General features: G+C 60.0%; 53 protein-coding genes and 1 tRNA gene. 31 read left to right on the plus strand and 23 right to left on the minus strand.

Features of this window, described 5'->3' with window-relative positions; translation table 11 throughout:
* On the plus strand, positions 1 to 93 hold a 93-nt coding region (locus SM763_RS00005), incomplete at its 5' end, for a transposase domain-containing protein (RefSeq protein WP_490363258.1).
* Positions 94 to 453: 360 nt separating this feature from the next.
* On the opposite strand, the gene SM763_RS00010 is transcribed toward SM763_RS00005, so the two are convergent.
* From SM763_RS00010 to SM763_RS00020, 3 genes are all read right to left on the minus strand, one after another.
* The gene (locus tag SM763_RS00010; RefSeq protein WP_368996892.1) at positions 454 to 2241 is read right to left on the minus strand and encodes a choice-of-anchor F family protein; all 1788 of its coding nucleotides are present in this window, start codon (positions 2239 to 2241) and stop codon (positions 454 to 456) included.
* Positions 2238 to 2729 (minus strand): choice-of-anchor F family protein, encoded by a 492-nt coding sequence (locus SM763_RS00015; protein ID WP_368996893.1) that lies wholly within the window; start codon positions 2727 to 2729, stop codon positions 2238 to 2240. The genes SM763_RS00010 and SM763_RS00015 overlap by 4 nt, the downstream gene beginning before the upstream one ends.
* A 343-nt stretch (positions 2730 to 3072) precedes the next feature.
* Positions 3073 to 3162, minus strand: a tRNA-Ser gene (locus tag SM763_RS00020).
* 120 nt (positions 3163 to 3282) lie between these two features.
* Between SM763_RS00020 and SM763_RS00025 the strand changes: the two genes are divergently transcribed.
* The 7 genes from SM763_RS00025 (at position 3283) to SM763_RS00055 (ending at position 9657) form a co-directional block, all read left to right on the plus strand.
* Positions 3283 to 4134 (plus strand): DUF2059 domain-containing protein, encoded by an 852-nt coding sequence (locus tag SM763_RS00025; protein ID WP_368996895.1) that lies wholly within the window; start codon positions 3283 to 3285, stop codon positions 4132 to 4134.
* Positions 4135 to 4397: 263 nt separating this feature from the next.
* Positions 4398 to 4994 (plus strand): 50S ribosomal protein L21, encoded by a 597-nt coding sequence (locus tag SM763_RS00030; protein WP_368996897.1) that lies wholly within the window; start codon positions 4398 to 4400, stop codon positions 4992 to 4994.
* A gap of 11 nt (positions 4995 to 5005) precedes the next feature.
* Entirely contained in the window at positions 5006 to 5275 is a 270-nt protein-coding gene (gene rpmA, locus SM763_RS00035; RefSeq protein WP_065270309.1) for a 50S ribosomal protein L27, read from the plus strand.
* Positions 5276 to 5531: 256 nt separating this feature from the next.
* Positions 5532 to 6068, plus strand: coding sequence for a GNAT family N-acetyltransferase (locus SM763_RS00040; protein ID WP_368996899.1), 537 nt, complete (start codon positions 5532 to 5534; stop codon positions 6066 to 6068).
* A 121-nt stretch (positions 6069 to 6189) separates the two neighbouring features.
* Positions 6190 to 7224: a GTPase ObgE gene (obgE, locus tag SM763_RS00045; RefSeq protein WP_368996901.1), complete on the plus strand. Its 1035-nt coding sequence runs from the start codon at positions 6190 to 6192 to the stop codon at positions 7222 to 7224.
* A complete protein-coding gene (gene proB / locus SM763_RS00050) occupies positions 7212 to 8318 on the plus strand; it encodes a glutamate 5-kinase (protein WP_065270306.1) in 1107 nt (368 codons plus the stop codon). Before obgE ends, proB begins: the two co-directional genes overlap by 13 nt.
* Before the next feature lie 73 nt (positions 8319 to 8391).
* The gene (locus tag SM763_RS00055; RefSeq protein ID WP_368997492.1) at positions 8392 to 9657 is read left to right on the plus strand and encodes a glutamate-5-semialdehyde dehydrogenase; all 1266 of its coding nucleotides are present in this window, start codon (positions 8392 to 8394) and stop codon (positions 9655 to 9657) included.
* Positions 9658 to 9722: 65 nt separating this feature from the next.
* Here the strand turns inward: SM763_RS00055 and SM763_RS00060 are convergent, their stop codons facing one another.
* Positions 9723 to 10319, minus strand: coding sequence for a histidine phosphotransferase family protein (locus SM763_RS00060; RefSeq protein ID WP_065270304.1), 597 nt, complete (start codon positions 10317 to 10319; stop codon positions 9723 to 9725).
* 29 nt (positions 10320 to 10348) lie between these two features.
* Between SM763_RS00060 and SM763_RS00065 the strand changes: the two genes are divergently transcribed.
* The 5 genes from SM763_RS00065 (at position 10349) to tsf (ending at position 14119) form a co-directional block, all read left to right on the plus strand.
* A complete protein-coding gene (locus SM763_RS00065) occupies positions 10349 to 10531 on the plus strand; it encodes a DUF3553 domain-containing protein (protein WP_065270303.1) in 183 nt (60 codons plus the stop codon).
* Positions 10532 to 10635: 104 nt separating this feature from the next.
* A complete protein-coding gene (gene olsB, locus SM763_RS00070; protein ID WP_368946570.1) occupies positions 10636 to 11394 on the plus strand; it encodes an L-ornithine N(alpha)-acyltransferase in 759 nt (252 codons plus the stop codon).
* Positions 11395 to 11401: 7 nt separating this feature from the next.
* A complete protein-coding gene (olsA, locus tag SM763_RS00075) occupies positions 11402 to 12241 on the plus strand; it encodes a lyso-ornithine lipid O-acyltransferase (protein ID WP_368996903.1) in 840 nt (279 codons plus the stop codon).
* Positions 12242 to 12397: 156 nt separating this feature from the next.
* On the plus strand, positions 12398 to 13165 hold the full coding sequence (gene rpsB, locus SM763_RS00080) for a 30S ribosomal protein S2 (RefSeq protein ID WP_065270300.1): 768 nt from the start codon (positions 12398 to 12400) through the stop codon (positions 13163 to 13165).
* Between the two features lie 78 nt (positions 13166 to 13243).
* Positions 13244 to 14119, plus strand: coding sequence for a translation elongation factor Ts (tsf, locus tag SM763_RS00085; protein ID WP_274828132.1), 876 nt, complete (start codon positions 13244 to 13246; stop codon positions 14117 to 14119).
* Between the two features lie 447 nt (positions 14120 to 14566).
* On the opposite strand, the gene SM763_RS00090 is transcribed toward tsf, so the two are convergent.
* The 3 genes from SM763_RS00090 to SM763_RS00100 all read right to left on the minus strand — a co-directional run bounded on the left by SM763_RS00090 (position 14567) and on the right by SM763_RS00100 (position 16935).
* A complete protein-coding gene (locus tag SM763_RS00090) occupies positions 14567 to 15322 on the minus strand; it encodes an autoinducer binding domain-containing protein (protein WP_274828131.1) in 756 nt (251 codons plus the stop codon).
* The gene (gene aroQ / locus SM763_RS00095; protein WP_368996905.1) at positions 15319 to 15771 is read right to left on the minus strand and encodes a type II 3-dehydroquinate dehydratase; all 453 of its coding nucleotides are present in this window, start codon (positions 15769 to 15771) and stop codon (positions 15319 to 15321) included. The genes SM763_RS00090 and aroQ overlap by 4 nt, the downstream gene beginning before the upstream one ends.
* A 168-nt stretch (positions 15772 to 15939) precedes the next feature.
* Positions 15940 to 16935, minus strand: a complete 996-nt coding sequence (locus SM763_RS00100) for an NADPH:quinone oxidoreductase family protein (protein ID WP_368996906.1) — start codon at positions 16933 to 16935, stop codon at positions 15940 to 15942.
* 140 nt (positions 16936 to 17075) lie between these two features.
* Here SM763_RS00100 and SM763_RS00105 point away from each other — a divergent pair, with 140 nt between their 5' ends.
* From SM763_RS00105 to SM763_RS00150, 10 genes are all read left to right on the plus strand, one after another.
* Complete coding sequence (locus SM763_RS00105; RefSeq protein WP_368996908.1) at positions 17076 to 18251, plus strand: acyl-CoA dehydrogenase family protein; 1176 nt, start codon at positions 17076 to 17078, stop codon at positions 18249 to 18251.
* A 5-nt stretch (positions 18252 to 18256) separates the two neighbouring features.
* The gene (locus tag SM763_RS00110) at positions 18257 to 19372 is read left to right on the plus strand and encodes an acyl-CoA dehydrogenase family protein (protein WP_368996909.1); all 1116 of its coding nucleotides are present in this window, start codon (positions 18257 to 18259) and stop codon (positions 19370 to 19372) included.
* A gap of 10 nt (positions 19373 to 19382) precedes the next feature.
* On the plus strand, positions 19383 to 20198 hold the full coding sequence (locus tag SM763_RS00115) for an SDR family NAD(P)-dependent oxidoreductase (RefSeq protein WP_368996911.1): 816 nt from the start codon (positions 19383 to 19385) through the stop codon (positions 20196 to 20198).
* Between the two features lie 30 nt (positions 20199 to 20228).
* Entirely contained in the window at positions 20229 to 21239 is a 1011-nt protein-coding gene (locus SM763_RS00120) for an NAD(P)H-dependent flavin oxidoreductase (protein WP_368996912.1), read from the plus strand.
* A gap of 3 nt (positions 21240 to 21242) precedes the next feature.
* A complete protein-coding gene (locus tag SM763_RS00125) occupies positions 21243 to 21893 on the plus strand; it encodes a histidine phosphatase family protein (RefSeq protein ID WP_347510290.1) in 651 nt (216 codons plus the stop codon).
* A gap of 11 nt (positions 21894 to 21904) precedes the next feature.
* On the plus strand, positions 21905 to 22939 hold the full coding sequence (locus tag SM763_RS00130; protein ID WP_274833591.1) for a phosphotransferase family protein: 1035 nt from the start codon (positions 21905 to 21907) through the stop codon (positions 22937 to 22939).
* A gap of 244 nt (positions 22940 to 23183) precedes the next feature.
* On the plus strand, positions 23184 to 23954 hold the full coding sequence (locus SM763_RS00135; RefSeq protein ID WP_274828122.1) for an enoyl-CoA hydratase/isomerase family protein: 771 nt from the start codon (positions 23184 to 23186) through the stop codon (positions 23952 to 23954).
* A gap of 39 nt (positions 23955 to 23993) precedes the next feature.
* Entirely contained in the window at positions 23994 to 25205 is a 1212-nt protein-coding gene (locus SM763_RS00140; RefSeq protein WP_490363250.1) for a serine hydrolase domain-containing protein, read from the plus strand.
* Positions 25205 to 27175: an acetoacetate--CoA ligase gene (locus SM763_RS00145; RefSeq protein WP_368996913.1), complete on the plus strand. Its 1971-nt coding sequence runs from the start codon at positions 25205 to 25207 to the stop codon at positions 27173 to 27175. The genes SM763_RS00140 and SM763_RS00145 overlap by 1 nt, the downstream gene beginning before the upstream one ends.
* A 14-nt stretch (positions 27176 to 27189) precedes the next feature.
* On the plus strand, positions 27190 to 28053 hold the full coding sequence (locus SM763_RS00150) for an acyl-CoA thioesterase (RefSeq protein ID WP_368996915.1): 864 nt from the start codon (positions 27190 to 27192) through the stop codon (positions 28051 to 28053).
* Between the two features lie 15 nt (positions 28054 to 28068).
* On the opposite strand, the gene SM763_RS00155 is transcribed toward SM763_RS00150, so the two are convergent.
* The 3 genes from SM763_RS00155 to SM763_RS00165 form a co-directional block, all read right to left on the minus strand.
* Entirely contained in the window at positions 28069 to 28836 is a 768-nt protein-coding gene (locus tag SM763_RS00155) for an SDR family oxidoreductase (protein ID WP_368996917.1), read from the minus strand.
* 190 nt (positions 28837 to 29026) lie between these two features.
* The gene (locus SM763_RS00160) at positions 29027 to 30787 is read right to left on the minus strand and encodes a SulP family inorganic anion transporter (protein WP_368996918.1); all 1761 of its coding nucleotides are present in this window, start codon (positions 30785 to 30787) and stop codon (positions 29027 to 29029) included.
* Positions 30788 to 31553: 766 nt separating this feature from the next.
* Complete coding sequence (locus tag SM763_RS00165) at positions 31554 to 32774, minus strand: acyl-CoA dehydrogenase (RefSeq protein WP_368996920.1); 1221 nt, start codon at positions 32772 to 32774, stop codon at positions 31554 to 31556.
* A gap of 105 nt (positions 32775 to 32879) precedes the next feature.
* On the opposite strand from SM763_RS00165, the gene SM763_RS00170 reads away from it, so the two are divergent.
* Entirely contained in the window at positions 32880 to 33791 is a 912-nt protein-coding gene (locus SM763_RS00170; protein ID WP_368996922.1) for a LysR family transcriptional regulator, read from the plus strand.
* A 112-nt stretch (positions 33792 to 33903) separates the two neighbouring features.
* Here the strand turns inward: SM763_RS00170 and phoB are convergent, their stop codons facing one another.
* From phoB to SM763_RS00225, 11 genes are all read right to left on the minus strand, one after another.
* Positions 33904 to 34593 carry a phosphate regulon transcriptional regulator PhoB gene (phoB, locus tag SM763_RS00175; RefSeq protein WP_065270283.1) on the minus strand — a complete coding sequence of 230 codons (690 nt, stop codon included), beginning with the start codon at positions 34591 to 34593 and terminating at the stop codon, positions 33904 to 33906.
* Between the two features lie 3 nt (positions 34594 to 34596).
* Complete coding sequence (gene phoU / locus SM763_RS00180) at positions 34597 to 35307, minus strand: phosphate signaling complex protein PhoU (protein ID WP_065270282.1); 711 nt, start codon at positions 35305 to 35307, stop codon at positions 34597 to 34599.
* Positions 35308 to 35330: 23 nt separating this feature from the next.
* Positions 35331 to 36125, minus strand: coding sequence for a phosphate ABC transporter ATP-binding protein PstB (pstB, locus tag SM763_RS00185; protein WP_065270281.1), 795 nt, complete (start codon positions 36123 to 36125; stop codon positions 35331 to 35333).
* 11 nt (positions 36126 to 36136) lie between these two features.
* Complete coding sequence (gene pstA / locus SM763_RS00190) at positions 36137 to 37501, minus strand: phosphate ABC transporter permease PstA (protein WP_368996924.1); 1365 nt, start codon at positions 37499 to 37501, stop codon at positions 36137 to 36139.
* On the minus strand, positions 37501 to 38979 hold the full coding sequence (gene pstC / locus SM763_RS00195) for a phosphate ABC transporter permease subunit PstC (protein WP_368996926.1): 1479 nt from the start codon (positions 38977 to 38979) through the stop codon (positions 37501 to 37503). The genes pstA and pstC overlap by 1 nt, the downstream gene beginning before the upstream one ends.
* 103 nt (positions 38980 to 39082) lie before the next feature.
* Positions 39083 to 40138 (minus strand): substrate-binding domain-containing protein, encoded by a 1056-nt coding sequence (locus tag SM763_RS00200; RefSeq protein WP_368996928.1) that lies wholly within the window; start codon positions 40136 to 40138, stop codon positions 39083 to 39085.
* A 246-nt stretch (positions 40139 to 40384) separates the two neighbouring features.
* Positions 40385 to 41425, minus strand: a complete 1041-nt coding sequence (locus SM763_RS00205) for an ATP-binding protein (protein ID WP_274832244.1) — start codon at positions 41423 to 41425, stop codon at positions 40385 to 40387.
* A gap of 62 nt (positions 41426 to 41487) precedes the next feature.
* Complete coding sequence (locus SM763_RS00210; RefSeq protein WP_065270277.1) at positions 41488 to 42672, minus strand: trans-sulfuration enzyme family protein; 1185 nt, start codon at positions 42670 to 42672, stop codon at positions 41488 to 41490.
* Positions 42673 to 43197, minus strand: a complete 525-nt coding sequence (locus SM763_RS00215) for a gamma carbonic anhydrase family protein (protein ID WP_274828112.1) — start codon at positions 43195 to 43197, stop codon at positions 42673 to 42675.
* The gene (gene gmk, locus SM763_RS00220; RefSeq protein ID WP_274828111.1) at positions 43194 to 43835 is read right to left on the minus strand and encodes a guanylate kinase; all 642 of its coding nucleotides are present in this window, start codon (positions 43833 to 43835) and stop codon (positions 43194 to 43196) included. Before gmk ends, SM763_RS00215 begins: the two co-directional genes overlap by 4 nt.
* Before the next feature lie 31 nt (positions 43836 to 43866).
* Positions 43867 to 44763 (minus strand): YicC/YloC family endoribonuclease, encoded by an 897-nt coding sequence (locus tag SM763_RS00225; protein WP_368996930.1) that lies wholly within the window; start codon positions 44761 to 44763, stop codon positions 43867 to 43869.
* 266 nt (positions 44764 to 45029) lie between these two features.
* On the opposite strand from SM763_RS00225, the gene SM763_RS00230 reads away from it, so the two are divergent.
* Positions 45030 to 45857: a PAS domain-containing protein gene (locus tag SM763_RS00230; protein ID WP_274828109.1), complete on the plus strand. Its 828-nt coding sequence runs from the start codon at positions 45030 to 45032 to the stop codon at positions 45855 to 45857.
* Between the two features lie 222 nt (positions 45858 to 46079).
* On the opposite strand, the gene SM763_RS00235 is transcribed toward SM763_RS00230, so the two are convergent.
* Positions 46080 to 47462 carry a class II 3-deoxy-7-phosphoheptulonate synthase gene (locus tag SM763_RS00235; protein WP_065270272.1) on the minus strand — a complete coding sequence of 461 codons (1383 nt, stop codon included), beginning with the start codon at positions 47460 to 47462 and terminating at the stop codon, positions 46080 to 46082.
* Positions 47463 to 47646: 184 nt separating this feature from the next.
* On the opposite strand from SM763_RS00235, the gene SM763_RS00240 reads away from it, so the two are divergent.
* The 6 genes from SM763_RS00240 to SM763_RS00265 all read left to right on the plus strand — a co-directional run bounded on the left by SM763_RS00240 (position 47647) and on the right by SM763_RS00265 (position 54649).
* Positions 47647 to 48654 (plus strand): GlxA family transcriptional regulator, encoded by a 1008-nt coding sequence (locus SM763_RS00240; protein WP_368996931.1) that lies wholly within the window; start codon positions 47647 to 47649, stop codon positions 48652 to 48654.
* Between the two features lie 290 nt (positions 48655 to 48944).
* Positions 48945 to 50138, plus strand: coding sequence for an ABC transporter substrate-binding protein (locus SM763_RS00245; RefSeq protein ID WP_065270270.1), 1194 nt, complete (start codon positions 48945 to 48947; stop codon positions 50136 to 50138).
* A gap of 100 nt (positions 50139 to 50238) precedes the next feature.
* The gene (locus tag SM763_RS00250; RefSeq protein ID WP_368996933.1) at positions 50239 to 51027 is read left to right on the plus strand and encodes an ABC transporter ATP-binding protein; all 789 of its coding nucleotides are present in this window, start codon (positions 50239 to 50241) and stop codon (positions 51025 to 51027) included.
* A complete protein-coding gene (locus tag SM763_RS00255; RefSeq protein WP_368996935.1) occupies positions 51024 to 51857 on the plus strand; it encodes an ABC transporter ATP-binding protein in 834 nt (277 codons plus the stop codon). Before SM763_RS00250 ends, SM763_RS00255 begins: the two co-directional genes overlap by 4 nt.
* Before the next feature lie 459 nt (positions 51858 to 52316).
* Positions 52317 to 53327: a branched-chain amino acid ABC transporter permease gene (locus tag SM763_RS00260; protein ID WP_065270268.1), complete on the plus strand. Its 1011-nt coding sequence runs from the start codon at positions 52317 to 52319 to the stop codon at positions 53325 to 53327.
* The gene (locus tag SM763_RS00265) at positions 53324 to 54649 is read left to right on the plus strand and encodes a branched-chain amino acid ABC transporter permease (protein WP_065270267.1); all 1326 of its coding nucleotides are present in this window, start codon (positions 53324 to 53326) and stop codon (positions 54647 to 54649) included. The genes SM763_RS00260 and SM763_RS00265 overlap by 4 nt, the downstream gene beginning before the upstream one ends.
* Positions 54650 to 54729: 80 nt before the next feature.
* Here the strand turns inward: SM763_RS00265 and SM763_RS00270 are convergent, their stop codons facing one another.
* A complete protein-coding gene (locus SM763_RS00270; protein ID WP_368996936.1) occupies positions 54730 to 56277 on the minus strand; it encodes a helicase HerA-like domain-containing protein in 1548 nt (515 codons plus the stop codon).
* Positions 56278 to 56435: the final 158 nt, after the last annotated feature.

Here is a 56435-nt window from a genome sequence, read left to right on the forward strand (position 1 = left end):
TATTTGAAGGCGACCCTGGAAGCCATCGCCGCCGGTCACCCGGCCAGAAGGATCGACGAGCTGCTACCTTGGAACTTCACCCCGTCAAGCTGAACAGGCGTGGGGTGGCGACAGCGCTTACCCCGGAAACAGGGAGGTGTGTCCCGCGGCAGTGGCCGCAGAAATGGCTGCTCACCCTCTCCTGAGGTGGAGGAAAGGGGGCAGTAACCCGGGGGATTCGACTGGGGATCGACATGGCGGCTGACCGCGCCAGTCTGTCTGCTTCACTCCAGGGGGGTCGTAGCGTGGTCACTGGCGGTGATGTGACAGCGGACCTGACTGCCTAATTTGGGGGAGCTACTGCAGCCCACGTCGCCCGGGGTGCAACAGCATGTCTTCAGGCCAGAAACATCAATGAAAACGGGCCTGACACCGGAAAGGCGTCAGGCCCGCGCTTTGCCCAAAGGGCGACGTTTAGAATTCGTAGTTCAGGCCGACTTGCAGTCTGTGGCTCTCGTAGTCGCTACCAATCGACCCAGTGTAGCCGCCATAGAAAACAGACCCGCTGGATGCGCTGGACGCCAGCTGCGTTTCAAAGCCCAGCTTGACGTCAACCCAGTCGTCATCAAGCCCCTGGACCGGCAGTGTGGCGCCCGGCAGACCGATAAACCCGCTGCGTACGGCGAAGTCACTGCCCGATGCAAAGGTGTATTCCAGGCCACCGGTAAGCGTGGTGAGCCCCTGGGACCCGGCAACATCGTATTCACCGCGGAAACCGACCGACCCGAGAACGATGTCGCTGGATAGGCCATCGACGTTCAGGTTCCAGGCGCCGGCGCCGGTTTCGTTAAAGGCGTCAACGGACATGTCATAGTATTCGACCGAGGCCAGCGGCCCCCAACGCAACGCACCAACCTCCTGCATGTACTCGGCTTGCAAGGCGCCAAAGACCTGCGTGCCATCGGTGCTGCCCGTTGCTGTCTGCCCAAGCACATTGCGGCTCGAGTCGTATGAGCTGTCCTGATAGCCGACCAGGGCCTTGATCATGCCGCCATTGCCGAACCCGAAGCGACCATAGGCCGTCAACGAAACACTGCTGGAGTCCACCCCGCCCAGACCGTTCTGCGCGTCTGCGCTGCCGTCGGCGACCCCCAGGACAGCGCCCCAGGCGGTGTTTGCGTTCAGCTGTTTTTCAAGGCCGATCGACAGCGATGCAATATCCACATCATAGCCGACCGAGGTTGCTGTGGGATCATAAGTGGCCTGACTACCGTTCAGCGAGAACAACCCGGTCCAGCCCTCTCCCATGTGCCAGGTGTCAAAGCTGCTGTTGCGGGTGACGCTGCCCTCGGCGCCGGTCACGCTTTGCGACGGAATGGCAAAGATCGCATCGACCTGACCGCGGGATACTTCAAAGCCAAGGTTGGCGAAAGCGGGCGCAAAGCTGTAGCCGGTGCTGGTCAGTGCAATGCTGCGCTGAGCGGCGGTCATGGCCAGCATGTCGGCAATCGCCGTCTGATAGGTCGCAGCATTGCCCAGATCCAGGTAGGGCACATTGGCGGCCCCATCCAGATATCCGGCAAGCTTGAACTCGTAGGCCGAGGTGGCATTGGCAACGATCGGCGCGAATTGAGGTGCAATGCGCAATGTGAACTCACCGTCATCGATGCTGCCGACCGTTACCGTGAAATTCAGGTTTGCATTGCGCAGATCTTCGATTTCGTCCACCGCAAACAGACCATTGGCCTGCGCCGCGGCGACGATGTCCGCGGGCACCAGACCACCGTCAACATAGCCGAGGTCTGCCACGCTGACGCCCAGTGCTGTCGCCAGTTCAGTCAGGCGCGCGTCGATGTTGGCAGCGGTATCCAGCGTGCCATACGTCCAACCGCCGTTGGAGAGATCGTTCCATGCCACCAGAGCCGACTCGTCGGTCGGATCATTGTTGTCGTCCCAGAACAGCCCGTCCGGCGTCATCGTGTTGTCGATGAAGGAGTCGCCGAAATTGGCCAGATATTCTGTGTTACTCAAGGCGCCGAAGGTCAGTGCGTCAACGCTAGTGGTCGAGGCCAGGGATGCCCGGCTGCTTGAGAAAAAGCCGATTTCGCCTTCTTGCCCGCCGGCCCCGAACAGCCCGTCTGGCAGCCGTGCGCCAATGCCGATATCTGTCGCGTTGAGATTGAACAGAACAGCATCCGACGGGGCAAGGGTGCCCATCGCATTGCCATTGGCATCCAAGAGCTGCAGAGAGAATCCGGTCATCCGGTCATCCGGGCGCCGGTGAAGTTGGAGGTCTTACCGAAAGTGAAGTAATCGACGGTTGGGTACGTTGCGCTGGCAACGGTCCGGATGCGCATGTCGAAGGGCGAAGGACCGGTCAGCTGCGTTTTGACACGTTTGCCCGAACCGCCTGCGGAGTCGCAATAGACGCCGTCTTGGCTGGCCATCAGACAGTTGGTCACATCTCCCCGAGAGGTCAAGTTGGAGAAGTCCGTGATGATTTGCTCGAATGGATCCACGTAGGTGAACCCGCCAGATCCATCCGGCACCCGCGTACGGGTAAAGGTCACCGCCTTCACCCCGGGAGGGTCGATACCCTCATCCGGATCCGCGAAGATCAGGCCGTCGCCGCTGGTTGCGATGAGAGGATCATCAGGCAGTAAATCGGCGGACGCCGCACCTGCAGTCAGTATCAGCAACGCCGCAGGAGCAACCGTCCCCAGCTTCCAGAAATTATTGATGGATCTCATTTTGAGCATGCCCCGTCGATTCTCAATTTTGAAGTATGCAAACTTCAGTGTAACAACTGACGCGAACAATGAATTCGAATATTGATATGTGTCAACCGGGTAGCCAGTACGACCGCGCGATCGTTGCTACATCACAACAATGGTGATGCCCCCAAATGGTTATGCTCTGGCCCGGCGTGTTGTGGCACTACATCGCCACGAAAGTGTTTTGGAACAGGCAATAGCCCGTCTAGGGGCGCGGATACCGTCAGCGTATGACAGCTTTTGGAAATGGAAACTTATTGTCTGGGGTCATCATCAATCCCCGATTGTTTCGTGCTACAGTCACAAATCAGGGAATTAATGGCGGAGAGACAGGGATTCGAACCCTGGGTTCCCGTGAAGGAACAACGGTTTTCGAGACCGCCCCGTTCGACCACTCCGGCACCTCTCCGCGGGGGGTGAGCGGCGGTTTAATGTTGAATTCTGATGGGCGCAAGGGGGGATTTTCAACTTCTTGAGGGAAAGTCGATTTTTCATTGTCTGTCAGACAATTTCCCATAGATTCGTGGGTATGACACATTCTCTTCTAAAATCGCTGGCGTCGCTTTGTGCTGCGCTGTTCATTGGCGTCTTTGCATCCGGGCTTCTGTCTCCGGCCAGGGCCGCTGACCGTGCTGAAGTGACAGCTTTTCTTGAGGTCACTGGATTCGACGTGGCGCTGGACAGTATTGCGCTCTCCGCCGAAAGCGCGCCCGAGATGCTCGGGCTTGAGGCCGGGGATTTTGGGCAGGAGTGGACCCGTCTGGCCGCCCGTGTCTTTGATACAGACCGGATGCGGGCGCTGGCGCTGGATATTCTTGTTGAAACGCTGGACGACGCGGCGCTGGATCACGCGGCAGCCTTTTACGCCAGCGATCTGGGGCAACGGTTGGTCGCAGCCGAAAATGCCGCCCATATGGTTGAGGATGACGAGACCAAGCAAATCGCCGGGCAGCGTATCATAGCTGATCTGGTTCAGGACGGGGCTGACAGGCTGGCGCTCCTTCAGCGCATGACCAAGGCGGTTGATGCCGCAGATACGGGTGTCAAAGCAATCCAGCAGATCCAGTTCCGGTTCCTGATGGCGGCCAGTGCCGCCGGGGTGATTGATCTGCAATTGGATGCCGACGGTTTGCGGGCCTGGCAGCAGGAGCAGGCGCCGGGCATGCGGATGGCGCTTAGGGCCTCCAGCATGGCGTCATCCGCCTATGCCTATCAGGATTTTTCCGATGAAGAGGTCCGTTCTTATGTACGGGCGCTGGAAACGCCGCTGATGCAAGAGGTCTATGAGCTGCTGAATGCAGTACAGTATGAGATCACCGCCAACCGGTTCGAGGCGCTGGCCTACCAGATGAAGGGGTTGGGGCAGGGCGAAGACATCTAGGCGCGCCAGTTCCGGGCGGCCCTGTCACCCTTTTCCCTCCGGCCCGGCGCACGACATGTATCGGGGCGGCAATCAGTGGTTGACATGAGCCACTTTCTGGATAAAAAGCGCCCATCCCGGCCCGGAATCTCTGTGCCGGGTCTATTTGTAATACGACCCATACAAGGGTCGCGCTGTTCGAGGCGGCGAAGGTTTAAACACCAGATGCCGAAACACCTGAAGTTCAGGGGCCGAAGGACGCGGTTGAAAAAGGAAAGACGCACATGTTTGCGGTCCTCAAGACTGGCGGCAAGCAGTACAAGGTTCAGGCGGGCGACGTGCTCCGCGTTGAGAAACTTGCTGCAGATGCTGGCGAAAAAATCCAGTTCAATGATGTTCTGATGCTCGGTGGCGACGCCCCTGTGGTCGGCGCTCCCTTTGTTGACGGTGCTGCGGTTCAGGCCGAAGTGATCGATCAGATCAAAGGCGAAAAGCTGATCCATTTCGTCAAGCGTCGTCGTAAGCACTCGTCCAAGCGCACCAAAGGCCACCGTCAGAAGCTGACTCTGGTCAAGATCACCGACATCCTGGCGTCGGGCGCGGACAAATCCGGCGTAAAAGCTGCAACCGGCAAAGGCGCAACCGCACCTGCCGCACCTGCTCCGGCCGCCAAGAAAGCCGCAGCACCCGCTTCTGCCGGTTCCGACGATCTGACCAAGCTGACCGGTGTCGGCCCTGCCGCCGCAACAAAGCTGAACGACGCTGGTCTGACCAGCTTCGCACAGATCGCGGCCTTGTCGGCAGACGATATTGCTGCTATCGACGCCATCAAAGTGAAGCCCGAATGGGTTGAGCAAGCCAAAGATCTGGCTAAAGGCTAAGGAGATAGACAATGGCACATAAGAAAGCTGGCGGTTCCTCCCGTAACGGCCGCGACTCAGCCGGTCGCCGCCTTGGCGTGAAACTGTATGGTGGCCAGGCGGCCATCGCAGGCAACATCATCGTACGTCAGCGCGGCACCAAGTTTTGGCCGGGCGAAGGCGTTGGTCTGGGCAAAGATCACACCATCTTTGCAACCACCGACGGTGCTGTGACCTTCCACAAGGGCCTTAAAGGCCGTACCTTTATTTCGGTTCTCCCAGTGGCGGAGGCCGCTGAGTAAGCCGAACCCGAAGTGGCAAAAAATATTGAGGGGATCGGTGATAGAGCCGGTCCCCTTTTTCGTTTTAACCAGTAATCCGCAAATGATGTCCGACGGGCAGGGTGTTCCGGGGTGGTCCTGGAAGGAAACGCTCCCCACCGGACGAATTTGCAGCCCGGGGCTGGCGTCAGGCAGATCAGCACCTATCTTGGTGCTTTCCCGGAAAGGCCGTACCGGTCGCCGATCGACGATTGGTCTTTTGAGGAGGAGCAAGGCAATGAGTTTGGATCAGACAGACCAGCAACCGGTCATCGAGACAGAGCGGTTTTTGCTGCGTCCGCTGCGCAAATCGGACGCGGGTCTGATCGCGCATTACGCGGGGGATGAACGGGTGGCGCGGATGACCACCTCGATCCCGCATCCGTTGCCCCCCGGGGCTGTCGAGGCCTATGTGGCCCGCGCCATGGCGCCGGACCGCGAGGAGGACATTTGGGCCATCGACGGCACCCCGTCGGGCGGAGATGAGCTGAAGGGCGTGATTGGGTTGAAGCGGATGGACCGCAACCAGTCCGAAGTTGGCTTCTGGATCGCACCGGCGTTCTGGAACACCGGCTTGGCTTCCGAAGCCCTTGAGGCGCTGGTGCAGGCCAATCCCTTGGGCAATGCAGCGATGTTTGCCTCGGTGTTTCAGGACAATCCGGCCTCGGCCCGGGTCCTGATCCATTGTGGGTTCGAATACCTCGGTGATGCGGAAACCTTCTGCGTGGCCCGGGATGCGACCGTACCGACATGGACCTACAGCCGAAAACAGTGATTGGCGGCTCTTTCCTGATGGGATAAGCCAATCGCAAAACACGGGCAGGGGCGCGCATTGCCCCGGTCCATAATCGAAAGCTGCGGAGCCGCCGCATGGTGGTCTGCACGAAGGAGCTGACATGAAATTCCTCGATCTGGCAAAGGTCTATATTCGCTCCGGCGCAGGCGGGAACGGGTGTATCAGCTTCCGGCGTGAGAAATACATCGAACACGGTGGCCCCGATGGCGGCGACGGTGGCAAGGGCGGTTCGGTCTGGGTTGAGGCCGTGGACGGGCTCAACACCCTGATCGATTTTCGCTATCAGCAACACTTCTTTGCCAAGAACGGCCAGTCCGGTATGGGGCGTCAGCGCACCGGCAAGGATGGCGATGATATCATCCTGCGGGTGCCGGTCGGCACCGAAATTCTGGATGAGGATGAAGAGACCGTACTGGCGGATATGACCGAACTCGGTCAACGTGTGCTGCTGGCCAAGGGCGGCAATGGCGGCTTTGGCAACCTGCATTTCAAAACCTCGGTGAACCAGGCGCCGCGCCGTGCAAATCCCGGTCAGGAAGGCGTCGAGCGCACCATCTGGCTGCGACTGAAACTGATCGCGGATGCCGGCCTGCTGGGTTTGCCGAATGCGGGAAAATCGACCTTCCTGTCGGCGACCTCCAACGCGCGGCCCAAGATTGCCGATTATCCCTTTACCACCCTGCATCCGAACCTTGGCGTGGTTGGCGTTGATAACGCAGAGTTCGTGGTTGCCGATATTCCGGGCCTGATCGAAGGCGCCCATGAGGGACGCGGGATCGGTGACCGGTTCCTGGGCCATGTGGAACGCTGCGCGGTGCTGCTGCATCTGGTGGATGGCACCTCGGAAACGCTGGTTGAGGATTACCATACCATCGTTGGAGAGCTCGAAGCCTATGGCGGCGAGTTGGCGGAAAAGCCCCGGATTACTGCGCTGAACAAGGTGGACGCGCTGGATGACGAGGAGCGCGCCGAGGCGCATGCCGCCCTCGAGGCGGCCGTCGGCAGGCCGGTGCATCTGATGTCTGGCGTCAGCCGCCACGGGTTGACCGACGTGCTGCGCACCCTTCGCAGCCAGATCAAAGAGGATCGCCTGCGTCTGAAACCCGAGGAAGAGGAAGAGACGTGGCAGCCCTGAGCGACGCCCGGCGCATCGTCATCAAGATCGGCTCGGCGCTGTTGGTAGACCGAGCCAGCGGTCAGCTGCGCTCTGGCTGGCTGCATTCCCTTGCCAATGACGTGGCCTGGCTGAAATCGCTGGGCAAGGATGTGGTGATTGTTTCCTCCGGCTCGATCGCGCTGGGGCGCGGGGTGCTCGATCTGCCGCGCCGCGAATTGCCGCTGGAGCAATCGCAGGCTGCTGCTGCCGTGGGCCAGATCCGCCTTGCTCGTGCCTATGAGGAAGCGCTGGCACCGCATGGGATCACCACCGCGCAGGTGCTGGTCACGCTGGAGGACAGTTCGGACCGGCGCAGGTACCTGAATTCCCGGGCGACGCTGGAAACCCTGATTGGTCTGGGCGCGGTGCCCATCGTCAACGAGAATGACACCATCGCCACCGACGAGATCCGTTATGGCGACAACGACAGGCTGGCGGCGCAGGTCGCTGTAACCGTCGGCGCAGATACGCTGGTCCTGTTGTCGGATGTCGATGGGTTCTACAGCGCCAACCCCGCGATCGATCCCGAGGCCCGCCGGTTCGACCGGATCGAAGAGATCACACCCGAGATCGAAGCCATGGCCGGCGACGGGGTGTCGGGCCTGTCCAAAGGTGGCATGATAACCAAATTGATGGCGGCCAAGATGGCCACGGCGGCCGGTTGCGCCATGGTGATCACTGAAGGTTCGGCCCTTAACCCGCTGAAAGCGCTAGAGGACGGTGTTCCCTGCACCTGGTTCGTGGCGCAGGGCGATCCGCAAGCCGCGCGCAAACGCTGGATCGCAGCGATGAAGACGCGCGGCGTGATCACGATTGACGAAGGAGCCGCCAACGCCCTGATGAACGGCAACAGCCTGCTGCCTGCCGGGGTGCGCTATGTAGAGGGGGACTTTGGCCGCGGGGAACCGCTGGCCATCCTCGGCCCAGACGGGCGCAAACTGGGGCAGGGCTTGTCGCGCTATACCGGTGACGAGGCCCGCGCCATTCAGGGGCGCCAGTCGGCCGAGATCGAAGCGACGCTGGGCTATCCGGGCCGGGCTGCATTGATCCACCGGGACGACATCGCCTTCTGATCTTCTTCTATATGGAATTTCCCTCGCGGTTCGCAGTAGTCTGTGACCCGAGGACGTCAAAGGCATGATACCGATGAAAGACACCGATGATATTCAGGCTCTGATGGTCGAGCTTGGCAAAAATGCAAGGAAAGCTGCGGAAAAACTGGCCACAGCCAGTGCCGAACGCAAGGAAAAGGCGCTTCTGGCCGCAGCAGATGCGGTCTGGCAGCAGCGTGACCAGATCATCGCCGCCAATGAAAAAGACATGGAATATGGCCGCTCCAAGGGCTTGTCGCCTGCCATGATGGACCGGCTGATGCTGGATGAGGAGCGTATTCAGGGCATCGTCGATGGTCTGCGCGCCGTTGCGGGGCAAACCGATCCCGTGGGTGAGGTGCTGGAGGAATGGACACAGCCCTCTGGCCTGCGGATCCTGCGGGTCCGGACGCCTCTGGGCGTGATCGGAGTGATCTATGAAAGCCGTCCCAATGTGACAGCGGATGCCGGCGCGCTGTGCCTGAAATCCGGCAACGCGGTGATCCTGCGCGGCGGCTCCGAAAGCTTCCATTCGGCGCGCGCCATCCATGCCTGCCTTGCCGAAGGGCTGAAGGCGGCGGATCTGCCGGAAACCGCGGTGCAGTTGGTGCCGACCCGTGACCGCGCGGCGGTGCAGGAATTGCTGACCATGACCGATTATGTCGACGTGATCGTGCCCCGCGGCGGCAAAGGGCTGGTTGGGCTGGTGCAGCGCGAAGCGCGGGTGCCGGTCTTTGCCCATCTGGAAGGCATCGTGCATATCTATCTCGACAAATCCGCCGACCCGCAAAAGGCGCTGGACGTGGTGCTGAACGCGAAAACCCGGCGCACCGGGATCTGCGGCGCCGCCGAATGTCTGCTGATCCATCAGGACATCGCCGAAACCATCGGCAAGGATGTCCTGACTGCCTTGGCTACAGCTGGCGTCGAAATCCACGCTGAGGAAGGTCTGCCTGGCCCCGGGAACATGGTTGTCGCCACAGCCGATGATTGGGGTAAGGAGCATCTGGACGCCATCATCTCGGCCCGTCAGGTCGCCGATATCGACGAGGCAATCGCCTATATCCGGACGCATCATTCCCAGCATACCGATTGCATCCTGACCGAGGATGAGGCGGCTGTGGATCAGTTCTTTGCCGAACTCGACAGTGCCATCCTGATGCACAATGCCTCGACCCAGTTTGCCGATGGTGGTGAGTTCGGCATGGGCGCGGAAATCGGTATCGCAACCGGCAAGATGCACGCCCGTGGCCCGGTGGGCGCGGCGCAGTTGACCAGTTTCAAATATCTGGTCCGCGGCGACGGAACCACGCGCGCCTGAGGTTCAAATGAAACGCAAAACGCCACCCGCTGGGGTGGCGTTTTCTATTCTAAAAATCGTTTAAATCAGAAGAAGATCGAAATCTTTTCCAGCGCCTGCTCGACCTTCAGGTCGCGCTCTGCCTGCTTTGCGGCGTAGGGCAGCATCGCGAACTGGACCTGCGCGGGGGAGATCTTCACCTCTGCGTTGTCATCGCTGAGGCGCGCCCAGAGCGCATCATCCACATTCAGTTTCGGACCTTCGCCGATGACGGTCCAGTGCCCATCCGCGCAAAGCACGGTGATGGTACCGCCATAGGGCAGGGCGCTTTCCAGGCAGAGCGCGGCAAGGAAGGCCATGCGGACCTCACTGCGGCTGGATCCTTCGAGAGGGGCCCATTGGTAGCTGAGCCGCCCGCCCTTGCTGACGTCATCCAGAACCGAAACAACCTCGGCGCGGCCCATCTGCTGATCACCTGCGGCGCCAAAGGCAATGCGGAAAAACCGGATGCGGGCATTGGCATTGGTCACGCTGTCGGAAATCAGCTCCATCTCGGGACCGGACACTTCGCCAGACATTCCAAGCAGTTCAAGGCCGTTGTTGATGGCGCCGATAGGGCTGATAAGATCGTGGCAGATCCGCGACCCTATCAATGCAGGCAGATCTTCATTATCTACAGCCATGTAATATCCTCCGAATTGGGCCAACTCAAATGACTGACCTCAATGCAATCCTTTCGCCGGGCATGTACGTGAAACACCCGGAACACCCAGAATGGGGGCTCGGGCAGGTACAGTCCAATGCCGCAGGCAAAATCACCGTCAATTTTCGGGACCAGGGCAAGCTCGTGTTCGATGGACGCCAAGTGGCCCTTGTTCCAGTGTTTGAGCCATAATGGTTTACGGCCAGTTAATAAACCCATTTCGGTTTTGTTAAACTCTTGCCTGTTTCAAAGCAGATACGCTATCTGCAGAGCAGCTTCGACCACCGAGAATTCCGATGCCTGACACCCCTTCCGACTTCTCTGTGCGCCTGGCCCGGACCGAAGAAGATCTGCGCGCGGCGCAGGCACTGAGGTATCAGGTATTTGTGACCGAACTGGGCGGAGATGGGGAGCTTGTCGATCACGCGGCCGGGCTTGAACGCGACCGGTTCGATCCGTTTTTCGATCATATGCTGCTAACTGATACCAACAGTGGTCAGGTCGTGGGCGTCTATCGCCTGCTGACCAGCGACCGCGCAGCAGAAGTCGGGCAGTTCTATTCCGAGGATGAGTATGATCTCACCCCGCTCAAATCCTCGGGCCGCAGGCTCCTGGAACTGGGCCGGTCCTGCCTGCACCCGGAGTATCGCGGCGGCGCGGGGATGTTCCACCTGTGGAACGGTCTGGCGCAATACGTTGCCGAGCATGAGATAGAGGTTCTGTTTGGCGTCGCCAGCTTCCCCGGTACCGACGCGCAGGACCTGGCGGCGCCTTTGACGATGCTGCATCACAACCATCTTGCGCCGCCGGATCTGCGGGTGCGTTCGCGCGTTTACCAGCCAATGGATCTGATTGATCCGCAGCAACTGGACCGGCGCAAGGCGATGGTGGATATGCCAGCGCTGATCAAGGCCTACCTGCGTCTGGGCGGCTTTGTCGGCGACGGCGCATTTGTTGACCACACATTCAACACCACGGACGTCTGTCTGGTTCTGGATACCGAGCGGATGAACGCGCGTCAGAAACGGATCTATACCGGCGGCGGGGGCGCGTGAGCCTGCGATGAGCCCGGTCTGGCACAGTGATGAGGCGCCTGATCCGGTGCGGATCGGTCCGCTCGGGTGGATGCTGGTCTGCATCAGGGTCTTGGTGCTTGGGACGCTGGTATTCGGCGGGCTACTTGTTCTGCTGCTGGTACGGCTGATCGAATATCCGCTGTGTGGGCTGCACCGCCCCGTGACGCCTTTCATTACCCAATTCGTCTGCCGCAATGCCTTCCGGGTGCTGGGTATGGGGTTTTCCACCACCGGCGCCCTTATGCAGCAGCGCGGGGCCGTCGTGGCCAACCATACGTCCTGGCTGGATATTTTTGCGCTCAACGCGCGCAAGCGGATTTATTTCGTCTCCAAGGCCGAGGTCGCAGGGTGGCCCGGCATCGGTTGGCTGGCGCGGGCGACCGGAACCGTGTTCATCGACCGCAACCCCAAGAAAGCCAAAGAGCAAACCCTGCTGTTCGAAGAGCGCCTGAAGGCCGGGCACAAGCTGTTGTTCTTTCCTGAAGGCACCTCGACCGATGGCCTCAGGGTTTTGCCATTCAAAACAACACTCTTCGCCGCATTCTTCAGTGACCATCTGCGCGATTTCATGCATGTTCAGCCGGTATCGGTGGTGTTCTTCGCCCCCAGCGGTGCGCCGGACCGGTTCTATGGCTGGTGGGGAGATATGGAGTTTGGATCGCATCTGCTGAAGACCCTTGCTGCGACCCGGCAAGGCCGAGTTGAGCTGATGTACCACCCGCCGCTGCGCGTTGCTGATTTTGCAAATCGCAAAGATCTGTCGGCGGCCTGCGAGGCCCAAGTGCGCGCAGGCCATGAGCAGTTGCGGGCAGAGGCCGCGAAATAAGCCTTGCGCCCCTGTCAAAGGTGACTTATACGCGCGACATCGAACCCGCAGGCGGGGTTTGGGCCGATTTGGGGGAGACATCCCCAACGGCCCGCCGGTTGGAGCATACGCTCTGAGACCCCCGCCGAGGATTAAACCGGAAAAGGAAAAGATAGCATGGCTCTTCCCGAGTTCACCATGCGTCAGCTGCTCGAAGCTGGCGTTCACTTCGGCCACCAGACTCAGCGCTGGAACCCGCGCATGTCGCCCTTCATCTATGGCGCGCGCAACGGCATCCACATCATGGACCTCACCCAGACCGTTCCGATGCTGGACCAGGCTCTGCAGGTTGTTCGTGACACCGTTGCAAAAGGCGGCCGTATCCTGTTCGTCGGCACCAAGCGTCAGGCGGCTCAGCCGATTGCAGACGCGGCAGAGAAGTCGGCTCAGTACTACATGAACCACCGTTGGCTGGGCGGCACGCTCACCAACTGGAAAACCGTTTCCCAGTCGATCAACCGCCTGAAGGAAATCGACGAGAAGATGGAAACCGGTGCTGAAGGCCTCACCAAGAAAGAGCGCCTGGGCATGGAACGTGACCAGACCAAACTGCAGGCTTCGCTCGGCGGGATCCGCGAAATGGGCGGCGTGCCGGACCTGCTGTTCGTCATCGACGTGAAAAAAGAAGCTCTGGCCATCGCCGAAGCCAAGAAACTGGGTATCCCGGTTGTGGCAATCGTCGATACCAACTGCTCGCCCGATGGCGTCGACTACATCATCCCCGGCAACGACGACGCATCCCGCGCCATCGCTCTGTACTGCGATCTGGTTGCCCGCGCTGCGCTGGACGGCATGTCCGCACAGCTGGGTGCAGCTGGTGTTGACCTTGGCGCCCTGGAAGAAGCTCCCGAAGAGGAAGCTGTTTCCGAGGAAGCTCAGGCTTGATCCTGCCTGTCACAGATTTGACATCAGGGGCAGGGTATTTCCTGCCCCAATTCCGTTTCGATTTGAGGAGAGCCTAACATGGCAATCACAGCAGCACTCGTGAAAGAACTGCGCGACTCGACCGGCGCCGGCATGATGGACGCCAAAAAAGCGCTGACCGAAACCAATGGCGACATGGAAGCGGCCGTCGACTGGCTGCGCACCAAAGGTCTCGCTAAAGCCGCCAAGAAATCCGGCCGCACCGCAGCCGAAGGCCTGGTCGCTGTCGTGGTCGAAGGTGGCAAGGGCGTCGCCGTTGAAGTGAACTCGGAAACCGACTTCGTTGCGAAGAACGGCGAATTCCAGGAAATGGTTGCCGGCATCGCCAAGGCAGCTCTGAGCGTTGATGACGTCGACGGTCTGAACGCGGCCGATCTGGGTGGTAAATCCGTTGCTGACACCCTGACCGACAAGATCGCCACCATCGGCGAAAACATGACCCTGCGCCGGATGGCCAAGATCGAAGGCGAAACTGTTGTGTCCTATGTGCACAACGCTGCCGCTGACGGCATGGGCAAAATCGGTGTCCTGGTTGCAATGACCGGTGGCGACGAAGCCTTTGGCAAACAGGTTGCAATGCACATCGCCGCGGTTAACCCCGCTGCCCTGAGCGAAGCTGATATGGACCCGGCGGTTGTCGAGAAAGAGAAGCAAGTTCAGATGGACATCGCCCGTGAATCCGGCAAGCCGGAGCAGGTGATCGAGAAGATGATCGTTGGCCGCATGAAGAAATTCGTTGCGGAATCGACCCTGCTGAACCAGCAGTTCGTCGTGAATCCCGACCTGACCGTCGAGGCCGCTGCCAAGGAAGCTGGCGCCACCGTGACCGGTTTCATCCGTGTTGAGGTTGGTGAAGGCATCGAAGTCGAAAAAGAAGATTTCGCAGCTGAAGTCGCAAAAGCGGCTCAGGGCTAATCTGCCTAGACAGACTTTTAAAGGGCCGGTGGGGAAACCTACCGGCCTTTTTTGCGTTTCTGGAGCACTTTGATGGGTTAGAGGATCGTGTCTCGGTTCGAGGAACGTCTGAGCCAGCCCAGGGCGAACAGGCAGGGCGAATAGGGGATATGATCGGAGGAATATGGGGCCCCACTGATAGGGATGGATGGGACCCCAAAAACATGATCACCGACGCTGAGTATAAGCGTCGGCAACCACACAGGTCGGAGAGCCTTGGTATTACAAGGGTCGTTTCCCAAAGTTCCTAGGCTAAAGCCACCACTCACGGAACATTTACAGACTGCGTTTTTTTGTACGAAATCGGTAGTAGTGTATTCCTTACCTATTTGACGCTCTTTAGCGTCTGGCAAGCTTAAACCTCCCCAGCGGAAACTCACAATAGGCAGGCCGGGTAGGGGGATGCCGTCAGGATTCCATCACATACATCTGGTTGTGCAAGGCTGCCTTGAGTACGGCCTGGGCCGTTGTCTCCACTGCCAGCGCGTCCCGGGCCAGGCGCAGGTGCTTTTCGACCGTGGCCGGGGTCAGGCCCATGAGGATCGCGATGTCCTGCGTCGTCTTGCCATCTCCGACCCATTGCAGCGCTTCCCGTTGCCGTTTGGTGAGGGCCCGGTTCGGAGGGCTATAGGGCAGGGTGAGGATTTTCAGATGCGCCACGTTGTTCATCAGGATGATATCGCTGCCGTGTTCAACCCAGATCGCATCGACCTCGTCCTGGGACAGCTCACTGCGCGCAGCCAGCGAGATCGCACCTTTGAAACGCGCCGAATTGGAGTGAAAGCTGACCGTATAGCCCGCGTTCATCTTCATCTTTCTGTTGAACTCCAGCACCCGTTCGCCATCCGGGCCAAGCTCACCATTCTCGATCATTTTCTGAATCAGATGCCAGCTGCCGGCGCCTTCGTTTTCCAGTGCCCAGCGCAGCATCGGCGCGCTGGAATAAAGGCCCCGGTGCAGGAACCCGTTCAGATACTCCGGCGAATGGTTGGACAGCACGACAAAATCTTCCGGATCCCCCAGAGAGGTTTCTGTCTTGTAGCGAGTGTATCCGTAAATCAGCCTGTCAAATTCGAACTTTGCCATCTGATCCACGTGCCCATGCCACAGCTCTTCGAGCGTCTTGGCCCCGCACACGAAATGCAGATAGTCAGAAAGGTTCATTCAGGCTCCGCCTCTCGTTCAAAATGCTTGGCCAGGGCATCGATGGCAAACAAATACCCCTGTGTTCCAAAACCGCAAATCTGGCCGATGACGGCACGCGAGATAAATGACCTGTGGCGAAACTCTTCGCGGGCGTGGATATTGGATAGGTGGACCTCCACGGCCGGAATTTCAACCGAAAAGAGAGCATCCATTAGCGCAATTGACGTATGCGTGTACGCGCCAGCGTTCAGGATGATCCCGGAATGGGTGCCGCGCGCCGCATGAATGGCATCCAGCAACACACCTTCGTGATTGGATTGCAGGCAGACAGCCTCAAGACCCTGCGCTCTGGCATGGGCAACGCAGGCTGCTTCGGCCATTTCCAGGGTTTCCCGTCCGTAGACTTCCGGCTGGCGCGTCCCCAGAAGATTAAGATTCGGACCATTGAGGATCAGAATACTGCGCATCGCATCATCCTTGTGCAGTTCATGTCCCGGAAACTACAGGAGAACTTTATTAAAAGCGACGGCGTATATGCGCCTTTTTGAACGTGTTCCTACTTTGTTACAGAGAGTTTACTTTGGGGGAAGGTGCAGCGCCATCATCCGGCCTCCTGTGGTGCTGCACCCCAAATGTTAATCGTTGGTCAGGACGATTTTGCCCAGCGCCTTGCGGTCCTGAACAAGGTTCAGCGCAGTGGCAGCATCCTGCATCTTCAGAGTTTCGCTGATACGTGGTTTGATCTTGCCCTGCTCGTAAAGGGCGAACAATTCAGCCATGTTTTCTGCATGGCCCTTGGGGTCACGATAGACAGAGGCTCCCCAGAACACGCCTACGATATCACAACCTTTCAGAAGCGGCAGGTTCATTGGGATTTGCGCGATGCCGGCCGGGAAGCCAACGACCAGAAACCGGCCTTCCCAGGCCATCGCCCGCAAGGCTGGTTCAGAATAGGCGCCGCCCACGGAGTCATAGACTACATCAACGCCATCTTTTCCCGACAAGGATTTGATCTGAGACGAAAACTCTTTCTGCTGCCCCTTGTCGAGGCTGCGACCATAGACCAGCGTTTCATCCGCTCCAACCTCGCGGCAGAAGGCAGCCTTGTCGTCCGAAGACACCGCCGCGATCACCGTGGCGCCCATCGCTTTGCCCAGTTCGATGGCAGCCACGCCGACACCGCCGGCAGCCCCCAGGATCAAAAGGCTTTCGCCCGGTTTCATATGCGCGCGGTCCTTCAGCGCGTGATAGGATGTGCCATAGGTAAAAACGAAACAGGCGGCGTCCTCAAACGGCATCGCGTCGGGAATGCGGATCGCCTGCGCTGCGTCGATGCAGCGATGGGTCGCAAATCCACCATGGCCTGTCAGTGCCAGAACCCTATCCCCAATGGCGTAGCCTTCGACACCTTCACCAATGGCGGCGACCACTCCTGCGATTTCACCGCCGGGCGCAAAGGGGCGCGGGGGCTTCACCTGATAGAGGTCCTGAATGATCAGCGTATCGGGAAAATTGACGCCGGCGGCACGGATTTCTACCAACAATTCCCCCTTGGCAGGCGCCGGGTCCGGTAGCTCCGTCCATGTCAGACTCTCGGGTCCGCCGGGCTCGATGCTGAGCATTGCTTTCATGTTTTTTCCTCTTCCCACCAGTGTCAGATGCCAAAATTACGTAAAGTCTTGGGGCTGTCTGGAGCGTTGTCAATGGAATAGCGAAATGCAATTCTGCTATGTGAAACATCACGAGCCGAGTGGAACCATGGGGGGAGATCATGACCACGAGTACACAGCCGGAGTTTGCGGATAGACCTGAGTTTCGCAAGCAAATCCGGGCATGGCTGGAGGAGAATTGCCCCGACGACATGCGCGATGGCGCCAGTGGCGAAGGTGCCATCTGCTGGGGCGGCAAGACTTGGGAGTTTTCCTCTCCCGCGCAGAAACTCTGGCTGGATCGCTGCGCTGCTGCCGGACTGACGGTTCCAACCTGGCCGCGTGCCTATGGCGGTGCTGGCCTTACCCGGGCGCAGGACAAGATCCTGAAAGAGGAGATGGCAGAACTGGGCGCGCGCTCGCCGCTTGATAGTTTTGGAATCTGGATGCTCGGCCCGGCCCTTTTGAAGTTCGGCAGCGAAGAGCAGAAGCAAACCTACCTGCCGCCCATTGCGCGCGGTGAAATCCGTTGGTGTCAGGGCTATTCTGAGCCGGGCGCGGGTTCTGATCTTGCTGGGGTTCAGTCACGGGCCGAGGATCGAGGCGATCACTGGCTGGTCAATGGGCAGAAGATCTGGACCTCTTATGCGGACAAGGCCGATTGGATTTTTGCGCTGCTGCGCACCGACCGCGACGCGCCCAAGCATAAGGGAATTTCCTTTATCCTGATGGATATGAGTTCAAAAGGGGTTTCGACCCGCCCGATCCGGCTGATTTCCGGCGCCTCGCCATTTTGCGAAACCTTCTTTGATGACGTTGAGGTGCCGAAATTTCAGGTGGTCGGGGACGTGAATCGGGGCTGGGACGTGGCCAAATACCTGCTGACCCACGAACGCGAGATGATCAGCGCCGGCGGGCAGACCATGGGCGCGGGCCGGGCGCTGGGAGCGGTTCTGGGCGATGCGGAAACCGGCCAAAGCGATCCGGTGCTGCGAGCCGACGCGATGCGCACGGAAGTCGACGCTCTGGCGATGGAGATGACGCTGGAACGCTACAAGGATCAGGCTGAAGGCGGGCAGGGCGTCGGTGATGCCTCTGCGATGCTGAAATATGCCGGAACCGAGCTCAACAAACGCCGACTGGAACTGGTGATGGCCGCAGGCGGCAGCGATGCACTGGACTGGGATGACAGGCGTGCGCCCTCCTGGCTGCGCACCAAGGCGAACTCGATCGAGGGCGGCACCTCCGAGGTGATGCTGTCGATCATTTCCCGCCGCATTCTGGGGCTTCCGGGGTAAGACTGATGCTGAAACTCATTCAAACTGAAGAAGAAATCATGCTGCAGGAAGCCGCCCGGGGGCTTTTGGACAGATCCGCTCCAGTCTCGCGCCTGCGGGAGTTGCGCGACGCCAACCAGACCCGCGACGATGCCTTATGGCAGGAAATGGTCGATGCGGGCTGGGCCGGGATTTTGGTCCCGGAAAGCGCAGGCGGCGCTGACATGGGGCACGCCGCCGCCCATGTGCTGGCAGGTGAAATGGGCCGGACGCTTGCCGTCAGCCCGTTCCTGAGCACAGCCGTCATGGCGGCGACGGTTTTGCGGCGGCTTGATGATCCACGATGTCAGGCGGCACTGGCGCAGATTGCCAGCGGCGCGCGGACCTATGCCATTGCTGTTGATGAAGGCTCCAAGTTCAATCCGGAGCGCATTGAACTCACGGCAGAAAAGCGCGGCAACGGCTACGTCCTGAAGGGTGAAAAGCGCTTTGTCGTGGATGGAGGAAATGCCGATCACGTGCTGGTTCTGGCGCAAAGCGAGGACGGCCCGTGCCTGTTTGATCTGCCTGCTGACCGCGCGGGGCTGAGGCGCAATGTATCTGCGATGATCGACAGCCGCGACGCGGCACGGCTGGAGTTTGATGATGTTACCGTCTCGGGCGACGAATTGCTCGGCGCTGCCGGGGATGGCAGGGCACTGTTGCGTTATGGGCTGGAGGCCGGGCAGGCTGCCCTTGCCGCCGAAAGCACCGGTCTGGCGCAAGCGGCCTTTGCCATGACCACCGAGTATCTAAAGGAACGGAAGCAGTTTGGTGTCACCATCGCCAGTTTTCAGGCCTTGCAACACCGCGCCGCGCATCTGTGGTGCGAGATCGAGATGACAACCTCAGCCGTGCTGCAGGCAGGCCGGATTCTGGACGCTGATCCGGATGCCGCCACGTTGGCGGTTTCAGTGGCCAAGGCGCGGGCGACTGATACGGCGCAACTCGCCGCGCGCGAAGGCGTGCAGATGCATGGCGGGATCGGCATGACCGACGCCTATGACATGGGTTTCTATATGAAACGCGCCCGCGTCGCGGCAGAGTGGCTGGGTGATTACGGCTACCACGCTGCGCAGGTGGCGCGGCTGCGCGGATTTTAAAGGATACGATATGATGGATCTGTTTTCACTGGAGGGCAAAACGGCCCTGATCACCGGCGGCGCCACAGGCATTGGCCGGATGGCAGCCGAAGCGATGGTGCGGGCCGGGGCACGGGTGCTGATCGCATCGCGCAAAGGCGACGCCTGCGTCGCGGTCGCAGAAGAGTTGAACGCGATGGATGCGCCGGGATCGGCTGAAGGTTTTGCCGCCGATATCGGCACGGTCGAAGGGATCGATGCGCTGGTTGAGGAAATCAAGACCCGCACCCCCGCTCTGCATATCCTGATGAACAATTCCGGGGTGACCTGGGGCGCGCCGCTGGGGCAGTTTCCCCATCAGGCCTGGGAAAAGGTGATGTCGGTCAACGTCGCAGGGGTCTTCGATCTGACACAAAAATTGCTGCCGCTTCTGATAGCCTCCTCGGATGCGGATGATCCGGTGCGGGTGATCAACGTCGGTTCGGTCATGGGAGAAATCCCGATGGGCGATGGCGCCTACAGCTATGCCGCGTCAAAGGCCGCGGTGATCCATATGTCCAAAATTCTGGCCAAGGAGCTGGCCCATCAGCACGTCACCGTCAATGCGCTGGCACCGGGGCCTTTTGTGTCGCGGATGACCGCCTTTGCCACTGGCGATGAGGAGAAGCGTGAAAAGGTCGGCAATGATGTGCCGCTGGGCCGCGTCGGGCGGGACGATGACATCGCCGGCTGCGTGCTGTTTCTGGCCGGGCGCGGTGGGTCCTACGTCACCGGCGCAGTGATCCCCGTATCCGGCGGTATCAATGTGATGTCGGGGCACAACCTGTTCCAAAACGCGCTCGACTGACGAATAAAAACAAAGACTTGAGGTTATAAGATGACTGACGCCACCTGGTCCCGGAATGAGGATCACCTGCCTGCCGCCCTGCGCGGATTGCGCATCCCGCTGATCGCATCGCCGCTGTTTATCATTTCGGTGCCGGAGCTGGTCATTGCCCAGTGCAAGGCGGGGATCATCGGGGCCTTTCCCGCGCTGAATGCGCGCGAAGCAGAGGGTGAGCCGCCATTGCTGGAGGCCTGGCTGAAGCAGATCACCGAAGAGCTGGACCGGCATAATCAGGAGAACCCGGACCGCCCGGCAGCGCCCTTTGCCGTCAATCAGATCGTGCACCGGTCCAATACCCGGCTGGAACGGGATCTGGAGATTTGCACCCGCTGGAAAGTGCCGGTCTGGATCACCTCGCTTGGCGCGCGCCCCGAGGTGAACGAGGCAGCGCATTCCTGCGGCGGCGTGGTGCTGCACGATGTGATCAACAACCGCTTTGCCAAGAAGGCGATCGAAAAAGGCGCCGACGGTCTGGTGGCCGTGGCCGCCGGTGCCGGCGGGCACGCCGGGCAGCAATCGCCCTTCGCCCTGATCCGCGAGATCCGTAGCTGGTTCGATGGTCCGCTGGCCTTGTCGGGCGCAATTGCAACCGGCGAATCCCTGCTGGCCGCGCGTGCCATGGGCGCCGACTTCGGCTATGCCGGCTCGCCCTTTATCGCTACGCATGAGGCAAACGCCCAAAGCGAATACAAGGACATGATCGTCGAATCCGGCGCCGAGGATATTGTCTATTCCTCTTTGTTTACCGGGGTTTGGGGGAACTATCTAAAGAAATCCGTGTCCCGCGCTGGTATGGACCCGGACAACCTGCCGACGGCGGATGCCTCCTCGATGAACTTTGGCAGCGGGTCGTCCAAACCAAAGGCGTGGAAAGAGATCTGGGGGTCCGGGCAGGGCATCGGCGCGGTGACCGAGGTTTGCTCGACTGCGGAACTGGTGGACCGTTTCGACCGCGAATACCGCACCGCAGGGGCGCGGCTGGCGGCAGAGTTTACAGGCTGACCCATGGCAGAAATTCTTGTGGTCCGGCACGGGCAAGCCTCTTTCGGTGCGGACAACTACGATGAGTTGAGCGAAAAGGGCCGCAATCAGGGGCGCCTGTTGGGCGATACCCTGCGGGCGATGGGCTGGACCCCGGATCGCGCCATCACCGGCTCTCTGGCGCGGCAGAAACAGACGTTGCAAGAAATGGGATTTGACGTCGCCCCGGAAGAGCATGCAGGTTGGAATGAATATGATTTCCACGATTTGCTGCACAGCCGGTTCGGCGGGCAGGCCCCATCCGAGGTGATCCAGGACCGCAAAACCCATTTTCGCGCGTTGCGCGAAACCCTTGCCGAATGGCAGCAGGGCGGCGTGTCCGGTGCCTCGGAAAGTTGGGCAGAGTTCATCGCCCGGGTTGAGGCCGCGCGTCAACATGCGGCAGAGACAGAGGCAGAACGTGTTTTGGTGGTCAGTTCCGGCGGGGTGATTGCCCGGCTTGTCGCTGCAACGTTGCAGGTTCCGGACAGCCAGATGATTGCCCTGAACCTACAGGTCAAGAACACCTCCCTAACCCGGTTCATTTCCGGAAGGGGGAAGTTTTTCCTGCATGAATTCAACTCAGTACCGCACTTTCATGATGCAGAGCGCGCAAAGCTGATGAGCTATAGCTGAAGGAGCAAGAGATGAGCAGCGATACCCAGACCCTGGACATTGATGCAATCCGGACTTTTCTTGACGGGCGTCTTCCCGGCTTTGACGGCGCGGTCGAGGTGCAAAAATTCGCAACCGGACAGTCGAACCCGACCTTCCTGCTTAAAACGCCAGCAGGGCAATACGTTCTGCGGCGCAAGCCGCCGGGGGTGCTGCTGAAATCTGCCCATGCGGTGGACCGTGAATTCCGGGTGCAAAAGGCGCTGGCTGATACCGAGGTACCGGTGGCCCGGATGCATCTGCTGTGCGAGGACGACAGCGTGATCGGCTCGGCCTTCTACATCATGGACCACGTTGCGGGGCGCAATTTCACCGATCCGGTGATGGGCGATACCGACCCCGCAACCCGCGGCGCGGTGATCGACGATATGAACCGGGTGCTCGCGGCGCTGCATGACGTTGATGTCGATGCGGTGGGCCTGTCGGACTATGGACCGCCTGGCAACTATTTCGAACGTCAGCTGGGCCGTTGGACCAAGCAATACAAAGCCTCGGAAACCCGGACTATCCCGGAGATGGACGAGCTGATGAAGTCCCTTGAGGAACAGATGCCCGCCGATGACGGTCAGCGCGGTCTGGTACATGGCGATTACCGCATCGACAATATGATCTTCAGCGCCGATGAGCCACGCTGCCTTGCGGTGCTGGATTGGGAGCTTTCGACCATCGGACATCCCTATGCCGATCTGGCGGGTGTGATCATGCAGTGGCAGATGCCACCGGGACAAGAGGGGCGCGGATTGGCCGGTCTGGATCGCAAGGCACTCGGCCTGCCGTCGGATCAGGAGTTCATCGAAGCCTATTGCCGCCGCCGTGGCCTGCCGGAGATCGATAACTTCGGCTTCTACCTCTCGTTCAGCTTTTTCCGGATGGCCGGCATTCTTCAGGGGGTCCTGAAACGCGCGCTGGATGGCAACGCATCGAACCCGGAACGCGCCCGCAAGTTGGGAGATTTTGTTCCCATCTTCGCGCAAAGTGGACTCAACGCACTGAGCAGCACCAAGTAAGGCGACACGCCGGGCAGGGCGGGTCACTCGCCGCTGCCGCATGGCTGCTCGCCGCTTTGCGGTCTTATAACGGTCGTCAGCTTTGTCGGCCGTTTTTCAAGAATTTCTGATTTTTACACGCGGCGGGCCAACGACTTGCGTGGTTTTACGTATCTCTTAACACTCGACCCGTAGCCAAAGGCTGCGCATTATGGACTGAAACATGGCTTGTGGTTCGCCGCGGCCAATTGGGAGGAACACGTCAATGACAGAGGCTGGCTGGCTGAACACCAGGGACCTTGGTGACGGAATCGTAGAACTGCAACTGGGCCGGGCGCCGGTCAACGCGCTGAGCGCGGATTTCCTGATGGAGTTCGCAGCCAAGATTGACGAGATGGGACAGGATCCGGCGGTCAGCGCCATCGTGTTGAAAAGCCCGTTCAAAGTCTTTTCCGCCGGGCTGGATCTGAAGGAAGCGCAGGAGTTCGATCTCGAGCAGCAGCACGCCATTGTGCGCGGCCTGAACGAAGGCTTCCTTGCGCTTTACAGCTGCCCGAAACCCGTAGTGGCTGCTGTTGGTGGCGCTGCAATTGCCGGTGGGTTGTTTTTCGTTCTGGCCAGCGACGTGCGGATCGGCCACTCCAGATCCGCCTATGGACTGGCCGAGGTGCGCGTCGGCGCGGACTTCCCGATCGGGCCGCTGGAAATCGCCAAAGCTACGCTCGACAGCAACACGCAGCGGCGCCTGATGCTGACCGGGCAATCTATCGGTCCGATTGCAGCGCGCAATTATGGCCTCGTCGATATCATTGCCGAGGATATGGAGGATCTTGAGATCTACGCGCTGCGCGAGGCGCGCAAGCTGGCGGAATTGCCGCCGCAGACCTTTGCCTCGGTCAAGATGCAGCTGCGCGGCGAGGTAATCGACCGCATCAAGGCAGGGATCGCCGCAGGTGGTAACGCACCAGAGGGTGGCTGGTTCAATTCCGAAACCAAGGCCGCGATGGAAAAGATGATCAGCGGCCGGGGCGAGTAGGCACACCGGCCCGCACCAAGACAGACAGGGAGGAAATCAATGCTGGACCACGACCGGCTGGACCGCGTGAAGGCATGGCAGCAACGCTATGTGGATCAAAGGAAGTATGCCGGCAGTTCGGTCTTGATCAACGAAGGTGGGAAGGAAGCGTTTTTTCACGCAACGGGTCTGAGAAATATCGAGGAAGGTCTGCCTTTTACCCGCGATACGCTGGTACGGATCTATTCGATGACCAAACCGGTGACCTCCCTTGCCGTCATGATGCTGCTGGAAAAGGGGCTGTTTCACCTGGATGCGCCGGTGTCGGATTTCATTCCCGAATTCACCGACATGCAGGCACTGGTCCCAGGGGCAACGGCAATTGATCAGGTTGAACCCAGCCGGGCGCCGACGCTGCATGAACTGCTGACCCACACCAGCGGTCTAAGCTATCCTTTCAACCCCGGCGTTTTGCCCGCAGCCATGGAAGAGCAGCAGCTGATGTTCAAACCGGGGCAGGGTAAATTGGAAAAGATGGCGGCGGAACTGGCAGCCTATCCGCTCGCCTTTCAACCCGGCACACGCTGGGAATACTCGGTCAGTATCGATGTTCTGGGTCGCGTCGTCGAAGTTGTTTCGGGCAAGACACTTGGCGATTTTTTTGAAACCGAAATCTTTGCTCCGCTCGGCATGACCGAGACAGCGTTCCGGGTCCCGCGTGGCGCCGGTGATCGCTTTGCTTCGCTCTATACCCCGCTCGCCGGGGATGCGATGGCGCTGAATTCGGCAAAGACCGGCGGTGAAACCCTGCGCCTGACGGATCTGCACGGGGGCTCTCCGTTTGAAACGACTGAGATGATGTCTGGTGGCGGCGGGTTGGTCGGAACCATTGATGACTACATGAAGTTTTCCGAAATGCTGCGGCGCCGCGGCGCCCACAAGGATGGCTATCTGATCAGCCCGAAAACCGCTGATTTCATGATGCGGAACCATCTGCCCGGGGATATCGCCTCCATGGGGCCGCAAAGTTTTGCCGAACAGCCGATGGAAGGCATGGGTTTTGGCCTGGGCGGCGCCGTGGTGATGGATCCCGGTCGGGCGCGCTGCCCCGGGTCCGTAGGTGACTTTAGCTGGGGCGGCATGGCTTCGACCTTCTTCTGGATGGACCCGGTGCTGGACCTGTCCGTGGTGTTCTTTACCCAGCTGTCTCCCAGCAGTTCCTATCCCTCGCGGGCTGAGCTGAAGGCGCTGGTACATGGGGCAGTGATCTGATGAGCGATATTCCCGACCGTAAGATCCTGTGGACCCCAAGCGCGGAGCGTGCCAAGGCGAGCCGCATGGCGGCATTCGAGCGCTGGCTGGCTTCGAAGAAGGGAAAAACCTTCGACGATTACAATGGCCTGTGGGAGTGGAGCGTTTCCGACCTTGAAGGGTTCTGGGGCGCATTGGCCGAGTTCTTTGATCTGGAATTCACTACGCCGCCAAGCCGGATCCTGGGCAATCGCAGCATGCCTGGCGCAGAATGGTGCCCGGGCGGAGAGTTGAACTGGGCCAGGCACATTCTGCGGCAGGTCGACAAAACCCCGCAGGAACAGGCGCTTGTCGTTCATTCTGAAACCTTTGGCCGTTCCGAGCTGACCTGGGCCGAACTCGCCGCTCAGGTGGCCAGCGTAGCTGCAAACCTGCGGGCCATGGGCGTCGGGCACGGCGACAGGGTGACCGCCGTTTTGCCCAATACCGAGGCCGCGATTATCGCCTGTCTGGCCACCGCCAGCCTAGGCGGCATCTGGTCGCTTTGCGCGCCGGACATGGGCCATGTCGCCATTCTGGACCGCTTCCGCCAGATCGAGCCCAAGGTCCTGATCTATCAGGACGGATATGTGCATGCGGGCAAGACCATGGACCGGCGCGAAGTGCTGACCACCATTGCCGACGGCCTGCCAAGCGTGACCCACCGCGTGGTACTGCCGGTGGTCGGTGATCTGCCCGATGGCGCAACCCATTGGCATGATATGATCGGGGATGTTCACGCCCCGCTAGAGTTTACGCCGGTTCCTTTCGATCATCCGCTGTGGGTGGTCTATTCCTCTGGCACCACCGGAAATCCGAAACCCATCGTGCACGGGCACGGTGGCATCCTGTTCGAAGGCGTCAAGCAATCGCTGCATCAGGATCTGAGTTCCGACAGCCGGTTTTGCTGGCTGACGTCGTCGGGCTGGGTGATGTGGAACGCGCAATTCGTGGCCTTGGGGCAGGGCGCAACGACACTGCTTTATGACCGGGCGCCGAACCACCCCGATATGCTGGACCTGTGGCGGTACTGCGCGGATGAGCGGATCACCTATCTGGGCGTCGGCGCCGCTTATATCACCGCCTGCGTGAAATCCGGCATCAGACCCGGACGTGATCTCGATCTGTCGGCGCTGGTCTCGCTGGGCACCACTGGATCGCCGCTAACCTCGGATGGCTATGATTGGGTGTATTCCGAGGTAAAGGCCGACATCTGGCTTGCGCCGATCTCCGGCGGTACCGATCTGTGCGGCGCCTTCGTCTGCGGCAACGTCATGCTGCCGGTGCGCGCTGGCGAAATGCAGTGCCGCGCGCTTGGCAATGCGGTACGTGCCTTTGATGAGACCGGTCAGGAAGTGATCGGCAGCGTCGGAGAGCTGGTCTGCACCGAACCTTTACCCTCTATGCCCTTGTTTTTCTGGGGAGATGAGGGCGGATCGCGCCTGCACGACAGCTATTTCGATACCTATCCCGGCATCTGGCGCCATGGCGACTGGATCGAAATCACCCCCGAGGGCGGATCGGTGATCTATGGCCGCTCGGACGCGACGATCAACCGGCGCGGGCTGCGGCTTGGCTCTTCGGAAATCTATCAGGCCGTCGAAGGTCTTGAGGACGTGCTGGACAGCCTTGTCGTTGATTTGGAATTCCTCGGGCGCGACAGTTTCATGCCGCTGTTCGTGGTACTGGCCGAGGGGCAAGAGCTGGATGACGCCATGCGCGACAAGATCCGTAGTGCGATCCGCAGCGGCGTATCAGCCCGGTTCGTGCCTGATGAAATAATCAGCGTCCCCGAAGTCCCGCGCACGCTTTCGGGAAAGAAGCTGGAAGTGCCCGTGAAAAAGCTGCTACTTGCAGGGGACCCCGCAAAAGTCGTGAACCGTGACTCGATGGCCAACCCTGACAGTTTTGATCTGTTCATCACCTATGCAAAGACGCGGGAGGCTGGTTGAGGAAGGCACCATAAATGAATGATGTTGGGAAGGTTTTGCTCAATCTTCTGGATCTGGAGCGGCTGGATACGAACCTGTATCGTGGCATTGGCTCCGGTGGTGAAACCCCCATGCGGATTTATGGCGGGCAGGTTATCGCCCAGGCACTGACGGCAGCCTATGCCACCGTGTCTGGGCGGTTGTGCCATTCGCTGCATGCCTATTTCATTCGGCCAGGCGACCCCGCAAGCCCGGTCATCTATGAGGTCGATCCGGCCCGCGATGGCGGCAGTTTCACTACCCGGCGCGTCATCGCCATTCAAAACGGCAAGCAGATCCTCAACCTTGCCGCATCGTTCCACAAAGAAGAACCCGGCTGGAGCCATCAGCACACAATGCCGGATGTCCCGCCGCCGGATGGGTTGCAGAGCCGTGATGAGCTGCACGAGCTGCATGCCCACCGGATTTCCGAGGAAATGCGCGAGGAATTCACCCGTCAGCGCCCGTTTGAAATCCGCGATATTGAGCCGCGCGATCCGCTGGATCCCCAGGTTTGCAGCGATATCAATCACATGTGGATCAGAATGGAATCCGCCAAGGACGCTGGGCCAGAGCTGCAGCATGTGCTGATGGCCTATGCATCGGACTTTGGTCTCTTGGGGTCAGCGCTGCGTCCGCATGGGCTGACCTGGTACAAACCCGAGGCAATGACCGCGAGCCTTGACCATGCCATGTGGTTCCATGCGCCGGTGCGGTTCGAAAACTGGCACCTCTACACGATGGATTCACCCTTTGCCGGGAATGGCCGCGGCTTTAACCGCGGCTCGATCTACACGCAGGATGGCCAACTGGTGGCCAGCGTTGCACAGGAAGGGCTGATGCGACCGATTAGCAGCTGAGCGCGTCTTCAAAAATCACGTGTTGTCAAAGCGATCGCGCAGTTTCTGCATGCCGGTGATCCAGCGGTCATAATCGGCCGTCTTGGCCTGCATGTAGCTTTCGACCTTGGGGTGTGGCAGCACCAGGAACTTGCCAGCCTCAATCGCTTCGGCGCAGGCGGTGGCCACATCTTCGGGCTCCAGAAGCCCGTCGACACTGGCGACGCTGTTTTCCAATCCACGGGTCATTTCTGACCGTACGGCCTGCGGACACAGGACCGAAACTCCGATGCCCTGATCGCCATAAGTGATTGCCAGCCATTCAGAAAAGCCAACGGCCGCGTGTTTGGTTACGCCGTAGGGCGCGGCGCCGATCTGGTTGAGCAGACCTGCGGCCGAGGCCGTGTTCAGGATGTATCCGCCGCCGCGTTCCAGCATGCGTGGCACCAGATGCCGCGCAGTCCAGACGTGGGACATCACGTTGATGTCCCAGATCCTCTGCCAGTCGTCATTGCTGACCTCAAAACCGCCGCGGGTCAGGATACCAGCGTTGGCGCAGAACAGGGTAATCGGTGCGATCTCGGTTTCCACGCAATCGACCAACGCAGCGATGCTGTCCTCGGATGCGACGTCCACATGCTTGGCAGTGCCGCCGATCTCGATCGCCGTTGCCTCGGCTCCGGCAAGATCGATATCGGCGCAGATCACATGCGCGGCGCCCATCTGCGCGAATTTCTCGGCTAGTCCTTTGCCAATCCCATGGGCAGCGCCGGTGACGACAACACAGCTGTTTTTGATTTGCATGATTGATCTTGCGCTCCATATTTGACCCGAATTCACGCTAGCCGGAGCAAGAGGAGCTGCCAATCCCGTGTGACGGAACGGAACTCCAGTCACATAACATAATACCAATTATGCGATTGTTGAATGGTAGCAACAGGGCGCCACTATGATGCGCCCTGTCGACAATCAATCAGGTTGCTGCATTGCGCGCCTATGCGCTGATCTTGTCACGCGGCTGTGCTGCGCTCAGCGTTTCAAAGGCTTCATTCTGGGACAGGAAGATCTGGCCGCTCAGCGCATCCAGGAAATGGCTGCGTTTCAGACGATCCATGACTGGCCCTTTAACCTCGGACATATGCAGCTGGATCCCCATGTCAGACAGCCGTTGGTTCATTTCCTCAAGCGATTCAAGCGCACTCAGATCGATTTCGTTCACCGCAGAGCACATCAGCACGACGTGTTTGATCTCATCACGGCCTTCGTGCACGCGCGCCAGGATCAGGTCCTCCATACGCCGCGCGTTGGCGAAGTACAGGCTTTCGTCGATCCGTAGCGTGACCAGCGAAGGATCGGTCACCACGTTATGGCGGTGAATGTTTCGGAAATGCTCGGTTCCCGGCACCTGCCCCACCTCGGCCACGTGCGGGCGCGAGGTCTTCCAGACGAACAACAAAAGCGAGACCAGCACACCAGCAGCGACACCGGTTTCCACACCAACCAACAGCGTCAGCAGGATCGTGGTCAGAACCGCGGCGAAATCGGCTTTGGAATAGGTCCAGGCAGTTTTGAGAATCTTCAAATCAACCAGTGAAAGGACCGCAATGATGATGGTCGCTGCAAGCGTTGCCTTGGGAAGGAAATACAGCAGCGGCGTCAGGAACATCGCCGCAAAGGTCAGCCCAACGGCGGTAAAGGCGCCCGCAGCCGGGGTGCGCGCACCGGCGTCAAAGTTGACGACCGATCGTGCAAAACCGCCTGTCACCGAATAGCCACCAGACAAGGCAGAGGCCAAGTTCGCAGCGCCAAGGGCTTTAAGCTCTTGGTTTGGATCAATTTTCTGACGGCGCTTGGCGGCCAAGGTCTGCGCGACCGAGACACTTTCAACATAGCCGATAATGGTGATCAGCGCGGCAGGACCAATCAGGGCCGGAACCAGCGCCCAATCGATCATCGGCAGGCCAATAGGCGGCAGACCGGTCGGCACCTCGCCAACCACGGAAACCCCCATCTCTGGCAGGTTCAGCGCCCAGGACAATACGATCGTTCCGATGACGGCAAAGACCGGGCCAACCCGGGCTGCGGTTCCGGCGGCGCCTTTTGACAGGCCGAGCTTTTGGTGCAGCACGTTCGCCATATGTCGGCGCACCCAGATCAAAAAGCCGAGGGCCAGCGCGCCGACCCCCAGGGTCCAGAAATTGGCCTGACCAAGCCCCTGCCCCAGCGACAACAGAATCTCCGGCAGATTGTGACCATGCGCTGGAATGCCCAACAGATGCTTCATCTGGCTAACTGCGATCAGCAGCCCCGAGGCCGTAATGAAACCAGCGATCACGGGATGCGACAGCAGGTTGGCCACCACCCCCAGACGCAAGGCCCCCATCGCTGCCAGCATCAACCCGGACAGCAGCGCCAGCACGGCGGCTGCGGCAGTGAACTCTGCAACAGTGTCCAGACCCAGCGGCGCCAGCGCAGATGCGCTCATCAGCGAGACCACGGCAACCGGCCCCACGGCCAGGGCACGCGAGGTGCCGAAGATCGCATAGGCCACCAAAGGCAGGATCGACGCGTAAAGCCCGACCTCGGCAGGTAGCCCGGCGAGCAAGGCATAGGCCAGTGACTGCGGGATAAGCATGATCGTGACGATCACTGCCGCTGTCATATCCCCGGTGAAATCAGGGCGGTCATACCGTCGTCCCCAGTCCAAAATTGGAAACAGGGATTTCAAGTCGATGCGGGACAGTGGCGAAGACATTGCGGAGGCTTTCCTGAGAATGGATCGCGCCGCGCACCCGATCAGGTGTCAACGCGCTCAATACATATTCGTAAAAGCATATATATATTCGATGAGAGGGAGGAAAGCCCTTTCATTAAAATTGTTACCGCACGCCCCTGTACGCCCTCGTAAAACACTGTTAAAAAAGAATTAAGTACAAAGGATACTGCAAAGCAGCCCTTCAATTCCGGCCGGTGTTATTGCAAAAATACCGGGGCAATTCTGCATGTTGCGACTTGCAGAAACGCAGGTCCGGTGCTTAGCCGCACAAGAAGGGGAATGCGCCCCTCCCTACCCTTTGCGATTTTCTATGGATTTACGTCGAACCTTCGGACTTCGGGGCCATTTGCGTGTTTACGCCTTTGCTTGAGAACTTGGCCTCAACGCCATGCTCAGATGCTGATAGCATCCCGTGGCGGTTAACTTCGGTAAATGGTGGATGGACGGCGGCTGACCGTGCGGGAGGTTGCTAAAAATAAGCACGGGCAATTTGAAGCATCCCTTGCTTCTGCTGCAGCGTTAACCTCTGCCTTTACCGTTTTGGATCCATTTCGCAGGGAGACGAGCGAAAATCCTGTGCCTTTGTCTTTGCAGTGATGTGAGAACGAGGGCGATCTGCATTATTGCAGGCCTGAAATGCAAAACCGCAAGGCCGGTGGGCACTTGCGGTTTCGAGACCGATGTCAGTCAATCGGGGCCAGACCGTGGAAATTAACGATCTGGCCCCGGATTTTGGCGCTATTCGTTAAAAGAACGCCTGCAGGCCAGTCTGAGCGCGGCCCAGGATCAGTGCGTGAACGTCGTGCGTGCCCTCATAGGTGTTGACCGTTTCCAGGTTCACCATGTGGCGGATGACCTGGAATTCCAGGCTGATGCCATTGCCGCCGTGCATGTCGCGGGCCATACGAGCGATATCCAGCGCCTTGCCACAGTTGTTCCGCTTGACGATCGAGATCATCTCGGGCGCGGCATTGGCGGCGTCCATCAGGCGACCAACACGCAGCGAGGCCTGCAGGCCAAGGGTGATTTCGGTCTGCATATTGGCCAGTTTCAGCTGGAACAGCTGGGTGTTGGCCAGCGGACGTCCGAACTGGGTGCGGTCCAGACCATACTGACGTGCGGCGTGCCAGCAGGCTTCGGCGGCGCCCATCGCGCCCCAGCTGATGCCGTAACGCGCGCGGTTCAGACAGCCGAACGGACCTTTGAGTCCTTGCACGTGCGGCAGCAGCGCGTCTTCACCGACTTCGACGCCATCCATGACGATTTCACCGGTGATGGAGGCACGCAGCGACGCCTTGTTCTGGATTTTCGGCGCGGAGAGGCCCTTCATGCCTTTTTCCAGCACGAAACCACGGATCTTGCCGCCGTGCTCTTCGGATTTTGCCCAGACGACAAAGACATCGGCGATCGGCGCGTTCGAAATCCACATCTTGGAGCCGGTCAGCTTGTAGCCGGTTGCGGTCTTCTCGGCGCGGGTTTTCATGCCCGCGGGGTCAGAACCTGCGTCGGGCTCGGTCAGGCCAAAGCAGCCGATCCATTCACCAGAAGCCAGTTTCGGAAGGTATTTCTGGCGCTGCTCTTCGCTGCCATAGGCATATATCGGGTACATCACCAGCGAGCTTTGCACCGACATCATCGAGCGATAACCGCTGTCGACGCGCTCAACTTCGCGCGCAACCAGGCCGTAAGACACATAGCCTGCCCCCAACCCGCCGTATTCCTCGGGGATGGTGGTGCCCAGCAGACCCATCTCGCCCATCTCGCGGAAGATGGCGGGATCGGTGTGTTCGTTTTCATATGCTTCGGTGACGCGCGGCTGCAGCTTTTCCTGCGCATAGGCGCGGGCCGAGGCAGCGATCATGCGCTCGTCTTCGTTCAGCTGGTCGTCCAGACGCAGCGGATCTTCCCAGTTGAAGCCGCTCAGATCGGGCGCATCCTTGGCCCGCAGTTTAGGTGCATCGGTCATGTCTTGCCCCTTTGTCGTTGATGTTGAAACCTGCGGCGACCCTAACGGTGGGTTAAGAAAAAAAACAGCGAGACTTTTGCAAGCATATATGAGTAAACAGCATACATGAGTGCACCACGTCGTTTTCTCCCGTCCATTTCTGCCCTGCGCGCGCTCGAGGCGCTGGATCGTTTGGGCAGTGCATCGGCGGCGGCGGCCGAATTGTCGCTGACGCAAGGCGCGGTGAGCCGCCAATTACAGGCGCTCGAACGGCAACTGGGGCTGGATCTGGTACACCGGGACAAGAAAAAACTAACCCTGTCGGCCGAAGCGCAGGAATACGCCGGAGAAATCCGTGCCGCGCTAAACCAGATCGCCCAGTCGACGCTGCGCCTTCAGACCGCGCCCTTGGCTGGAACGCTGAATCTCGCGATCCTTCCGGCCTTTGGCATGCGCTGGCTGATGCCGCGCCTGCCGGAATTTGCCCGGCTGCATCCGGATGTTACCATCAATATGACGACGCGGCTGGAGCCTTTCAGCTTTGCCAGCGAACCCTTTGATGCGGCGATCCATTTTGGCCGCGCAGAATGGCCGGGCACCGACGCCCTGTTGTTGAAACATGAACAGCTTTTGCCGGTCTGCGCACCGGATCTGGTGGTCGGCACGGCCTTGCGCGGCCCCAAGGACATTCTGCACCTTCCACTTTTGCATATTCAAACCCGCCCCGAGGCCTGGTCGGATTGGTTTACCGCACAAGGCGTGGAGGCACCAGAGACCGTTAGTGGTACCATGTATGATCAATTTGCAACCATTACCCAGGCCGCAATGCACGGGTTGGGGGTCGCCTTGATGCCGGATTATCTGGTGGAGCAAGACCTGGCGACCGGACGGTTGGTGGCGCTGCACCCTGCCCCGACAGAAACGCGCGGCGCCTATTATCTGGTCTGGCCGACCAGCAAATCCAACGCGCCTGCGCTGCGCAAATTCCGCGACTGGCTGGCCACCAAGGCGCAGCCCGAAGATCCGCTGCCGCGCTGAACCACGCCCAACCACCAGTCAAAGCAAAGGGGGTGCCCTCCGCACACCCACCCTGCGTGCGCCGCTGTGGCCCAATCCATGGGATCAAGCGGAGCACGCAAATTTGGAAAAATTAGCCGAGCGCGTAGCCCGCGCCGCGCACCGTGCGGACAGGATCGTCGCCGCCATGCTGGGTCAGCGCCTTGCGCAGTCGCCCGATATGGACATCCACGGTGCGGGTGTCGACGTAGATGTCGCGGCCCCAGACACGGTCCAGCAGCTGTTCCCGGCTCCAGACGCGGCCCGGCTTTTCCATGAAGGTCGACAGCAGGCGGAATTCGGTCGGCCCCAGTTTCAGGGGCTGATCCGACCGGCTGACCTTGTGGGTCTCCGCATCCAGAATGATGTCGTCAAACTCCAGCCGCACGCCAACGGTGGACGGACGCACCCGGCGCAACTGGGTCCGCACCCGCGCCATCAGCTCGATCACCGAATAGGGTTTTACCACGTAGTCGTCAGCGCCGGTTTCCAGACCACGCACCTTGTCCACCTCTTCGGAACGGGCCGAGAGCATGATGATCGGAATACCGCGGGTTTCGGGCCGTGTCTTCAGGCGGCGGCAGACTTCGATTCCGCTGAGGTTCGGCATCATCCAGTCCAGAACGATGATGTCCGGCGTGTCCTCCTCGACCAGAAGTAGCGCCTCTTCGCCGTTTTCGGCGCGGATCACACGGAACCCGTCTGCTTCGAGGTTGTAGGCCAGCACTTCACGCTGCGCCAATTCGTCCTCGACGACCAGAACAGTGGGCTGATCGGCAGCCATGTCTTAGACCTCCTGCGGAGTGGTTGAGGTGGTATCGGCCTTGGGACGGTCGTCTTCGGGACGGCTGCCGGTAACCAGGTAGATCAGCTCTTCGCAGATCGAGGTTACGTGATCCCCCATGCGTTCGATGTTCTTGGCGATGAAATGCAGATGCATGCAGGGCGTGATGTTGCGCGGATCTTCCATCATATGGGTCAGGAATTCGCGGAATAGCGCATTATACATCTGGTCGACGTCGCGGTCGCGGGTGATCACATCGCCCGCCAGTTCGACATCGCGCTGGATATAGGCGTCCAGCGCATCCTTCAGCATCAGTTCAACCTCACGCGCCATCCGGCGCAGGGCGGCGGCGCTGTCCAGCGCATCATGGCCCTGGATCAGGACCCCGGTGCGTTTGGCGATATTCTTGGCGTAATCGCCAATGCGTTCCAGATTGCCGGCGATTTTCATCACCGACAGCACCACGCGCAGATCCACCGCGGCCGGGGCGCGGATGGCGATCACCCGAGCAGCTTCCTCGTTGATCAGCTCTTCAAGCCCGTCGATGGCCTTGTCGTCGGCGCGCACCTTCTGGGCCAGTTCCTCGTCTCGGGTTTCCAGCGCGCGCGCAGATTCCATAATGGCGGCTTCGACGAGCCCGCCCATTTTCATGATCCGGGCCTGGATCGCCTCCAGATCCCGGTCAAATGCGGATGCGATATGTTGCTCTTCCATGTCTCAGTCCTTGCAATGAGGGATCAGCCGATACGGCCGGTAATGTAGCTTTCGGTCCGCGGATCTTCGGGGTTGGTGAAGATCTGACCGGTGTTGCCGAACTCAACCAGGTTGCCGAGGTGGAAGAAGGCGGTTTTCTGGCTGACGCGGGCCGCTTGCTGCATCGAGTGGGTGACGATCACCACCGAATAGCTCGCGCGCAGCTCGTCGATCAGCTCTTCGACCTGGGCGGTGGCGATCGGGTCCAGCGCAGAACAGGGCTCGTCCATCAGCAGGACTTCGGGTTCGGTCGCCACGGCGCGGGCGATGCACAAGCGCTGCTGCTGACCACCGGACAGGCCGGTGCCCGGCGCGTGCAGGCGGTCCTTCACCTCGTCCCATATGGCGCCGCGGCGCAGGGACTTTTCGACGATCTCATCCAGTTCGGCCTTGCTCCGGGCCAGCCCGTGAATGCGCGGGCCATAGGCCACGTTGTCATAGATCGATTTCGGGAAGGGGTTCGGTTTCTGGAACACCATGCCAACCTTGGCGCGCAGCTGCACCGGATCGACCCGCTTGTCATAGATGTCTTCGCCGTCCAGCAGGATCTTGCCGGTGACGCGGCAGATGTCGATGGTGTCATTCATCCGGTTCAGGCAACGCAGGAAGGTCGACTTGCCACAGCCCGAAGGACCGATAAAGGCGGTCACGGTATTGTCTTCGATCTCGACATTGACGTCTTTGATCGCGTGGGTGTCGCCGTAATAGACGTTGACGTCGCTGGCCGAGATTTTGATCGTGTTGGTCACAGTCTTATCCAGTCTACTCATGTCGTTCATATCGGTGCCCCCTACCAGCGGCGTTCAAAGCGGCGGCGCAGGATCACGGCCACCGTATTCATGGTTACGAGGAAAACCAAAAGGATAATGATGCCGCCCCAGGCCCGCTCGTAAAAGGCCGGGTCGGCGCGTTTGGCCCATTCATAGATCTGCGCGGGCATGGCGGAGTTCGGCGCCAGCAGACCATCGGCCAAGGTTTCCGGCGCGTTGGAGGCGATGAAGCCCACCATGCCGATCAGCAGGAGCGGTGCGGTTTCGCCAAGCGCCTGCGCCAGGCCGATGATGGTGCCGGTCAGGATACCGGGCGCGGCCAGCGGCAGCACGTGGTGGAACACCGCTTGCATTTTCGAGGCGCCGACACCCAGTGCCGCATCGCGGATCGACGGGGGTACCGCCTTCAGCGCGGCGCGGGTCGAGATGATGATCGTGGGCAGGGTCATCAGCGTCAGCACCAGACCACCCACCAGCGGCGCCGACATCGGCAGGTGCATGTAGTTGATGAACACCGCGAGGCCGAGGATACCAAAGACGATGGACGGCACAGCGGCGAGGTTCGAGATATTCACCTCGATCACATCGGTGAGCCAGTTCTTGGGCGCAAATTCCTCAAGATAGATCGAGGCTGCAACCCCAATGGGCAGCGCCAGCGCCAGCACCACCAGCATCATGAACAAGGAACCCATCATCGACACGCCGATGCCGGCGGCCTCTGGGCGTTGGTCCGAGGCATCCGCCCCGATGATGAAATCGATGTTGAAGGTCTTCTTGATCACGCCTTCGGCGACCAGCGCATCGACCAGATCCAGCTGCGCAGCCGAGATGTTCTTGTCGTTCTCAATACTGTCACGGCTGACGCGCCCTTTCAGGTAACCATCAACGCGGCTTTGCGCGAGAAAGCGGAACTCGACCGTCTGTCCGATCTGATCGGGGTTTTCGATGACAAAGGCCCGCAGCTGGGCGACGGCGTTCTTGGACAGAAGGCCGGCCATGTCCTTGGACTTGAGCCCGGTTTCGATGCCGCGCGCGTCGATCATGTCCTGCATCGCGCCCTTGACCAGCGGGGCATAGCCGAAGGTGGTGACCTTCTTGATGTCCTCAATGTCGCGGTTGCCTTTCTTGTCGAGTTTGCTTTCCAACAGTTCCACGTTCAGCGTGACAAAGGTCTGCTGAAAGGCGCCCGCGCCGCGGCCCACGATGGTGGTGACCAGGACGGCCAGCATCATCAGGCCCACAAGGATGGCCGCAATGCCATAGGCCTTGAACCGGGTCTCGGCGGCGTTGCGTTTGCGGGTGCGGGGGCTTTGCGACAGGAGCGATCCGCCCTTGGTCGTCTGTGGCCCGCCAGAGCCGCCGGAGGTGTGACTGATATCGGTCATTAGTCGTACTGCTCCCGGTATTTGCGCACGATATAGAGGGCCAGAACATTGAGCCCCAGCGTCAGAACAAAGAGGGTCAGGCCCAGAGCGAAGGCGACCAGCGTTTCCGGGCTTGCGAAATCGGTGTCGCCGGTCAGCTGGCTGACGATGCGGGTGGTGATGGTGGTCATCGATTCCAGCGGGTTGAGCGAGAATTTGGCAATCGCCCCTGCCCCCATGACCACGATCATGGTTTCGCCGATGGCGCGCGAGGCGGCCAGCAGCACGGCGCCGACGATGCCCGGCAGCGCGGCCGGCAGAACCACCTGACGCACGGTTTCGGATTTGGTGGCACCAAGGCCAAGCGAGCCATCGCGCATCGACTGCGGCACCGCGTTGATGATGTCATCGGACAGCGACGAGACAAAGGGGATCAGCATGATGCCCATGACCAGACCTGCGGTCAGAACCGAGGTGGCGCCGCTCATCCATTCGACGCCAAGAACGCCGTTTTCGCCCTGACCGAAAAAGCTCACCAGCAAGGGGCCGACGGTCAAGAGGGCAAAGAGACCATAAACAATGGTCGGGATACCTGCGAGGATCTCCAGCAGAGGCTTGGCAAAGGCGCGCACCGCCGGGCCGGCGTATTCGGAGAGGTAGATCGCTGCGAACAACCCCACCGGCACTGCCACCAGCAGCGCGATGAAGGAAATATAGAGTGTGCCCCAGAGCAGCGGCAGGATCGACAATTCGCTGTCACCGCGAAAATTCGGCGCCCAGGTGGTGCCAAAGAAGAAGTCGGTCCAGGAATGCAGCCCAAAGAAATTCTTGGTCTCAAACAGCATCGACAGAACGATGCCGATCGTGGTCAGGATCGCCAGAGAGGCCGCCAGGATCAGCAGCGCCATGACAACCCGCTCCACCACGTTGCGGGCACGGAAATCCTTGTCCGACTTGCGATATGCCAGCCCAAAGCCGCCAAGCGCCAGCAGGAGAACCGCGACGGTCATTGCCGTGCGGCCTGTGTGCGACAGCCCCCGGTAGGCGCGCGCGGCGTCCAGAACTTCGGGACGCACATCAGCGCCAAGCGCGACGCCAACCTCCCCCAGAATGCCCCGCAGGTCGCCGGTTTCGCTGTCAAATTCGCGCACTTCGCGGGTGCTCAGCGCGCCCTGCTCAACCGCCAGATCCAGCCCTTCGGCCACCCGGCGCGCATCGCTCATCACGAGGCTGAGCGAAGCATTTTCCGGCACCAGATCCGCGGGGATCATGGAGGACACCCGGTTTTCGATCAGCATCGGCTGCGCCAATAGCCAGATCACCAGAGCCGCCAAAGACGGGATCAGTGCGCTCAACCCCACATGAGAGCCGTAGTAGCTCGGCAGGGAATGCAGCAGGCGCGGGTCACCACCGGCCGAAGCAAGCGCGCGGCGACGGCCCAGAACATATCCGGCGGCCGCGATGACACAGAGTAGAACAACAAGCCAGAACGTCGGCATCAAAGGCTCCGTTTGGTGGCGGATTAAAATTCAGAGTGTCCGATTGGACAGAGAAATGGCCGGGGGAACGTCCCCCGGCCAAATCAGATCAGCGGGGGAATGATTAGGAGTTTCCGCCCATTACGTCTTCGTTTGCAACCGCTTCCTGGGTTTTCGCCAGTTCCGGGTCTGCAACCAGACCGTATTCGGCCAGCGGGCCATCGGGGCCTGCAACTTCGTCGGCGATGAAGAATTCAGCATATTCTTTCAGGCCGGGGATCACGCCGATGTGGGCTTTCTTCACGTAGAAGAACAGCGGGCGCGAGACCGGGTATTCGCCGGTTGCGATGCTTTCGGTGGAGGGAACGATACCGGACATGGTTGCGACCTGCAGTTTGTCGGTGTTGTTCTCGTAGAAGGCCAGACCAAAGACGCCGATGCCGTCTTTGTTGCTCTCGATGCGGGCCAGGGTCTCGGTGTAGTCACCGTCGATGTCCACGGAGACGCCATCGGTGCGCAGGGAGATACAGGCTTTCTCGGCGGCTTTCTTCTTGGCTTTATCGCTGTCGCCTTCGGCGCCGGCCAGGATGTGCTCGAATGCGCCGGTGGCTTCGCAGCCCGCCAGGATCACTTTGTCTTCGAAGACTTCACGGGTGCCGTGCTTGGTGCCGGGGATGAAGGCCTGGATCGGCTGCGCCGGGAAGGCCGGGTTCACGTCAGCCCAGGTTTTGTTCGGGTTGGCGACCATTTTGCCGTCGACCATGATTTCGTCGGACAGAGCCAGGTACCAGTCGGTCGGGGTGAATTCGAAACCGTTGCCGTTGATGTCGGAGGCAAAGACGATCCCGTCATAACCGATACGCACTTCGATGATGTCGGTGACACCAGATTCGGCACAGGCCTTGATTTCTTTGTCTTTGATTTTGCGCGATGCGTTTGCAACGTCGATGGTGTTTTCGCCAACACCTTCGCAGAAACGCTTGAGACCGGCCGAAGAACCGCCGGATTCAACAACCGGTGTCGGGAAGTCGAAGTTTTCGCCAAAGGCTTCGGCAACGATCGAAGCATAGGGCAGCACGGTCGAAGAGCCGGCAACCTGCACCTGATCACGTGCGGCGGCAGCGGTGGCCGAAACGGCAGCGATTGCCAGGGCGGATGCGGAAAGTTTCACAAAGGACATTTCAGTCTCCATGAGGTGTTAGAAGGTTCACGATCACCCCCACGATGATCTTGGCCTCCTGCTAAAGGGCGGTCATGTGGCTTTTGTGACAGGTATGTAACAGGCATATGACAATCGCCGGATTGTGACGGAAATTGTGACAAAAACCTTATCCTAATGGTTCACGGCGCCCACACGCCCCTGTGCAATCCGCAAGGGGGCGTTCTTATCTTTCGTTTTTCGGAAGCGGATAGTGGCGCAGGAAGGTTACTGCGGCAGGATCACGGTGAAGGATGCCCCTGCCCCAAGATCGCTTTCGACCCTCAGTCGGCCCCGGTGCCGGTTGATGATGTGTTTGACGATTGCCAGACCCAGACCGGTACCGCCCAGCTCCCGCGAGCGATGGCTGTCGGCGCGGTAGAAACGCTCGGTCAGGCGTGGCAGATGCACCGGATCGATACCCGGACCATTATCGATCACCTGGATGCGGGCCGCCGGGGCGCGCAGGGCCGGATCACGCTCCATCGGCGTCAGCACCACGCGCACCTCATCGCCACCGTATTTGATGGCGTTTTCGATCAGGTTGGTGAAGACCTGTTGCAGCTGATCGGAATCGCCGGTGACATGCACCGGCTCGTCGGGCGCCTCAAGCGACAGGGCGACATTGCCGGCCTCCGCCAGCGGCTGCATGGATTTCAGGGTGGATGTCAGATGCGCCGTAAGGTCCAGTTTTTCTTTTGGCCGCACCCGCTCCGCGCTCTCGACGCGGTTAAGGGACAGAAGATCGCCGACCAGACGGTTCATCCGGCTGGCTTCCCCTTCCATGATCGCGAGGAAGCGATCACGGGCCGCCGGATCGTCGCGGGCGGCGCCGCGCAGGGTTTCGATAAACCCCATCAGCGCGGTCAACGGCGTGCGCAATTCATGGCTGACGTTGGCGACGAAATCGCGGCGCATCTGGCCAGCCTGTTCGCGCTCGGTCACGTCGGTGAAACACAACAGCACGGCGCCGCCATTGACGGCACCGATGCCGGGGACGTAGCGCAGGCTCACCTCGAATGTGGTGTCCTGCGCGCCGTCATTGGACAGATGTCGGGCGGTGCGCGCAGATTTGTCCTGCAGACAGGCTTCGATTGCAGCGGTGACGCCGGGCTGGCGCAGGATGGTGGCGAAGTGCCGCCCCTTCAGCTGCTGCCCCAAAAGGGTGGTGCCGGCCGCATTGGCCCCGATGAAGCGTTCGGTCTGATCCACCAGCACCGCAGGCAGCGGGATGGCTTCGAGAAACCCTTCGATCAGCTCTTGCGTCATGGCACTTTGGCCCCTTTTGGATGGCGGTTCGGCCCGTGTACCTTTCCAATGTAACGGTTTTATTATGACGCTGCGGCCGCCGCGACCGCCTCGGAGAACACCGCCAGTAGCGCCGCCGGGTCCTCCAGACCAACCGACACCCGGAAGAACCCTTCGCTGAGGCCGAGGCCCGCGCGTTCTTCTGGCGTCAGCGCCCGGTGCGACGAGGAGGCCGGATGCGACAGGGTGGTGCCCACATCACCCAGCGTCGGGGCAAAGTTCAGCCCGTCCGCCGCGCGGGTAAATGCGTTGGCCGCGGCCCGGCCGCCTTCGAGTTCAAAGCTGACCATATTGCAGCCCTGCCCCTTGAGCAGATCCATGGCGCGGTCATGATCCGGGTGATCTTTGCGCGTCGGGTAGATCACGCGCTTGACACCCGGCATCCCGGCCAGATGATCGGCCAGCGCCGCCGCCGTGGCCTGGCTGCGCTCGAACCGCAGCTCAAAGGACAGCATGCCGCGCTCGGCCAGCCAGCAATCAAACGGGCTGGGTGTCATGCCGGTGGTGACGGAAAACACGCTGAGCCGTTCATTCAGCGCCGGATCGCGTGCCACCACATAGCCCAGCATCACATCGGAGTGGCCGGCTAGCAGTTTGGTGATCGAATGGATGACGATATCGGCGCCGTGGTCGAACGGCTGAAACCCGCGCGGAGTGGTAAAGGTATTGTCCACCACCAGCAGAATACCGGTTTCCTTGCACAGGGCGGACAGCCCGTCGATATCCGCCACCGCCAGCGTCGGGTTCGACACGGTTTCGACCAGGATCATCTTGGTCTCCGGACGGATCGCAGCACGCACGGCCGCAATATCCGCCGGATCGGCAAGGCTGGTTTCGATCCCCAGACGCGGCAGGTCTTCCTTCATCAGGCGCAGCGAGCGGCCATAAAGCTGGTTGCCGCCGATCACGTGATCGCCGGTTTTTGTCAGCCCCAGCAGAACCGCAGAAACCGCTGCCATGCCCGAACCGGTGACAACCCCGCCCGACATGCCTTCCATCGCATCCAGACGTTTGGCCACCACATCCGCGTTCGGATGTCCCTCGCGGGAGTAGGTATAGCCGTGCACGCGGCCTTCATACTGGTCATCCAGCGCATCAGGGGTTTCGCTGGCGTAAACCACCGAGGGGCTGAGCGGCGTCACGACCGGGTGGCTTGCACTATGGGGAAGCGGATCGGGCCGCATCAGCGAGCCTTTGGAATTTCTCATTTAGTCGACCTTTTGCAGTTCTTCACGAAAGCGGCGCATGTTGTCCTGGTAATGGAGCGCGCTCCACTTCAGCTTTTCGATTGTTGCCTCATCTACCTGACGCACAACCTTGCCCGGAGCGCCCATGACCAGGGAGCCATCGGGAATTTCCTTGTTCTCGGTGATCAGCGCACCTGCCCCGATCAGGCAGTTCTTGCCGATCTTGGCGCCGTTCAACACGGTCGCGCCCATCCCGATCAGGGAGTTTTCGCCGATGGTGCAGCCATGCAGCATTACCTTGTGACCGATGGTGCAATTCTTGCCGATGCTCAATGGGAACCCAGCGTCAATATGCATGACGACGTTCTCCTGCACATTCGATCCTTCGCCGATGCGGATCTCTTCGTGGTCGGCGCGGATGGTGCAGCCGAACCAGACCGAAGATCCGGCCTCCATCACCACCTTGCCGACCAGGTTGGCATCGGGGGCAACCCAGGTATCTTCGTGGATCTCGGGCTTGTCTGTTCCAAGGGCGTAAAGGGTCATGACATTTCCTCAAACTCTGCTTGCAGACCGCGCACGTGATCCACCAGATGCGGTTGCTGGATCCGGCGCAGGCGGGTCGCGGTGATGATGGTGCGCAGGGCTTCCTCGGTGGTGTCCAGATCGTCGTTGATCAGCACATGGTCATAGCTGCCCCAGTGGCTGATTTCGTCCCAGCTTTTCTCCATCCGCCGCTTGATGGTGTCGGCATCGTCCTGACCGCGGCTTTCCAGTCGGCGGCGCAGCTCGTGGATCGAGGGCGGCAAGAGGAAGATCGACAGCGTGTGCTGGCCAAGGTCCGAATTGCGGATCTGCTGCGCCCCCTGCCAGTCGATGTCAAACAGCACATCCTGACCCGCGTTGATCGCCGCCCGCACCGGTCCCTTGGGAGAGCCGTAGAAGTTGCCGAAGACATGCGCGTGTTCCAGCATCTCGCCTTCGGTGACGGCGGCTTTGAATTCATCCACCGTGCTGAAGTGGTAATCCTGACCGTCGACCTCACCCTCGCGCGGGGCACGGGTGGTGGCAGAGACCGAGAACCGGATGCTGTCGTCCCAGCTCCGCAGCCGTTTCGCCAAAGTGGATTTGCCTGCGCCGGATGGCGACGACAGGATGATCAATAGGCCTCGCCGATCAGCCATCAGCTGCTCTCCTCAAATTCTATAGTCTGGGTCATTCGATGTTCTGCACTTGCTCGCGCATCTGATCTATTATCGCCTTCAGCTCAAGCCCGACAGCGGTCAGATCGCTGCTTTGCGCCTTGGAGCACAGTGTATTGGCCTCGCGGTTGAACTCCTGCATCAGGAAATCCAGCTTGCGCCCTATCGGGCCACCGGCCTCTAACAGCTCACGCGCCGCACGCACATGGGCGGCAAGACGGTCGATTTCCTCGGTCACGTCTGCCTTGACCGCAATCAGCGCCAGTTCCTGCGCCAGACGGTCGGGGTCCATGCCATCGGAATTCGCCAGAACCCGTTCAAGATTGGTCTTAAGAGTTTCCGCGATTCTGGGCTTGCGCTCTTCTGCCAGAGCCGCCGCCGAAGCGCTGAGGGCCTCCACTTGGTCCAGTTGACGCTTCAATACATTAAGCAATTGGGCGCCTTCGGTCCGCCGCATTTCGGTGAGGCCCGCCAAAAGGGTTAAGAATTCGTCCTTCAGCGCTGCCACCAGCGGCGCCGGGTCGTCCTCTGTCACCGCGTGTTCCATCACCCCGCGCAGGGCTAGAATGTCCGATGCCGACGATGGTTTCAGGTCCACTCCCGCCGCCTGTGCAGCTGCTTCGGTCTGCGCCAGTGCCTCCAACACCGACGTGAGTGCCGCCGGGTTCAGTTGCAGTGGCCCGCCCCCCTCTTCCCGGCGCGTCAAACGCAGGGTCAGCGAGATATTCCCGCGCGATAGAGATTTGGAAAGTGTTGATCTGACAAAGGGTTCCAGACCCTCCAGCCAATCGGGAATGCGCGGGCGCAGGTCCAGACCCTTGGCGTTGACCGACCGGATTTCCCAGCCCCAGCTATGCGCATCAAGGCCCCCTTGCGCGGATGCGAATCCTGTCATGCTGTTCACAGTCATACACTCAGCCCTTCGTCGTTTTCTGCGCGCGACATTGCCACAAAGGCGCCGATAAGCACAACGGATGCGGGCCTTATTCTTTGGTATAGAAGGCCTATCCGGATCCCGTTAACCATTGCTTGAAGAAATAGTCATAATTTGAATCATATTGTGCCATATTAATGAAGCAGTAAGGATTTGGGCGGATATTGTTAAGCAGCCTTAAGAAAGCTTAACCTGCCGCCGCAGACAGTCGGGATTCTCCCGGCAAGCAAAAGGACACGGACATGTTTTTCGGCGGTCGCAAAAGCTCTGGACAGAACAAGGGTCACGACAAGGTGGTTCCGATGGACAACTTCCGCAGCCACACCCCCGTGTCGGCGATGCGCCAGGCAGAAGCCTACTGGACAGCCCTGCGTCGGGGGGATGACATTCCCAGCCGCTCGCAAATCGATCCGCGTGGTCTGGAAAACATCCTGTCCCAGACCTTCATTCTCGAACGCGTGGCCCCTGGCATCGCCCGGTTCCGCCTTGCGGGCCAGAAGGTCAACGAGATGGCAGGCATGGAAGTACGTGGAATGCCGATCACGGCGTTCTTCACCCCCGATGCCCGCAAACAGCTGAGCGCTGCATTGGAGCATATGTTCGAAGCCCCAGCTATCGTTGAGCTGGAGCTGCAAACCGAACCCTCGCGTCTGCGGGGCCGCCGCGAGGCACGGATGTTGCTGCTGCCGCTGCGCAGCGATCTTGGCGATGTCAGCCGGGCGCTGGGCGTCTTCGTCTCGGAAGGCAACCCGACGGGAACATCACAGCGCTTCACGGTGTCCTCGATCGAGATGCGGACCATCTCTCAGGGCAGCACCGATGGCGAATTCAAGGCCAAGCCGCGCGAAGAGAAGCAAGATATCAATACGCCGAACCCCGGCTTTGCAGAAACACAGGAGCGGTTCACGACCGAAAAGTCCATTCTGGACGAGGCGCGCGCCCTTGCCGACCGCGGCACCCTGAAGGCCACGCCGGATGCAGAAAAACCGGGTGAAACCGCAGACAGCGGTGCCAGCCAAAAGGCGCCCAAACGCGGATCACATCTGCGTCTCGTGGTCAGCCGCGACTAAGCACAGACATAGCCGGAGCACTCCGGCCGAGATTCCGGTCCAAGGTCATAGCACCGGAAAATACGCCCCGCGGAAGAACTCCCGGGGCGTTCCCTTTTCTGCCAGACTTCACCGTTTTCAAGTCTGCCATGCAGCTCAAAGCAAAAAGCCGCCCCGATTGGAGCGGCTTTTCTTTTGTTATCAGCCCCCTAGGCGCAATCCCTAAGGTAAGCACCCCTAGCTTCAGCCAGCCTCGGCTGTCGCAGCGGCGCCACCGCGTTGACCGCGCAGGGTGGACAGCTCTTCAGCCACCAGGAACGCCAGTTCCAGCGATTGGCTAGCGTTAAGGCGCGGATCACAGGCCGTATGGTAGCGGTCGCTGAGGTTCTCATCGGTGACAGCCCGTACGCCGCCGGTGCATTCGGTGACATCCTGACCGGTCATCTCGAAATGCACGCCGCCGGGAATGGTGCCCTCGCTGGTGTGAACTGCGAAGAAATCGCGCACCTCGCGCAGAACGCTGTCAAAGGGCCGGGTCTTGTAACCGCTGGTGGACTTGATGGTATTGCCATGCATCGGGTCGCAGACCCATGTGACATTGGCGCCCTCTTCCTTCACCGCTTTGATAAGGCGCGGCAGATGATCCGCAGCCTTCCCGGCGCCGAAGCGGGCGATCAGCGTCAGACGGCCCTCTTCGTTCTCGGGATTCAGCTTGGCCATCAACTCCTTGAGGTCGTCGGCGGTGGTGGTCGGGCCGCACTTCAATCCGATCGGGTTCAGAACACCGCGGCAGAACTCCACATGCGCGCCGTCGGGCTGGCGGGTGCGGTCACCGATCCAGATCATGTGGCCGGAACCGGCCAGCCATTTGCCGGAGGTCGAATCAAGACGGGTCAGCGCCTCTTCATATTCCAGCAGCAGACCTTCGTGGCTGGTGTAGAACTCAACCGTCTGCAGCGTATGCGCGGTGTCGTTGTTGACCCCGGCTGCTTTCATGAAGTCCAGCGTGTCGGTGATCCGGTTCGCCATCTCGCGATAGGTCTCTGCCTTCTCGCTTTCGGTAAAACCGAGCGTCCAGGCGTGGACCTGATTCACATCCGCGTAGCCGCCGGTCGAAAACGCCCGCAGCAGGTTCAGAGTCGCGGCCGCCTGAGTATAGGCCTGCAGCATCCGGTTCGGATCTGGCACCCGCGAGGACTCGTTGAAGGCCAGATCGTTGATGATATCACCGCGGTAGCTGGGCAGCTCAACACCATCCACCACTTCGGTCGGGGCACTGCGCGGTTTGGCGAATTGCCCGGCCATCCGGCCCACCTTCACCACCGGCACTTTGGCGCCGTAGGTCAGAACCATCGCCATTTGCAGCATCACCTTGAAGGTGTCGCGGATTGCATCGGCGCTGAACTGTTCAAAGCTTTCGGCGCAATCGCCACCCTGAAGCAGGAAGGCCTCGCCGCGACCGGCGGCTGCCAGGTGCTGTTTCAGACGCCGTGCTTCGCCCGCAAAAACCAGCGGCGGATACTTGGAAAGCTGCGCCTCGACGGCCGCAAGGGCCGCCGCGTCGGTATAGTCGGGCATCTGAACCCGCGGTTTCTGGCGCCAGGTCGATTTTTGCCACTCACTCATAGCTTTTCTCCGCTCAAGAGGTCTTTGGGTATTTTCGGGCCCCACGTATACAAAACCCCGTGGCCACTGGCCAGTTCAGAATTTGAACATCTTGACCCGGCGGCATTCCTGTGAGCACGGTCAAAGACAGCCAGAACGAGCCCGACTCTCTGCGCATTATCCACAACAGTCAGGGGCCCGCACCATGCAGAACCAACGTAAACGAGTTGAACTTTCCGAATCCGTCGGTCCGACCAAACGGTTCGTTTTTGTATTGCTCGAACGGTTCTCCATGCTTTCCTTTGCCTCAGCCGTTGAATGTTTGCGCATTGCCAATCGGATGAGTGGGCGCGAGCTTTATTCATGGTCGCTGCTCGCAGAAGGCGGAGAGACGGTTACCTGCTCAGCCGGAACCACCTTTCAGCTTGATGGTGACCTCAGCGAACTGCAGCGCGATGACACCATCCTTTTGTGCGCTGGGATCGATGTTCAGGGCGCAACAAGCAAGAAGCTGCTGTCCTGGCTGCGGCGCGAGGCCCGCAAGGGATTGAAGGTGGGCGGGCTGTGTACAGCATCCTACGCACTGGCCAAGGCCGGGCTTCTGGACGGAAAACGCGCAACCATTCACTGGGAAAATGCGGATAGTTTTTCCGAGGCGTTTGAAGAGGTTGAGCTGACAAAGTCGGTGTTCGTCATCGATGGGAACCGGCTGTCTACGGCTGGCGGGACCTCTTCGATTGATTTGATGCTGAAACTCATTGCCAATGACCACGGTGAAGAGCTGGCCAATGCGGTGGCCGATCAGCTGATCTATTCGTCGATCCGGACCGATCAGGACACCCAACGCCTTTCGATCCCGACCCGGATCGGCGTACGCCATCCGAAACTGTCGATGGTCATCCAGATGATGGAAAGCAATATCGAAGAGCCGATCAGCCCATCGATCCTGGCGCAGGATGTCGGCATGTCGACGCGCCAGCTGGAGCGCCTGTTTCGCCGCTATCTGAACCGCAGCCCCAAGCGGTATTATATGGAGCTCCGTCTGCAGAAGGCGCGCAATCTGCTGATGCAGACCGACATGAGTGTCATCAACGTGGCGCTGGCCTGTGGCTTTGCCTCACCTTCGCATTTTTCGAAATGCTACCGAGCGCATTATGACACCACACCTTATCGTGAACGCGGCAGTAAATCGACACAGGCCGCCCCGCGCTGAATGCGTCGTCGCACGCGGCCCAGATCGGCCGATCCCGGATTACTCTCACGGAGAGCATTTGGCGGCCAATTTTGGCAACGCAGTCGCGTGATTGTGTTCTTTTCCTTTGCGGAGGAACGCTGTAAAGGCACGTCCCAGTCGGGTTTATAGATAAAAACCATGCCTGATGATGGAGGAATCGGCCCCAAAGCAAGCCGAGTGCGAAGCGAGGTCCAAATGGACTTTCTTTTTTCAAACGCCTTGCCTAGGGTCCAATGTGAACAGATTTGTTCCAACAAGGGAGTTTTCAAATGAAAAAACTACTGCTGGCCACAACGGCCGTTGCACTGACCGCGGGCACCGCATTTGCTGGTGGCCACGCCAAGGAAGTGAAACTGGGCGTTCTGCTTGGCTTTACCGGCCCGATTGAATCGCTGACCGCAGCCATGGGTGCCGGCGCCGAAATGGCAATGGCAGAAGCCACCGCATCCGGCAAACTGCTGGACGGCGCTTCCGTGACCTCTGTACGCGCGGATACCGGCTGCATCGACAACGGTCTGGCTGTTGCCAACGGTGAAAAACTGGTCGCTGAAGGCGTCAACGGCATCATCGGCGGTGACTGCTCGGGCGTGACCGGCGCGATCCTGCAGAACGTTGCGATTCCGAACGGCATGGTGATGATCTCCCCTTCGGCGACCTCGCCCGGGCTGACCACCATGGAAGACAACGACCTGTTCTTCCGCACCTCGCCCTCCGACGCCCGTGAAGGCGAAGTGATGGCCGAGATCCTGCAGGAGCGTGACATCAGCTCGATCGCCCTGACCTACACCAACAACGACTACGGCAAGGGTCTGGCGGACGCGATCAAGACCTCGTTTGAAAAGGTTGGCGGTGAAGTCACCATCGTGGCAGCCCACGAAGACGGGAAAGGCGACTATTCCGCCGAGGTTGCCTCGCTGGCTTCTGCCGGCGGCGACATCCTGGTGGTTGCCGGGTATCTGGACCAAGGCGGCCTGGGCATCATCCAGTCGGCGCTGGACAGCGGCGCCTATGACACCTTCGGTCTGCCCGGTGGCATGATCGGTGACAGCCTGCCCAAGAACGTGGGTTCCGACCTTGATGGCTCCTTCGGCCAGATCGCCGGCTCCGATTCCAAAGGCGCGGAAGTCTTTGCCGAAATGGCCAAGGCAGAAGGTTTCGACGGCACCTCCGCTTATGCACCGGAATCCTATGACGCAGCGGCGCTGTTCCTGCTGGCCATGCAGGCTGCAGGCTCCACCGATCCGGCGGAATACGGTCCCAAGATCATGGAAGTTGCTAACGCTCCCGGTGAGCCGATCAACCCCGGTGAACTGGGCAAGGCACTGGAAATCCTGGCCGCTGGCGGCGACGTCGACTTCCAGGGTGCGACCGGCGTTGAGCTGATCGGCCCCGGTGAGAGCGCAGGCTCCTACCGTGAGATCGAAGTTAAGGACGGTGCAAACACCACCGTGAAATTCCGTTAATCCTGAACAGGATAACGCAAACGAGAGATCAGCCCGGCATCGTCCGGGCTGTTCCAAATTTAAAGACTGCAAAAAACAAGCAGTTAGGGGATGAAATGACATGATCGTCGTCGAGGACTTGCACAAGCACTTCGGCGGGTTCCACGCGGTTGATGGCGCTTCGCTTGAAATCGCAAAGGGCTCCATAACCGGTTTGATCGGGCCAAATGGCGCGGGAAAAACCACTCTTTTCAACGTGATTGCGGGTGTTCTTGAACCCACCTCCGGGCGGGTCACCATGGATGGTGAGGACATCACCGGCCTGCCCCCACATGAGCTGTTCCATAAGGGATTGCTGCGCACTTTCCAGATCGCGCATGAGTTTTCCTCGATGACCTGCCGCGAGAACCTGATGATGGTTCCGGGCAGCCAGTCGGGTGAGAGCCTGTGGAACACCTGGTTCGGACGCAAGCGCATCGCCAACGAGGAACGCGCCCTGCGTGCTAAGGCGGACGAGGTGCTGGATTTCCTGACGATCAGCCATATCGCCGATCTGAAGGCGGGCGAAGTGTCCGGCGGTCAGAAGAAACTGCTGGAACTGGGGCGCACCATGATGGTGGATGCCAAGATCGTCTTCCTCGACGAGGTCGGTGCCGGCGTGAACCGCACCCTGCTCTACACCATCGCCGATGCGATCAAGCGCCTCAACGAGGAACGCGGCTACACCTTCGTCGTGATCGAACACGATATGGAGTTCATCGGCCGCCTGTGCGATCCGGTGATCTGCATGGCCGAGGGTAAGAAACTTGCCGAAGGTACGTTGGACGAGATCAAGGCCAACGAACAGGTGATCGAAGCTTACCTGGGCACCGGTCTGAAAAACAAAGACAAAATAGGGGCAGACGCATGAGCGGCAACCCGTATCAGGACGATCGTGGCAACAAGGATTCCACGATCACCAACACCCATGGCGCGGGCACGATGCAGCCTGCCCACCGCAAGAGCGGCCCCACCACCAAGGTTGAGGGCGACAGCCCCTTCCTGATCGGCGACAGCATGACCGGCGGATACGGCAAGGGACCGGACATCCTGCATGACTGCACCATCGCCGTGAACCCGGGCGAGATCGCCGTGATCGTTGGCCCCAATGGCGCCGGCAAATCCACCGCGATGAAGGCCGTGTTCGGCATGCTGAACGTGCGTTCTGGCGCGGTGCGTCTGGATGGTGAGGATATCACCCAGCTTTCCCCGCAAGACCGCGTGGTCAAGGGGATGGGGTTCGTGCCCCAGACCAGCAATATCTTCACCTCGATGACGGTGGAGGAAAACCTGGAGATGGGCGCCTTCATCCGCACGGATGATTTCTCGGACACGATGGAACAGGTCTATCACCTCTTCCCGATCCTGAAGGAAAAGCGCAACCAGCCTGCGGGCGAATTGTCGGGCGGTCAGCGTCAGCAGGTGGCCGTAGGCCGCGCGCTGATGACTCAGCCCAAGGTTCTGATGCTGGACGAGCCCACCGCTGGCGTATCCCCCATTGTCATGGACGAGCTGTTCGACCGCATCATTGAGGTTGCCCGCACCGGGTTGCCGATCCTGATGGTGGAACAGAACGCCAAACAAGCCCTTGAGATCGCGGACAAAGGTTATGTCCTGGTCCAGGGCCGCAACGGCTATACGGGCACCGGTCAGGAACTGCTGGCCGACCCCGAAGTGCGCAAATCTTTCCTGGGGGGCTGATCCGGTGTCGATGATTAAATTACACGCCGCTATCGGCGCAGTTGGCATTGGGACCATTATGGCCTTGCCCGCGTTTTCCGCTGAGAAACAGTCTATTCTGTGTTCCCCAAATACATGCTCACTTAACGCGTTCTATCTGGCCACCGGGAGAGGTGACCCACTCGAATGCCTTGATGGGTCATTCCTTCTCGAAATCAGTGTTGAGAGTGACGTGCTAATAATGAACAGTGTCGGCTCGGTAAAACGCGAGCGGGTATTGTTCGGTGAGCTTCCCCTTCAATCCGCAGACCAGTCGGGCGGGAGTTTCCGAGCATTTCATCAAAGCCCCGAAAAAATGGTAGTCGCGACACTCGATGTGTATGACAGCTGGTCGAGCGGTGAGTTTTCTCTTGTTGAGACCGACTTAAGCCCTTGGGGTACTACGACAGTCATCGCGGGCATCTGCGAGGAGGAGGGATAATGGAACTTCTCAACGCCCTTGTGGCCTTTACAAACTTCGTTGGCGTGCCCGCCATCGCCTATGGCAGCCAGCTTGCCATTGGTGCGCTGGGGGTGACGCTGGTTTACTCGGTCTTGCGGTTCTCGAACTTTGCACATGGTGACACCATGGCATTCGGCACCATGGTGACGATCCTGTTCACCTGGTGGTTCCAGTCGATGGGCATCAGCTTTGGCCCGCTGCCCACCGCCCTGCTCGCGCTGCCCTTTGGTATCGTGCTGACCATGGGGCTGATGCTGGTCACCGACCGCACCGTCTACCGCTTCTACCGCGAGCAGAAGGCGAAACCCGTGGTCTTCGTCATGGTCTCGCTTGGTGTCATGTTCATGATGAACGGCATCGTCCGCTTCATCATCGGTCCCGGCGACCAGCGGTTCGCCGATGGGGAGCGTTTCATCATCAAGGCACGTGCCTTTAAGAAGATGACCGGCCTGGACGAGGGGCTCGCCATCAAGACCAGCCAAGGCATCACCGTGATCACCGCCGTGATCGTCGTGGCGCTGTTGTTCTGGTTCCTCAACAAGACGCGCACCGGCAAAAGCATGCGCGCCTATTCCGATAACGAGGATCTGGCGCTGCTGTCGGGCATCAACCCGGAGCGGGTGGTGATGTACACTTGGCTCATCGTGGCCACGCTCGCGACCATTGCAGGGGTTCTTTACGGCCTTGATAAGTCATTCAAACCCTTCACCTATTTCCAGCTGTTGCTGCCGATCTTTGCCTCTGCCATCGTCGGTGGTCTGGGCAGCCCGATCGGAGCCATCGCAGGCGGCTTCATCATCGCCTTTTCCGAGGTGACGATCACCTATGCCTGGAAAAAGGTCGCAACCTACGTGCTGCCGGAAAGCATGGCGCCTGACGGGCTGATGCAGCTTCTCAGCACGGATTACAAATTCGCGGTTTCCTTCGCGATCCTGATCATCGTCCTGTTGTTCAAACCCACGGGCATCTTCAAAGGAAAATCGGTATGAGCGATACAGTGAAACACACGCTGCTGTTCGTCTTTGTCGGCGTTCTGATCCTGCTGGAAGGCTCTACCACCTTCCTCAATGTCTTCTCCGGCTCGTGGAACTCTGCCCTTGTGATCCTGAACATGGGGCTGATCTCGGCCATCATGGCGCTGGGGGTGAACCTGCAATGGGGCTTTGCCGGCCTGTTCAACGTCGGCATCATGGGCTTTACCGCGCTTGGCGGTCTGGCCGTGGTGCTGGTCTCTACCGCGCCCACGCCGGGCGCCTTCACCGCTGGCGGCATGGGCATCCTGATGGCGCTGGTGATGGGCGCGCTGACAGTGGTTGGCGCGGTTGCCGTCTACCGGTTCATGGCGCCGGGCATTGCCCGCACCCTGACCCTGCTGGCGGTGCTGATCGTCGGCTTCTTCGTCTACCGCGCGCTGTTTGACCCCTCGGTCGAGGCGGTCGAGGCGATCAATCCCGCGCTGGAAGGTAACATCGGTGGTCTTGGCCTGCCGGTGCTGCTGGCCTGGCCTGCCGGTGGCCTGCTGGCGGCCGGGGCGGCCTGGCTGATTGGCAAGACGGCGCTGGGTCTGCGCTCTGACTATCTGGCGATTGCCACGCTTGGCATTGCGGAAATCATCATCGCGGTCCTGAAGAACGAAGACTGGCTGTCGCGCGGCGTCAAGAACGTCGTCGGCCTGCCCCGTCCGGTGCCTTATGAAGTGGATCTGCAAAACGATCCCGCCTTTGTAGAACGGGCGGCAAGCTGGGGAATGGATGCCGTAGAAGGCTCCACGATCTTCGTGAAGCTGGGGTATTCCGTACTCTTCGCCGTGGTGCTGCTGGTGCTATTGTGGATGGCGCAGATGGCACTCAAAAGCCCCTGGGGCCGGATGATGCGCGCGATCCGCGACAATGAGGTCGCAGCCGAAGCCATGGGTAAGGACGTCACCCGCCGTCACTTGCAGATCTTCGTGCTGGGCTCGGCGATCTGCGGCATTGCGGGCGCGATGATGACCACGCTCGACAGTCAGCTGACGCCGGGCACCTATAACCCGCTGCGCTTTACCTTCCTGATCTGGGTGATGGTGATCGTTGGCGGCTCCGGCAACAACTTTGGCGCCGTGCTGGGCGGTATGCTGATCTGGTTCTTCTGGATCAAGGTTGAGCCGATGGGTATCGAGCTGATCAAGCTGGTCACCGCCGGTATGGCGGATGGTAGCTGGCTGAAGGACCACCTGATGGAAAGCGCATCGCACATGCGGCTCTTCACCATGGGGCTGATCCTGCTACTGGTGCTGAGGTTCAGTCCACGCGGATTGATACCAGAGAAATAAGCCTGAAAAACGAAACGCCGCCCCAAACATCCGGGGCGGCGTTTTCTATTGGAAAAGGCTCTTTTGGTGGACCAGCCGAATTAGCGTCCTTTGAACAACCCACCCAGGATTCCGCGCACGATACGGCGGCCGGTGGTGCCCTTCAGCTCCTTGATGACCGCCTCGGACAGGGCCGAGCCAAATGTATCTTTTGGCCTGCCATAGCTGCGCGAGGTTGATCGGCTAACGCGGCTGCCCGAATAGCGCCGCGCGGCGTTGAACTCTCGCGCCATCGGCTCTGGCGCCGCTTCGGCCTGCTCCTCGGCCACCTCGGCTTCGGTGGCGGCCTGAGATGCCCGCTGCGCCAGGATTTCATAGGCTGAATGACGATCCAGCGTCTGGTCGTATTTCCCGGCCATTCCCGACGCTTGCAGGGCGGCCTTGCGCTCCTCATCGGTGATTGGTCCCAGTTGGGACGAGGGCGGCCGGATCAGGGTGCGTTCCACCACGCCGGGCACGCCCTTCTTTTGCAGCATGGATGTCACCGCCTCCCCGACGCCGACCTCGCGAATTGCATCCTCGGTCGAAAAGCGCGGGTTTTCCCGGTAGGTTTCAGCCGCCAGTTTCAGGTTCTTGCGATCCCGCGCGGTGAAGGCGCGCAGGGCGTGCTGGATCCGGTTGCCGAGCTGCCCAAGGATATCCTCGGGCACATCCGCCGGGTTCTGGGTGATGAAATAGATCCCGACGCCCTTGGACCGGATGAGGCGCGCCACCTGCTCTACCTTGTCGATCAGCGCCTTGGGGGCATCGTCGAACAGCAGGTGCGCCTCATCAAAGAAGAACACCAGCCGGGGTTTGTCGGGATCGCCCACCTCGGGCAGCTCTTCAAACAATTCGCTCAGCAGCCACAACAGGAAAGTGGCATAAAGCTCTGGTGCGGCCATCAGCTTGTCCGCGGCCAGAATGTTGATCATACCGCGCCCCTCTGCATCGCAGCGCATCAGATCCGACAGTTCCAGCGCCGGTTCGCCAAAGAACTGCCCGCCGCCCTGATTTTCCAGCACCAGCAATCGCCGCTGAATGGCCCCGATCGAGGCGGTCGAAACATTGCCATAGCGCAAGGACAGATCGGCCCGGTTCTCCCCCGTCCAGACCAGCAGCGCCTGAAGGTCCTTCAGATCCAGCAGCGGAAGACCTTCCTCATCCGCCAGACGAAAGGCGATGTTCAGTATGCCTTCCTGTGCTTCGCTGAGCTCCAAAAGCCGCGACAGTAGCAACGGCCCCATTTCGGCCACGGTGGTGCGGACCGGGTGGCCCTGCTGGCCGTAAAGGTCCCAGAAGGTCACCGGGCAGGCGTGATAGTGATAGGTGTCAAATCCGATGGTCTGCGCCCGGCTGGTAAAGGCCTCGTGCAGTTTGTGGCTCGCAGTTCCGCTTTTGGCGAGGCCCGAAAGGTCGCCTTTGACATCGGCAAGGATGACGGGAACGCCTGCATTGGAAAAACTCTCGGCCAGGATCTGCAGCGTCACGGTCTTGCCAGTGCCAGTGGCGCCCGCGATCAGCCCGTGTCGGTTGGCGTATTTCAGGGCCATCTCCTGCGGGATGCCATAACCCTCGCCGCCGCCGCCCAGGAAGATCTTGTCGCTCATGCCTGTTTCCTACTCGCCTGCGTTCGAGGATGCGGTGGCTGCGAACCCCGATGATCCGGTCCCGCTGATCGTCATCCGAACGCCCACACAGATAATTAACCTTTATACTGAATACTTAGAACTGCCCGCCCACGCAAATACGGATGTGAGGGCGGTCA

Source organism: Pseudophaeobacter sp. C1-32P7, from assembly GCF_041008775.1.
Lineage (GTDB): Bacteria > Pseudomonadota > Alphaproteobacteria > Rhodobacterales > Rhodobacteraceae > Phycobacter > Phycobacter gallaeciensis_A.

What these genes read in the sequence shown, in the direction of transcription:
- SM763_RS00170 (WP_368996922.1), top strand. Translation starts at nt 32,880, where the DNA reads ATGAGTGCACCACGTCGTTTTCTCCCGTCCATTTCTGCCCTGCGCGCG.
- SM763_RS00250 (WP_368996933.1), top strand. Translation starts at nt 50,239, where the DNA reads ATGATCGTCGTCGAGGACTTGCACAAGCACTTCGGCGGGTTCCACGCG.
- SM763_RS00270 (WP_368996936.1), bottom strand. Translation starts at nt 56,277, where the DNA reads ATGAGCGACAAGATCTTCCTGGGCGGCGGCGGCGAGGGTTATGGCATC.
- SM763_RS00055 (WP_368997492.1), top strand. Translation starts at nt 8,392, where the DNA reads ATGAAAGACACCGATGATATTCAGGCTCTGATGGTCGAGCTTGGCAAA.
- SM763_RS00205 (WP_274832244.1), bottom strand. Translation starts at nt 41,425, where the DNA reads ATGACGCAAGAGCTGATCGAAGGGTTTCTCGAAGCCATCCCGCTGCCT.
- SM763_RS00225 (WP_368996930.1), bottom strand. Translation starts at nt 44,763, where the DNA reads ATGACTGTGAACAGCATGACAGGATTCGCATCCGCGCAAGGGGGCCTT.
- SM763_RS00265 (WP_065270267.1), top strand. Translation starts at nt 53,324, where the DNA reads ATGAGCGATACAGTGAAACACACGCTGCTGTTCGTCTTTGTCGGCGTT.
- obgE (WP_368996901.1), top strand. Translation starts at nt 6,190, where the DNA reads ATGAAATTCCTCGATCTGGCAAAGGTCTATATTCGCTCCGGCGCAGGC.
- phoU (WP_065270282.1), bottom strand. Translation starts at nt 35,307, where the DNA reads ATGGAAGAGCAACATATCGCATCCGCATTTGACCGGGATCTGGAGGCG.
- SM763_RS00030 (WP_368996897.1), top strand. Translation starts at nt 4,398, where the DNA reads ATGTTTGCGGTCCTCAAGACTGGCGGCAAGCAGTACAAGGTTCAGGCG.
- SM763_RS00040 (WP_368996899.1), top strand. Translation starts at nt 5,532, where the DNA reads ATGAGTTTGGATCAGACAGACCAGCAACCGGTCATCGAGACAGAGCGG.
- SM763_RS00155 (WP_368996917.1), bottom strand. Translation starts at nt 28,836, where the DNA reads ATGCAAATCAAAAACAGCTGTGTTGTCGTCACCGGCGCTGCCCATGGG.
- SM763_RS00145 (WP_368996913.1), top strand. Translation starts at nt 25,205, where the DNA reads ATGAGCGATATTCCCGACCGTAAGATCCTGTGGACCCCAAGCGCGGAG.
- gmk (WP_274828111.1), bottom strand. Translation starts at nt 43,835, where the DNA reads ATGGCTGATCGGCGAGGCCTATTGATCATCCTGTCGTCGCCATCCGGC.
- pstA (WP_368996924.1), bottom strand. Translation starts at nt 37,501, where the DNA reads ATGACCGATATCAGTCACACCTCCGGCGGCTCTGGCGGGCCACAGACG.
- tsf (WP_274828132.1), top strand. Translation starts at nt 13,244, where the DNA reads ATGGCAATCACAGCAGCACTCGTGAAAGAACTGCGCGACTCGACCGGC.
- SM763_RS00015 (WP_368996893.1), bottom strand. Translation starts at nt 2,729, where the DNA reads ATGAGATCCATCAATAATTTCTGGAAGCTGGGGACGGTTGCTCCTGCG.
- SM763_RS00240 (WP_368996931.1), top strand. Translation starts at nt 47,647, where the DNA reads ATGCAGAACCAACGTAAACGAGTTGAACTTTCCGAATCCGTCGGTCCG.
- SM763_RS00105 (WP_368996908.1), top strand. Translation starts at nt 17,076, where the DNA reads ATGACCACGAGTACACAGCCGGAGTTTGCGGATAGACCTGAGTTTCGC.
- SM763_RS00230 (WP_274828109.1), top strand. Translation starts at nt 45,030, where the DNA reads ATGTTTTTCGGCGGTCGCAAAAGCTCTGGACAGAACAAGGGTCACGAC.
- aroQ (WP_368996905.1), bottom strand. Translation starts at nt 15,771, where the DNA reads ATGCGCAGTATTCTGATCCTCAATGGTCCGAATCTTAATCTTCTGGGG.
- SM763_RS00210 (WP_065270277.1), bottom strand. Translation starts at nt 42,672, where the DNA reads ATGAGAAATTCCAAAGGCTCGCTGATGCGGCCCGATCCGCTTCCCCAT.
- SM763_RS00140 (WP_490363250.1), top strand. Translation starts at nt 23,994, where the DNA reads ATGCTGGACCACGACCGGCTGGACCGCGTGAAGGCATGGCAGCAACGC.
- phoB (WP_065270283.1), bottom strand. Translation starts at nt 34,593, where the DNA reads ATGGCTGCCGATCAGCCCACTGTTCTGGTCGTCGAGGACGAATTGGCG.
- SM763_RS00100 (WP_368996906.1), bottom strand. Translation starts at nt 16,935, where the DNA reads ATGAAAGCAATGCTCAGCATCGAGCCCGGCGGACCCGAGAGTCTGACA.
- SM763_RS00125 (WP_347510290.1), top strand. Translation starts at nt 21,243, where the DNA reads ATGGCAGAAATTCTTGTGGTCCGGCACGGGCAAGCCTCTTTCGGTGCG.
- SM763_RS00255 (WP_368996935.1), top strand. Translation starts at nt 51,024, where the DNA reads ATGAGCGGCAACCCGTATCAGGACGATCGTGGCAACAAGGATTCCACG.
- SM763_RS00130 (WP_274833591.1), top strand. Translation starts at nt 21,905, where the DNA reads ATGAGCAGCGATACCCAGACCCTGGACATTGATGCAATCCGGACTTTT.
- SM763_RS00235 (WP_065270272.1), bottom strand. Translation starts at nt 47,462, where the DNA reads ATGAGTGAGTGGCAAAAATCGACCTGGCGCCAGAAACCGCGGGTTCAG.
- pstB (WP_065270281.1), bottom strand. Translation starts at nt 36,125, where the DNA reads ATGAACGACATGAGTAGACTGGATAAGACTGTGACCAACACGATCAAA.
- SM763_RS00135 (WP_274828122.1), top strand. Translation starts at nt 23,184, where the DNA reads ATGACAGAGGCTGGCTGGCTGAACACCAGGGACCTTGGTGACGGAATC.
- SM763_RS00025 (WP_368996895.1), top strand. Translation starts at nt 3,283, where the DNA reads ATGACACATTCTCTTCTAAAATCGCTGGCGTCGCTTTGTGCTGCGCTG.
- rpmA (WP_065270309.1), top strand. Translation starts at nt 5,006, where the DNA reads ATGGCACATAAGAAAGCTGGCGGTTCCTCCCGTAACGGCCGCGACTCA.
- SM763_RS00115 (WP_368996911.1), top strand. Translation starts at nt 19,383, where the DNA reads ATGATGGATCTGTTTTCACTGGAGGGCAAAACGGCCCTGATCACCGGC.
- SM763_RS00150 (WP_368996915.1), top strand. Translation starts at nt 27,190, where the DNA reads ATGAATGATGTTGGGAAGGTTTTGCTCAATCTTCTGGATCTGGAGCGG.
- olsB (WP_368946570.1), top strand. Translation starts at nt 10,636, where the DNA reads ATGCCTGACACCCCTTCCGACTTCTCTGTGCGCCTGGCCCGGACCGAA.
- SM763_RS00200 (WP_368996928.1), bottom strand. Translation starts at nt 40,138, where the DNA reads ATGTCCTTTGTGAAACTTTCCGCATCCGCCCTGGCAATCGCTGCCGTT.
- pstC (WP_368996926.1), bottom strand. Translation starts at nt 38,979, where the DNA reads ATGCCGACGTTCTGGCTTGTTGTTCTACTCTGTGTCATCGCGGCCGCC.
- SM763_RS00065 (WP_065270303.1), top strand. Translation starts at nt 10,349, where the DNA reads ATGACTGACCTCAATGCAATCCTTTCGCCGGGCATGTACGTGAAACAC.
- SM763_RS00215 (WP_274828112.1), bottom strand. Translation starts at nt 43,197, where the DNA reads ATGACCCTTTACGCCCTTGGAACAGACAAGCCCGAGATCCACGAAGAT.
- SM763_RS00110 (WP_368996909.1), top strand. Translation starts at nt 18,257, where the DNA reads ATGCTGAAACTCATTCAAACTGAAGAAGAAATCATGCTGCAGGAAGCC.
- SM763_RS00120 (WP_368996912.1), top strand. Translation starts at nt 20,229, where the DNA reads ATGACTGACGCCACCTGGTCCCGGAATGAGGATCACCTGCCTGCCGCC.
- rpsB (WP_065270300.1), top strand. Translation starts at nt 12,398, where the DNA reads ATGGCTCTTCCCGAGTTCACCATGCGTCAGCTGCTCGAAGCTGGCGTT.
- SM763_RS00010 (WP_368996892.1), bottom strand. Translation starts at nt 2,241, where the DNA reads ATGACCGGATTCTCTCTGCAGCTCTTGGATGCCAATGGCAATGCGATG.
- SM763_RS00165 (WP_368996920.1), bottom strand. Translation starts at nt 32,774, where the DNA reads ATGACCGATGCACCTAAACTGCGGGCCAAGGATGCGCCCGATCTGAGC.
- SM763_RS00090 (WP_274828131.1), bottom strand. Translation starts at nt 15,322, where the DNA reads ATGAACCTTTCTGACTATCTGCATTTCGTGTGCGGGGCCAAGACGCTC.
- SM763_RS00160 (WP_368996918.1), bottom strand. Translation starts at nt 30,787, where the DNA reads ATGTCTTCGCCACTGTCCCGCATCGACTTGAAATCCCTGTTTCCAATT.
- SM763_RS00060 (WP_065270304.1), bottom strand. Translation starts at nt 10,319, where the DNA reads ATGGCTGTAGATAATGAAGATCTGCCTGCATTGATAGGGTCGCGGATC.
- SM763_RS00260 (WP_065270268.1), top strand. Translation starts at nt 52,317, where the DNA reads ATGGAACTTCTCAACGCCCTTGTGGCCTTTACAAACTTCGTTGGCGTG.
- olsA (WP_368996903.1), top strand. Translation starts at nt 11,402, where the DNA reads ATGAGCCCGGTCTGGCACAGTGATGAGGCGCCTGATCCGGTGCGGATC.
- SM763_RS00245 (WP_065270270.1), top strand. Translation starts at nt 48,945, where the DNA reads ATGAAAAAACTACTGCTGGCCACAACGGCCGTTGCACTGACCGCGGGC.